General features: G+C 52.8%; 49 protein-coding genes and 1 other RNA gene (1 of these 50 running past the window's edge). 23 read left to right on the top strand and 27 right to left on the bottom strand.

Annotation, left to right across the window (positions count from 1 at the left end):
* Positions 1-625: the 5' portion of an AraC family transcriptional regulator gene (locus Q3A88_RS12115; protein ID WP_110162813.1), read on the bottom strand. It extends 386 nt beyond the left edge of the window; only the first 625 of its 1,011 coding nucleotides appear in the window; the start codon lies at positions 623-625; the stop codon falls past the left edge of the window.
* A gap of 232 nt (positions 626-857) precedes the next feature.
* On the opposite strand from Q3A88_RS12115, the gene Q3A88_RS12110 reads away from it, so the two are divergent.
* The 3 genes from Q3A88_RS12110 to dkgA all read left to right on the top strand — a co-directional run bounded on the left by Q3A88_RS12110 (position 858) and on the right by dkgA (position 3,875).
* Positions 858-1,598 carry an NADPH-dependent oxidoreductase gene (locus tag Q3A88_RS12110; RefSeq protein WP_014913907.1) on the top strand — a complete coding sequence of 247 codons (741 nt, stop codon included), beginning with the start codon at positions 858-860 and terminating at the stop codon, positions 1,596-1,598.
* Positions 1,599-1,601: 3 nt separating this feature from the next.
* The gene (gene yqhD / locus Q3A88_RS12105) at positions 1,602-2,765 is read left to right on the top strand and encodes an alcohol dehydrogenase (RefSeq protein ID WP_317177985.1); all 1,164 of its coding nucleotides are present in this window, start codon (positions 1,602-1,604) and stop codon (positions 2,763-2,765) included.
* Between the two features lie 282 nt (positions 2,766-3,047).
* The gene (gene dkgA, locus Q3A88_RS12100; RefSeq protein WP_110162815.1) at positions 3,048-3,875 is read left to right on the top strand and encodes a 2,5-didehydrogluconate reductase DkgA; all 828 of its coding nucleotides are present in this window, start codon (positions 3,048-3,050) and stop codon (positions 3,873-3,875) included.
* A 47-nt stretch (positions 3,876-3,922) separates the two neighbouring features.
* Here the strand turns inward: dkgA and Q3A88_RS12095 are convergent, their stop codons facing one another.
* The 5 genes from Q3A88_RS12095 to Q3A88_RS12075 form a co-directional block, all read right to left on the bottom strand.
* Positions 3,923-4,660 (bottom strand): GntR family transcriptional regulator, encoded by a 738-nt coding sequence (locus Q3A88_RS12095; protein ID WP_317177984.1) that lies wholly within the window; start codon positions 4,658-4,660, stop codon positions 3,923-3,925.
* Positions 4,661-5,046: 386 nt separating this feature from the next.
* Entirely contained in the window at positions 5,047-6,462 is a 1,416-nt protein-coding gene (ftsP, locus tag Q3A88_RS12090; RefSeq protein WP_317177983.1) for a cell division protein FtsP, read from the bottom strand.
* A gap of 102 nt (positions 6,463-6,564) precedes the next feature.
* Complete coding sequence (locus Q3A88_RS12085; protein ID WP_317177982.1) at positions 6,565-7,302, bottom strand: 1-acylglycerol-3-phosphate O-acyltransferase; 738 nt, start codon at positions 7,300-7,302, stop codon at positions 6,565-6,567.
* Positions 7,303-7,452: 150 nt separating this feature from the next.
* Entirely contained in the window at positions 7,453-9,723 is a 2,271-nt protein-coding gene (parC, locus tag Q3A88_RS12080; RefSeq protein WP_014913901.1) for a DNA topoisomerase IV subunit A, read from the bottom strand.
* 227 nt (positions 9,724-9,950) lie between these two features.
* On the bottom strand, positions 9,951-10,454 hold the full coding sequence (locus Q3A88_RS12075; RefSeq protein WP_110162818.1) for an SUKH-3 domain-containing protein: 504 nt from the start codon (positions 10,452-10,454) through the stop codon (positions 9,951-9,953).
* A gap of 274 nt (positions 10,455-10,728) precedes the next feature.
* Between Q3A88_RS12075 and Q3A88_RS12070 the strand changes: the two genes are divergently transcribed.
* From Q3A88_RS12070 to Q3A88_RS12035, 8 genes are all read left to right on the top strand, one after another.
* Positions 10,729-13,131, top strand: a complete 2,403-nt coding sequence (locus Q3A88_RS12070; protein ID WP_317177981.1) for a TonB-dependent receptor domain-containing protein — start codon at positions 10,729-10,731, stop codon at positions 13,129-13,131.
* Positions 13,132-13,563: 432 nt separating this feature from the next.
* A complete protein-coding gene (locus Q3A88_RS12065; protein WP_317177980.1) occupies positions 13,564-15,114 on the top strand; it encodes a transcription antiterminator in 1,551 nt (516 codons plus the stop codon).
* 47 nt (positions 15,115-15,161) lie between these two features.
* A complete protein-coding gene (locus Q3A88_RS12060) occupies positions 15,162-15,641 on the top strand; it encodes a PTS sugar transporter subunit IIA (protein WP_039282757.1) in 480 nt (159 codons plus the stop codon).
* A 13-nt stretch (positions 15,642-15,654) separates the two neighbouring features.
* Complete coding sequence (locus Q3A88_RS12055) at positions 15,655-15,969, top strand: PTS fructose transporter subunit IIB (protein ID WP_110162821.1); 315 nt, start codon at positions 15,655-15,657, stop codon at positions 15,967-15,969.
* A gap of 25 nt (positions 15,970-15,994) precedes the next feature.
* Positions 15,995-17,086, top strand: a complete 1,092-nt coding sequence (locus tag Q3A88_RS12050; RefSeq protein ID WP_010280227.1) for a PTS fructose transporter subunit IIC — start codon at positions 15,995-15,997, stop codon at positions 17,084-17,086.
* An 11-nt stretch (positions 17,087-17,097) separates the two neighbouring features.
* Positions 17,098-17,949, top strand: a complete 852-nt coding sequence (locus Q3A88_RS12045; RefSeq protein WP_317177979.1) for a class II fructose-bisphosphate aldolase — start codon at positions 17,098-17,100, stop codon at positions 17,947-17,949.
* A gap of 89 nt (positions 17,950-18,038) precedes the next feature.
* The gene (locus Q3A88_RS12040) at positions 18,039-18,902 is read left to right on the top strand and encodes a ketose-bisphosphate aldolase (protein WP_039279187.1); all 864 of its coding nucleotides are present in this window, start codon (positions 18,039-18,041) and stop codon (positions 18,900-18,902) included.
* 204 nt (positions 18,903-19,106) lie between these two features.
* Positions 19,107-19,688 carry an NAD(P)H-dependent oxidoreductase gene (locus Q3A88_RS12035; RefSeq protein ID WP_039279185.1) on the top strand — a complete coding sequence of 194 codons (582 nt, stop codon included), beginning with the start codon at positions 19,107-19,109 and terminating at the stop codon, positions 19,686-19,688.
* 40 nt (positions 19,689-19,728) lie between these two features.
* Here Q3A88_RS12035 and Q3A88_RS12030 read toward each other — a convergent pair whose 3' ends face one another.
* The 7 genes from Q3A88_RS12030 to nudF all read right to left on the bottom strand — a co-directional run bounded on the left by Q3A88_RS12030 (position 19,729) and on the right by nudF (position 26,571).
* The gene (locus Q3A88_RS12030; protein ID WP_317177978.1) at positions 19,729-20,625 is read right to left on the bottom strand and encodes a LysR family transcriptional regulator; all 897 of its coding nucleotides are present in this window, start codon (positions 20,623-20,625) and stop codon (positions 19,729-19,731) included.
* Between the two features lie 175 nt (positions 20,626-20,800).
* The gene (locus Q3A88_RS12025; RefSeq protein WP_317177977.1) at positions 20,801-21,814 is read right to left on the bottom strand and encodes an aldo/keto reductase; all 1,014 of its coding nucleotides are present in this window, start codon (positions 21,812-21,814) and stop codon (positions 20,801-20,803) included.
* 192 nt (positions 21,815-22,006) lie between these two features.
* A complete protein-coding gene (parE, locus tag Q3A88_RS12020; RefSeq protein ID WP_039282769.1) occupies positions 22,007-23,902 on the bottom strand; it encodes a DNA topoisomerase IV subunit B in 1,896 nt (631 codons plus the stop codon).
* 84 nt (positions 23,903-23,986) lie between these two features.
* Positions 23,987-24,568, bottom strand: a complete 582-nt coding sequence (yqiA, locus tag Q3A88_RS12015) for an esterase YqiA (RefSeq protein WP_010280221.1) — start codon at positions 24,566-24,568, stop codon at positions 23,987-23,989.
* The gene (gene cpdA, locus Q3A88_RS12010; protein ID WP_010297432.1) at positions 24,568-25,395 is read right to left on the bottom strand and encodes a 3',5'-cyclic-AMP phosphodiesterase; all 828 of its coding nucleotides are present in this window, start codon (positions 25,393-25,395) and stop codon (positions 24,568-24,570) included. The genes yqiA and cpdA overlap by 1 nt, the downstream gene beginning before the upstream one ends.
* A 107-nt stretch (positions 25,396-25,502) precedes the next feature.
* Complete coding sequence (locus Q3A88_RS12005; protein ID WP_010280219.1) at positions 25,503-25,934, bottom strand: DUF1249 family protein; 432 nt, start codon at positions 25,932-25,934, stop codon at positions 25,503-25,505.
* Between the two features lie 4 nt (positions 25,935-25,938).
* On the bottom strand, positions 25,939-26,571 hold the full coding sequence (gene nudF, locus Q3A88_RS12000; protein WP_110162827.1) for an ADP-ribose diphosphatase: 633 nt from the start codon (positions 26,569-26,571) through the stop codon (positions 25,939-25,941).
* Between the two features lie 336 nt (positions 26,572-26,907).
* Here nudF and tolC point away from each other — a divergent pair, with 336 nt between their 5' ends.
* The 3 genes from tolC to Q3A88_RS11985 all read left to right on the top strand — a co-directional run bounded on the left by tolC (position 26,908) and on the right by Q3A88_RS11985 (position 30,419).
* Positions 26,908-28,302 (top strand): outer membrane channel protein TolC, encoded by a 1,395-nt coding sequence (gene tolC / locus Q3A88_RS11995; protein ID WP_317177976.1) that lies wholly within the window; start codon positions 26,908-26,910, stop codon positions 28,300-28,302.
* Between the two features lie 270 nt (positions 28,303-28,572).
* Entirely contained in the window at positions 28,573-29,247 is a 675-nt protein-coding gene (locus Q3A88_RS11990; RefSeq protein ID WP_010280216.1) for a DUF1190 family protein, read from the top strand.
* A gap of 11 nt (positions 29,248-29,258) precedes the next feature.
* Positions 29,259-30,419 carry a glutathionylspermidine synthase family protein gene (locus Q3A88_RS11985; RefSeq protein WP_010297418.1) on the top strand — a complete coding sequence of 387 codons (1,161 nt, stop codon included), beginning with the start codon at positions 29,259-29,261 and terminating at the stop codon, positions 30,417-30,419.
* A gap of 69 nt (positions 30,420-30,488) precedes the next feature.
* Here the strand turns inward: Q3A88_RS11985 and ygiD are convergent, their stop codons facing one another.
* The 5 genes from ygiD to rsmI all read right to left on the bottom strand — a co-directional run bounded on the left by ygiD (position 30,489) and on the right by rsmI (position 33,694).
* Positions 30,489-31,274: a 4,5-DOPA dioxygenase extradiol gene (gene ygiD / locus Q3A88_RS11980; RefSeq protein ID WP_317177975.1), complete on the bottom strand. Its 786-nt coding sequence runs from the start codon at positions 31,272-31,274 to the stop codon at positions 30,489-30,491.
* A gap of 178 nt (positions 31,275-31,452) precedes the next feature.
* Positions 31,453-31,740 (bottom strand): type II toxin-antitoxin system RelE family toxin, encoded by a 288-nt coding sequence (locus tag Q3A88_RS11975; protein ID WP_039282785.1) that lies wholly within the window; start codon positions 31,738-31,740, stop codon positions 31,453-31,455.
* Positions 31,730-31,984 (bottom strand): type II toxin-antitoxin system Phd/YefM family antitoxin, encoded by a 255-nt coding sequence (locus Q3A88_RS11970; RefSeq protein WP_039282788.1) that lies wholly within the window; start codon positions 31,982-31,984, stop codon positions 31,730-31,732. The genes Q3A88_RS11975 and Q3A88_RS11970 overlap by 11 nt, the downstream gene beginning before the upstream one ends.
* A 418-nt stretch (positions 31,985-32,402) precedes the next feature.
* Positions 32,403-32,781, bottom strand: an RNA gene (rnpB, locus tag Q3A88_RS11965) — RNase P RNA component class A.
* 25 nt (positions 32,782-32,806) lie between these two features.
* Positions 32,807-33,694, bottom strand: coding sequence for a 16S rRNA (cytidine(1402)-2'-O)-methyltransferase (gene rsmI / locus Q3A88_RS11960; protein ID WP_110162829.1), 888 nt, complete (start codon positions 33,692-33,694; stop codon positions 32,807-32,809).
* Positions 33,695-33,755: 61 nt separating this feature from the next.
* Here rsmI and Q3A88_RS11955 point away from each other — a divergent pair, with 61 nt between their 5' ends.
* The 4 genes from Q3A88_RS11955 (at position 33,756) to dolP (ending at position 37,365) form a co-directional block, all read left to right on the top strand.
* Positions 33,756-35,774: a penicillin-binding protein activator gene (locus Q3A88_RS11955; RefSeq protein ID WP_317177974.1), complete on the top strand. Its 2,019-nt coding sequence runs from the start codon at positions 33,756-33,758 to the stop codon at positions 35,772-35,774.
* Complete coding sequence (locus tag Q3A88_RS11950; protein ID WP_410522760.1) at positions 35,771-36,127, top strand: YraN family protein; 357 nt, start codon at positions 35,771-35,773, stop codon at positions 36,125-36,127. Before Q3A88_RS11955 ends, Q3A88_RS11950 begins: the two co-directional genes overlap by 4 nt.
* Before the next feature lie 63 nt (positions 36,128-36,190).
* Complete coding sequence (diaA, locus tag Q3A88_RS11945) at positions 36,191-36,781, top strand: DnaA initiator-associating protein DiaA (protein WP_005975525.1); 591 nt, start codon at positions 36,191-36,193, stop codon at positions 36,779-36,781.
* 11 nt (positions 36,782-36,792) lie between these two features.
* Positions 36,793-37,365: a division/outer membrane stress-associated lipid-binding lipoprotein gene (gene dolP, locus Q3A88_RS11940; protein ID WP_110162831.1), complete on the top strand. Its 573-nt coding sequence runs from the start codon at positions 36,793-36,795 to the stop codon at positions 37,363-37,365.
* 126 nt (positions 37,366-37,491) lie between these two features.
* Here dolP and Q3A88_RS11935 read toward each other — a convergent pair whose 3' ends face one another.
* From Q3A88_RS11935 to Q3A88_RS11915, 5 genes are all read right to left on the bottom strand, one after another.
* Positions 37,492-38,787, bottom strand: a complete 1,296-nt coding sequence (locus Q3A88_RS11935) for an alginate lyase family protein (protein WP_317177973.1) — start codon at positions 38,785-38,787, stop codon at positions 37,492-37,494.
* Positions 38,788-38,876: 89 nt separating this feature from the next.
* Entirely contained in the window at positions 38,877-39,611 is a 735-nt protein-coding gene (mtgA, locus tag Q3A88_RS11930; protein WP_039510030.1) for a monofunctional biosynthetic peptidoglycan transglycosylase, read from the bottom strand.
* Positions 39,608-40,261 (bottom strand): isoprenoid biosynthesis glyoxalase ElbB, encoded by a 654-nt coding sequence (gene elbB / locus Q3A88_RS11925; protein WP_014913876.1) that lies wholly within the window; start codon positions 40,259-40,261, stop codon positions 39,608-39,610. Before elbB ends, mtgA begins: the two co-directional genes overlap by 4 nt.
* 455 nt (positions 40,262-40,716) lie before the next feature.
* Positions 40,717-43,083: an aerobic respiration two-component sensor histidine kinase ArcB gene (arcB, locus tag Q3A88_RS11920; RefSeq protein WP_110162835.1), complete on the bottom strand. Its 2,367-nt coding sequence runs from the start codon at positions 43,081-43,083 to the stop codon at positions 40,717-40,719.
* Positions 43,084-43,194: 111 nt separating this feature from the next.
* Complete coding sequence (locus Q3A88_RS11915; RefSeq protein WP_317177972.1) at positions 43,195-44,124, bottom strand: TIGR01212 family radical SAM protein; 930 nt, start codon at positions 44,122-44,124, stop codon at positions 43,195-43,197.
* Between the two features lie 651 nt (positions 44,125-44,775).
* Here Q3A88_RS11915 and gltB point away from each other — a divergent pair.
* The 3 genes from gltB (at position 44,776) to Q3A88_RS11900 (ending at position 51,707) form a co-directional block, all read left to right on the top strand.
* A complete protein-coding gene (gene gltB, locus Q3A88_RS11910) occupies positions 44,776-49,236 on the top strand; it encodes a glutamate synthase large subunit (protein WP_317177971.1) in 4,461 nt (1,486 codons plus the stop codon).
* A gap of 9 nt (positions 49,237-49,245) precedes the next feature.
* Positions 49,246-50,664, top strand: a complete 1,419-nt coding sequence (locus tag Q3A88_RS11905) for a glutamate synthase small subunit (RefSeq protein ID WP_039279119.1) — start codon at positions 49,246-49,248, stop codon at positions 50,662-50,664.
* Between the two features lie 269 nt (positions 50,665-50,933).
* The gene (locus Q3A88_RS11900) at positions 50,934-51,707 is read left to right on the top strand and encodes a (S)-acetoin forming diacetyl reductase (RefSeq protein WP_039547845.1); all 774 of its coding nucleotides are present in this window, start codon (positions 50,934-50,936) and stop codon (positions 51,705-51,707) included.
* A 58-nt stretch (positions 51,708-51,765) separates the two neighbouring features.
* On the opposite strand, the gene sspB is transcribed toward Q3A88_RS11900, so the two are convergent.
* From sspB to Q3A88_RS11880, 4 genes are all read right to left on the bottom strand, one after another.
* Positions 51,766-52,269, bottom strand: coding sequence for a ClpXP protease specificity-enhancing factor (gene sspB / locus Q3A88_RS11895; protein WP_317177970.1), 504 nt, complete (start codon positions 52,267-52,269; stop codon positions 51,766-51,768).
* Positions 52,270-52,274: 5 nt separating this feature from the next.
* Positions 52,275-52,916 carry a stringent starvation protein SspA gene (gene sspA, locus Q3A88_RS11890; protein WP_005975503.1) on the bottom strand — a complete coding sequence of 214 codons (642 nt, stop codon included), beginning with the start codon at positions 52,914-52,916 and terminating at the stop codon, positions 52,275-52,277.
* Positions 52,917-53,335: 419 nt separating this feature from the next.
* A complete protein-coding gene (locus tag Q3A88_RS11885; RefSeq protein ID WP_010280188.1) occupies positions 53,336-54,580 on the bottom strand; it encodes an enolase C-terminal domain-like protein in 1,245 nt (414 codons plus the stop codon).
* A 337-nt stretch (positions 54,581-54,917) separates the two neighbouring features.
* Positions 54,918-55,622: a FadR/GntR family transcriptional regulator gene (locus Q3A88_RS11880; RefSeq protein WP_010280187.1), complete on the bottom strand. Its 705-nt coding sequence runs from the start codon at positions 55,620-55,622 to the stop codon at positions 54,918-54,920.
* Positions 55,623-55,802: 180 nt separating this feature from the next.
* Here Q3A88_RS11880 and Q3A88_RS11875 point away from each other — a divergent pair, with 180 nt between their 5' ends.
* Both Q3A88_RS11875 and Q3A88_RS11870 read left to right on the top strand, forming a co-directional pair.
* Entirely contained in the window at positions 55,803-56,576 is a 774-nt protein-coding gene (locus Q3A88_RS11875; protein ID WP_010296684.1) for an SDR family oxidoreductase, read from the top strand.
* A gap of 110 nt (positions 56,577-56,686) precedes the next feature.
* On the top strand, positions 56,687-57,610 hold the full coding sequence (locus tag Q3A88_RS11870; RefSeq protein ID WP_317177969.1) for an alcohol dehydrogenase catalytic domain-containing protein: 924 nt from the start codon (positions 56,687-56,689) through the stop codon (positions 57,608-57,610).
* The last annotated feature ends 61 nt before the right edge of the window (positions 57,611-57,671 follow it).

Below are 57,671 nucleotides of genomic sequence, written 5' to 3'. Positions count from 1 at the left end.
GTTCGCCACAGAGCATATGATAGATAATCTCGCGCACAATCGTCGGACCCAGCACGCGGGCATCACGCGGGTTATTCATCGCATCCAGCAACCGTTCAACGGCACATAAAATTTCATCGGTCAGCGGGGCACTGTTCACGCCGCACGTACAGGAGCAAGGGCGGATCGCGCTGTCATCGTCACCGATGTCGATCAGCAAATCCTGAAGCATCTGGATATCGATACGGATCGCCATCCCCACCAGCGGGTGTTCAACGCTGGCTATCGTTTCACATTCGAACGGCAGCGGTACCGTCATCAACAGGTAGTTTTCCGGGTCATACTGGAACGTTTTTCCGCCCAGATAACCAATCTTTTGGCCCTGAAAAATGATGACGATCGTCGGTTCATACATCACCGGCACACGCGGATGATGCTGTTCCGTATACAGAATTTTGACCTGCGAGACGAGTGAAGGCGTGGTCCAGCTTTTAGCTGAACAGCGTATTGCCTGCTGCACGATGCGCTGCCGCACGGTCTGCTGCTGTTCTACTGGATTCTGAACGTCTTGCTTCTGAACATCTTGTTTCTGAACAAGCTGCCCACATGGGTTTTCCGTCGACATGCTTTGGCTGTCCGTCAACATGTATTGGGTTTGCGTCAAAATGGTGTTCTCTCGCTACGGGTTTGCTTTTCCTGTCCGAAGCCTCTCTCCTGACAGAAGAAACAAAATGACATACCTGCGAATTATTATCACCCTTTTCTCCTGTATTTTGGAGAAATAGGCAATAAGCAAACAGAAATGTGCATTGAACGTCTTACGTGGGTTGATGACAATACTGAGCATACCGTTACCCTTTCATCCCACGGGAAAAGACATGAATAAAACGATTGAACTGTTCACTTCACACCGCAGTGAACGTAGCTATCTTGATAAAGCGATTCCCGATGACGTGCTGGATGCCATTATTCAGTCTGCACATCTGGCACCGACGTCCGTGAACTCTCAGCAGGTCTCGCTCATCGTCACCCGCGACCCGGAACGCAAAGCACGCATTGCCGAATTGGCTGGCGGCCAGCCGTGGATTGCCCAGGCACCGGTCTTCATCACCGTAGTGCTGGATATGCATAAAACGCAGGTTGGGATTGCCATGAGCGACAAGCAGCAGCACGCGCATGAAAGCCTTGAAAGCCTGATTTCCGGCACAACGGATGTCGGCATCGCGCTCGGCACGCTGATGGCCGCCGCACGCTCGTTTGGGCTAGGCATCGTCCCGATTGGCGGTATTCGTCGCGACCCACAGGCGATGATCGACTTTCTGGAACTGCCTGAACTGACGTTCCCCGTTGCAGGCGTTGCGATTGGCTATGTGGATACCCCTGCGCATCAGAAACCGCGCCTGCCGCTGAATTCCTTCCGCCATGATGAAACCTATCATCAGGACGTTCTGCCTGCGGCGATTGAGCAATATAACCAAACGCTGGTGGCACACTGGCAGCAAACCGGCCGCGCAGACGGCGACAACTGGGGTGATAACACCGCCAGCTACTATCAGCACATTTATTTCCCGAAAGTCTTACCCGCGATCCTCCAACAGGGCTTTAAACTGGACAAATAACCTATGCTAAATTTCACACTTCATACCCCTACCAAAATTTTGTTTGGCGAAGGCCAGATTGCTGAATTAGGCAAAGAAATTCCTGCCGATGCCCGTATCCTCATCACCTACGGAGGCGGCAGCGTGAAGCACAATGGCGTGCTGGATCAGGTCTATCGTGCCTTAGAAGGCCGCAATGTCCGTGAGTTTTCCGGCATTGAGCCGAATCCGACTTACGAAACGCTGATGAAGGCCGTCGAGGTTGTCCGGGCAGAGAAGATTGACTTCCTGCTGGCGGTTGGCGGTGGATCTGTCGTCGACGGCACGAAATTTATCGCTGCCGCCGCAGATTATCAGGCCGCGCAAGACCCGTGGCATATTCTGCAAACCGGCGGCGCGGAAATCGATCGCGGCGTCGCGATGGCGGCGGTGCTCACCCTGCCAGCGACCGGTTCGGAATCCAACAACGGCGCGGTCATCACGCGTAAATCGACCAACGATAAGCTCGCTTTCCGCTCACGCTTCACTCAGCCGCTTTTCGCCGTACTCGATCCAGTCGTGACGTACACCCTGCCCGCTCGCCAGATCGCGAACGGCGTGGTCGATGCCTTCGTTCACACGGTTGAGCAGTACCTGACGTATTCCGTCGATGCCAAAGTACAGGATCGTTTTGCAGAAGGCTTGCTGCTGACGCTGGTTGAAGAAGGCCCGCGCGCGCTGGCTGAACCGGAGAACTACAAGGTCAGAGCCAATGTGATGTGGAGCGCGACCATGGCGTTGAACGGTCTGATTGGCGCAGGCGTGCCGCAGGACTGGTCAACCCACATGCTGGGCCACGAATTAACGGCGCTGCACGGTCTTGACCATGCCCAAACGCTGGCTATCGTTCTGCCTGCCATGCTGACGGCAAGAAAAGCCCAGAAACGCGACAAGCTGCTGCAATACGCCGAGCGCGTCTGGAACCTGCGTGACGGTAGCGAAGATCAGCGTATCGACGGTGCGATTGCCGCTACGCGTGACTTCTTCGAGACAATGGGCGTACCGACCCGTATGTCTGACTATCAGTTGGATGGCAGCGCCATTCCGACGCTGGTCGCCAAACTCAGCGAGCACGGCCTGACTGCGCTAGGCGAACATCGCGACATCACGCTGGAAGAAAGCCAGAAGATTTACGAAGCGGCGCGCTAAGCGCCTCTCCCCCAAATCATTCAAGTTAGAGGAGAAAACACTATCGTTTAAACCACGCCTATATCAGATGATATACCCTCAATGCTGTGTCTGTTAAAGGGAGCCAATCGGCTCCCTTTATCATCAGGCATTGTATAGCCGACGAATTTTTCTACTAGAATGAAAGCATATGCCTGTTCCTGCGAGGGATCACGTGGCTCTATGTCCGTGATACGAACAGGTCGCCCATCCAGTTAACCCTATGATACTTTTATGGATTAACGGATATAAAAGGAGAATGAGATGACGCAACCGAAAGTTAAGCTGGCGGACGGCAATATCATGCCCCAGTTGGGCCTTGGTGTCTGGCGAGCAAGCAATGAGGACACGGTGATCGCCGTGACTGAAGCATTGTCCATCGGTTATCGGGCGATCGATACCGCCGCGATTTATAAGAACGAGGAGGCCGTTGGTCAGGCACTGAGTTCCGCGAACCTGCCGCGTGAAGAGGTGTTCATCACCACCAAGCTCTGGAATGGCGATCACACCGATCCCCAAAAAGCGCTGGAAGAGAGCCTGAGAAAACTTCGGTTAGATTATATCGATCTCTACCTGATCCACTGGCCGCTCCCGCAACAGAACACCTTCGTGGATGCCTGGCGCGGACTCATCAAACTCCAGGAACAGGGTCTGGCGAAAAGTATCGGCGTCAGTAATTTCCATATTCACCACTTACAGCGGCTAAAAGAAGAAACGGGCGTATTGCCGGTCATCGATCAGGTCGAGCTACATCCTCTTCTCCAGCAAAGACAGCTCCATGCCTGGAATGCTATCCACCATATCCAGACGGAATCCTGGAGCCCGCTAGCGCAGGGCGGCGAAGGCGTTTTCGACCATCCCATTATCCGTAAACTGGCGACAAAATACGGCAAAACGCCGGCACAGATCGTGATTCGCTGGCATCTGGACTGCGGGTTGGTGGTGATTCCTAAATCAGTCACGCCGTCGCGTATCAAGGAAAACTTCGAGGTGTTTGATTTCCGTCTGGATAAAGACGAGCTCAGTGAAATTGCCAAGCTGGACTGCGGGAAACGTCTGGGATCAGACCCTGACGAACCGAGAAACGACTAATCTACCTTCGATGCCAGCCTTCACTGAGCTGGCATTTTTCTTCTCATCTAATCAGCAAACTGGATCTCATACACATCGCTACGGCAATGTGCTTCGCTGTATTCCAGCAGTTCACCCCGTTCGTTATAAACATGCAGTTGGCAATACAGCGCTGGAGCCCCCGCCGCAATACCAAGAAGCGCAGCGATTTCTGCCGTACAGGCAATCGCTTTGAAACGATAGCGTTTTTTGTCCGGTGTGATACCACGCGTAATCCAATACTGATAAAGAGACTGCTCAAGCGCTTCGGGGTCGGGTAGAAATTCTTGCGGTATCCAGGTCGTTTCCAGCGAAACGGGCTCACCATTGCTGAGCCGGACGCGTCGCAGATAGGTGACGGCCTCACCTTCGGGCAGAGACATTTTCGCGGTGATGGCTGCAGGGGGAACCTGTATTGCCTTTTCTAACCAGAGGCTGCCGGCGACGCCGCCTTGTTTCAATATCAGCGCGGTGAACCCTTCATCCTCGGCGCTCAACGCGTAGTTAAGCCGCTGAGCCACGCGGGTTCCCACGCCTTGCTGGCGCACAATCAGCCCTTTTTCTTCCAAAAGTGACAGAGAACGGGAAACCGTTACGCGTGATAATCCCAACTGCTGCGCAATCAGTCTTTCGGCGGGTAAGAACTGGCCGGATAACGTCTTACGGCGGCCGATTTCTGATTCAAGCAACGACGCGAGCTGCATGTACCGAGGCGCCGACGGCGCTCCAGCCAGTTGATCCCTGACCCAAAGCAGTAATTCCCGCATAGTGCAGCCTTTTTAGTGACGCAGCGTTCTGGCTGCGTACAGGTTAAAACAGAAAGTGAAGCTGATTTCATAGCGAAACGAAACGCTCGGACGCTTACATTGTTGTAATAAAAAATGTTCTGTTAGTAATAATCAGGTCCGGAACAGTACGCGACGCAAAACGCAATTCACCCTTAATTAATAGCAACATCAATATATAAGGTATCGTCCGCGCGGCTCTGCATCTTTAATTTTGGTTTGTCTGAATAGAGGTGGATCACATTAAGAAACAGATGGGGATCGGGAACATTGCCGTCTGACGAGTAAGCAGCGCATCAGACGGGCGGTCGTTATCTTTGTCACGGCAAAAGGGGGGGCGCGGAGAAGCTGGCAGGCTAGCGGTTGGTTTACATCACAGGCTGTACGATGAGCTGTCCCGTCGAGCCGCGATCGGCCAGCTCCAGCGTTTGGCTGTAATACAGGAAGGGGAACGCCATTGAGGAAGGCTGCGTGAAATAAACCAGCAGCTCGACATCGTTATCCACCCACACCGTATCTTTCCAGCCGCTGTCTTCCACCGCCGGTGGCCGACCATTCGCGCTGCGCACCAGAAACTTGACGCCCTGAATATGGAAAGCCTGCGGCGTATCGGCATGGATAATCCAGCGCTCACAGCGGCCAAGCTGGGTTTGTACATCGGCACGCGTCATGTCCCACATCGCGCCGTTGATGCCGGGCAGACTGTCACCCAGACGGAATTCGCGCGTGCGGCTGATGCTACCTTCAATGATGTTGTCGGCCAGTAAACGCATCGGCAGGTTATCCGTGACTAATGGCAACAGCCCCGTCGGCTTCAGCGTAAGTATTTGCGTCGAAATCAGGATGCTGGAAGGCTCAAACAGCCCGCGCAGACGATCCATAATCCCAGCCGACTCACCTGCCGTTAGCGTCACTTCTTCGCCTTGCGACATGTCGACCAGAATTTCGCGCCGTTCGCCGGGCGCGAGAGAAAGCTGGTTTACCGCCATCGGTGCCGGCAACAGCCCCTGATCGCTGGCGATCACATGCATCGCTCGCCCATCGCTCAACCGCATCACGTAACGCCGGGAATTCGAGGCGTTCAGCAATCTCAGGCGAACCCAGCCACGGGACACTTCAACAAAGGGATTTTGCACGCCGTTGACGAGCAGCGAGTCGCCCACGAACCCACCGTTAGAAGGTGGGTTATAGAGAGGGACACCAAAGTTATCCAGTCGTTTATCCTGAATAATCAATGGGAAATCATCAACACCGTAGTGATTGGGCAGCGGCAGGGCCTTACTGGCTCGGTCTTCCACCAGCCATAGCCCAGCCAGCCCGTTATAGATATGCGGAGCCATGCGGTTCGGCGTATTCGCATGATACCAGCAGGTCGCCGCTGGTTGACGAACGGGCAACACCGGTGACCAGTCGGTTCCTGGAGAGATGATGCGAGCCGCGCCGCCCATCAGCGGTCCCGGCACCTGTAAGCCGCCGATCGTCATCGCGACAGGCTCATTCAGGCGGTTACTGTAAATCAGCTTAACGTCATCGCCATCATAAACGCGCACCGTCGGCCCTAAATAGCGGCCATTGATTCCCCAAATGGAGGTTTTACGGTCACCGGAGAATGCCCAATGGGCACGCTGCATGGTCAGAAAAAGCGGCTGGCCTCGGCGCGACTCCAGTAATGGCGGTATCGGCAATGCGGCGGGATTCCCACTGGCTTTGGCTGCCAGTGGCGTCATACCCGCACATAACGCAAGGCCCGATGCCTGAATAAACTGACGTCGGCTGAGTGACATAATGACTCCGTAAATCCAATAAACCGTAAGCAAAGTTTATCTTCCGATTCGCTCTTGAATAGACAATCGGAAGAAATAATCGCGTAACTCGATGGGGTAAGTTTATTTTTTGTCTGCGGCTTCGCGCGCCGCGACTTCCGCATCCAGCTCCGCAATCTTGGCCGCCATCACATCATGACAGCGTGCAGCTAGCTCGCGAACCTGATCTTTGGTATATGCGCGGGTATCAATCGGCGGCAACATTTCTACAATAACGAGTCCGTTATTCCAGCGGTTCAACTTCACCTTGTTGCTGGTCGTAGAAACGCAAATCGGCACAATCGGCACCTCTGCGCTAATCGCAGCATGAAAGGCACCGGTTTTGAATGGCAGCAGGCCGCGTCCACGGCTGCGCGTACCTTCGGGGAACATCCAGATAGACGTGTTGCGCTCTTTAATATGCTTCACGACCTGGGCAATGGTGCCATGCGCTTTAGCACGGTTTTCACGGTCAATCAGCAAGTTACCTGTCAGCCAATACAGTGGCCCGAAGAACGGGATCCACAGCAGGCTTTTCTTGCCCACGGTAACGGTACGCGGCTGAACCGCGCTGGATACCGTGACCATATCGTAGTTGTTCTGATGATTCGCGATATAGATGCAGTTGCCGTAATGCGCAGCTTCTTCCGGTATCCGCATTTCTACTTTCAGACCAAACACCATGGACAAGCGACCAAAAAGATGGCCGAAGGTCGCGACATGGCGGGGATTTCGAGGGCTGAACAGGCAGTAAAACAAGCCAAAAATACAGATCAAAATCGAAAAGATAACGACAATAAAAAAACGCAAAATGGATAACATAGCAACCTCATTAGCCGACAGCCGCCGCTAGTATAGCGATTTCGCGCTAAAACACACGGTGATTCAATTTGCTGCAAGATGGCAACCGGAAACTAAAGAAAGGCGGTATGACACCGCCTTTCTCAACATGCACATGACAATATGGAGGAATTATTCTTCGCTGCTGCCGGTGCTAATCTGCTGTGGTGCATCCACCTCAATTCGGTCAATGCGCTGTAGCCCACGCAGCAATGTGCCTTTCCGCCCACGCTCCCCTTGATACTTCTGAAGCTCGTTCGGACGCAGCACCAGCTTACGCTTACCGAAGTACAGCGTGACGGAAGCCTGTGGTGGCAGCAGATACAGCCAGGTCAGACGGTCTTTTCCTTCCGCAAAATCAGCCGAGGAGATGGACACAATCTTGTTGCCCTTGCCTTTCGACAGCTGTGGCAGATCGGAGACTGGGAACAGCAGCATTCTGCCTGCGGCGGTGATCGCCATCAGCAGGTTATCGTCGCCTTTGATCTCGATCGGTGCCAGCGCTTTCGCGTTATCCGGCAACGTAATAATCGCTTTACCCGCGCGGTTACGCGCCACCAGATCGTTGAAGGTACAGACGAAGCCATAACCCGCATCCGATGCCATCAGCAGCGGCTGATCGTCTGCGGCCATCAGCACCTGTTCAATCGTCGCGCCCGGCGGCGGCGTGAGTTTGCCCGTCAGCGGCTCACCCTGACCGCGCGCAGAAGGCAGCGTGATCGGATCCAGCGCATAGCTGCGGCCGGTGGAGTCAATGAACACCACAGGCTGATTGCTCTTACCTTTCGCAGCGGCGCGGAAGCTATCGCCCGCTTTGTAACTCAATCCGGCCGGATCGATGTCATGCCCTTTCGCGCTGCGTACCCAGCCCATTTCCGACAGCACAATGGTAACCGGTTCGGACGGCACAAAGTCGTGCTCGCTCATCGCTTTCGCTTCGCCACGCTCACGCAGCGGTGAACGACGTTCGTCACCATAGGCTTGCGCATCCGCCTGAATTTCTTTCTTAATCAGGTTGCTGAGCTTACGGTCTGACGCCAGCAGCGCTTGAAGCTGATCGCGCTCTTTTGCCAGATCGTCCTGCTCACCGCGGATCTTCATCTCTTCCAGCTTGGCCAAATGACGTAATTTCAGCTCAAGGATCGCTTCAGCCTGTGTTTCACTCAGGCTGAACTGGCGCATCAGAACAGGCTTCGGCTCATCTTCCGTGCGGATGATATGAATGACTTCATCGATATTCAGGAACGCGATCAGCAAACCTTCAAGGATATGCAGGCGCTTGAGCACTTTTTCCAGACGGTAGTTCAGACGGCGGCACACGGTGTCGCGACGGAAGACCAGCCACTCGCTCAGGATCTCGACTAGCCCTTTCACGCTTGGGCGACCATCCAGACCGATCATGTTCATGTTAACGCGATAGCTTTTTTCCAGATCGGTCGTGGCGAACAGGTGGTTCATCACCTGATCCATATCGATCCGGTTTGAGCGTGGCACCAGTACCAGACGGGTTGGATTCTCGTGATCGGATTCATCACGCAGGTCTTCGACCATCGGCAGCTTCTTCGCACGCATCTGGCTGGCAATCTGCTCCAGCACTTTGGCACCAGAAACCTGATGTGGCAGCGCGGTAATCACGACATCACCGTCTTCTTTCTTCCACACCGCACGCATACGCACGGAACCACGGCCATTCTGGTAGAGTTTGCGCACTTCATCGCGCGGCGTAATGATTTCAGCTTCCGTCGGGAAATCCGGCCCTTGAACATGCTGCAATAACTCGTCCAGCGAGGCCTTCGGGTTTTCCAGCAGCATGACCGCGGCGGCGGCGACTTCACGCACGTTGTGCGGCGGTATGTCCGTGGCCATCCCGACGGCGATCCCAGTAGTGCCGTTCAGCAGAATATTAGGCAGACGCGCAGGCAGCATCTTCGGCTCTTGCATCGTGCCATCAAAGTTCGGGGTGTAATCGACCGTGCCCTGCCCGAGTTCAGACAGCAGCACTTCCGCATATTTGGAGAGCCGCGATTCGGTATAACGCATGGCGGCGAAGGATTTCGGATCGTCCGGCGCACCCCAGTTCCCCTGACCATCCACCAGCGGATAGCGATAAGAGAACGGCTGCGCCATTAGCACCATCGCTTCATAGCAGGCGCTGTCGCCGTGCGGGTGGTATTTACCCAGCACGTCACCCACGGTACGGGCGGATTTTTTAAACTTGGCGCTGGCATTCAGTCCCAGCTCGGACATCGCATACACGATGCGACGCTGCACAGGCTTCAGGCCATCGCCAATGAACGGCAATGCCCTGTCCATGATGACGTACATGGAATAATTTAGGTATGCATTTTCGGTAAACGTGCGCAGCGCAAGGCTTTCTGCGCCGTCATGAGTCATCTCACTCATTTATCTCACTTCCCTCACATCGCGGCGCGATGGTTACGCTTTCCGGCACGCCATAGCGGCGGTATGTTTGGCGGGAATAGTACCTTATCTGATGAGGTGATGTCACAGGGAACCATTCGCAGAAAACTACGCTGCAGGGAACCGCGCCACGGGGAACGATGCCGCCTCAGAGAATCATCGCATCAGGCGATGACCGATGTGAATCCGACGGCTGCCGGAGAAGGTGGCTAGCGGTAGCGATGAACGCTCGGATGATCTGCGGTAATCGTTTCGCCGTACACGGAAATTGACGGCTGGCCGGGTCGCAGCATCGGTTTCCCCTTACGGCCAAGCAGAATACGTTCAACCGCAGCACCGAAAGACGCGCCTTCAAACCAGAATGCCTCATGTATAAAGCTCATCCCGTAGCAGGCACCCGCGCTATCCATCAGCAGAGCACCGTGCGAATGATGGGTTTCGCCGATCAGAATCAGCGTTGTATTCAGAATGCCTTGCCACTCAATCAGCGTTTCATCCTGCTGCAAATCCTCGCTGCCGCCAAAAGCGATGTCGCCGCTGGCACACGCTTCTCCTGCACCGCACTGCCCCACCGTCAACCCGCCGAACGCGTGAAGGATGTCAGCGGCCGGATGGTTCTCTGGCACAAACGGCGGGACTGATTGTGGTTCGACATGCGGCCAGCCTGCCGCGTGAAACAGTGAAAAAACGGATTTGGGTATTTCAATCGACATCGTGAATGAACTCGCGGTTGCGGCTCAGGGAAAGTCAGCGTTGATTCATCGCCCATCGCTTCCGTTTTGATAGCGAACATACCGTTTCATTAAGAATTATTCATCATCGTTGCAACATCAGATGATAATGCCTAGCATATTGATAATAATTATCATTACCACATGGTAGTTAATGTTATTCGCCGTTTTGCATTTCCCTTGCAGACGTTAGCGACCAGCACGCCATGTTTCCCCAACGCCGCTGGCCAGAACAACCTTATAGCAGAGTATCATTATGTTAATTAACAAGAATTTAAATAAAATTCTTCTCACCGGCATCTTGACTGGCGTCGCGCTGAACAGCATGGCAGCGGATAGCACCACAGGCAACAACGCACTCAACGTGAAGAACCAAGACGATTCGGCGGCGAAAGCGGGACAGACTGACGATGTGATGACGGTTCACTCGCCAAAAGTCGAGAAAAAGACCGGTTCAAGCACGACGCTGACTGCTGCAGACATGCAAAGAGAAGGCGGCAACAATTTCGGCACAATCATGCGCTATCAACCTTTGGTGAGCGCAACCGGGTCCAGCGGCGGCAGTAATACCGGGAAAAGCGGCTTCGACCGCGGCGGTTACACGGGCTACAACATTCGCGGCATTGAAAGCAACCGTGTTGCGATCGATACCGATGGCATCGCCCTGCCCAATGCCACGGGCCGCAGCTACGCCAGCCGTGCCGGATTCAATACCTTCGGCATGGGGCGCGACTATATCGACCCTTACGTGTACAGCAGCGTCGATATTGAGTCAGGCGTCACCTCCGCAGAAAATACGGTCAACGCACTCGGGGGCAGCGTCTCCTTCCGGCCAAAATCTGCCGATGACTATCTGAAAGCAGGCAAGCAGGACTACTTCGGTTTTCAGAGCGACTACGACTCCGCCAACCATGGTTGGCATAATGGCATCACCGCAGCAGGCGGTGATGACGAATTGCGCGGTGTGGTCGTATTTAGCCGCCGTGACGGCCAGCAAACGCGTAATAACAGCGACGAGATCGCCGCTTACCCTGCCAACTGGCACTCTAACGCCATTTTGGCGTCCGGCATTTGGCAGGCCAACGACGAACATCAGCTCACCGGTACGCTGGATTATTACCATAAAACCAACCACACCCATTATGACTACTGGGGTAGTTTGCCAAGCGGCAACAACACCATTTACGGCACGGCGCAACAGAGCAGCGAGACACGCCGTTGGACCGCCAGCCTGAAAGATCGCTGGACGCCCGTTAACAACACGCTGGTCGATTTGGTTGATAGCCGCATTTACTTCCAAAACAGCGAATCACACGACAATACCTGGCTGCCCGCAACCACAGGGATGGCCGCAGCAGATAGCCACCGCGTCTATTCTGACTACAATGTCACCACCTATGGGTTCGATACCCATATGGTGAAAAGCTGGGATCGCCACGAGTTCAGTTGGGGCCTTAACGCCAGCCAAAGCAAAACAGAGCGTCCGTTCAGGCAGTCGCCTAACCAAACGGGTGCCAATAACATCATGCAGCCGGAAGCCGATAGCAATAGCTACACCGTCGGCGGCTTTGTGCAGGATACCGCTACGTGGGATCTGGCGGGGCACGCCTTTTCGGTTGTCCCTGCCGTGCGCGCTATCCATCAGCGTACCAAACCGACCAACACGGTTCGCCTGAGCGGTGACGGCAGTGTCATCAGTGAATCCGATGTCAACAGACTGTACGGCAAAGCCAACAGCGATACGCAAGTCCTGCCGTCTCTGAGCTTCCTCTACGACATCACGCCGACGTTGACGACCTATGTGCAGTACCGTCGTGGCGCACAGTTCCCGGATGCCAGCCAGCTTTATGGCAGCACCAACCTCGATGCCAACTTTGCCGGGCCGGCCCAGTATGCCTTTATCGGCAATAGCGACCTCAAAACGGAAACCAGCAACAACGTAGAGTGGGGATTAAAAGGGGAAGCGACGGAGGGGGTCACCTTCCGTACCGCGCTGTTCTACAACACGTATAAGAACTTTATCGCCAATACCCGCTACCGTCGTAGCGCTAACCCCGATAAATTCGTCAATGTGCCAAGCAATATCAGTACGATATATCAGGCGGAAAACCGCGATAAAGCCTACATCTACGGTGGTGAGGTCAGCAGCAAAATACAGCTAGGCACCTGGTTCCCAGCGGTTGATGGGCTCAGCACCACGCTGGCGTTTGGCTATACCAAAGGCCAATCGCAATCGCGCTACCTCGGCGACCGCTATGTCGATCTCGACAGCGTTGCGCCAATGAAAGCCGTGATAGGTATCGCCTACGACGATCCTTCCCAGCGCTACGGTGCCGCCCTGACGTCGACCTTCCAGAAAGGGAAGCAGGCGAAGGATACCAGCCGTGAAAGCTATACCAATGCTGGCAACGCGATCGCCACCTCAAGTACCGAATATATGCGGATTCCTGGCTATGGCATGGTTGACCTGACCGCCTACTATCGCATTAGCAAGAACGTGAAAGTCAACGGCGGCGTGTATAACCTGACTGACCGTAAATATTGGGATTATCTCAGCAGCCGTCAGATTGAAACCAACGATCGGCAGGGACAGTATGACCGCGCCCTCTCCGTGCAACCTGGTCGTTCCTTCCAGTTGGGTGTGAACGTGGACTTCTAATCCGCGTCGCTCACGATTCAATAAAAAAGGCGGTGCCTCATTCGGGCATCGCCACCACTCGGCAAGAATGCGTACCACGGCTTTCTTGCCTTTTTATTTTCCTCTGCATGCTCTTCCCGCCACATCCCGTTTAATGACGCCAATATCGTTATTTTCTCAGGATAAAAGAATAAATATATCGATAAGAACGTCTGACTTAACTCACGCTATAACGTGATCGCGATCTCAATTAATATTTCGTTAGCGTCATGTTTTAATTTTGTCCTATTCAGCGGACAGCATTTAGTATTGTCCCTATCGACTATCACGACTAGATTAATCACTACAGCATTCTATTTAAATAAACATACAGAGAAAATAAAACAGGAAATTATTTAGAAAAAGTTATCAATTCGATAAGCATCAGAAAATCTAAAAATTCATGAGGGTAATATGATGCAGCCACTCACCTCCCGCCAGAACCGTTTATTGAAATATCTGTTACAACACCAGGGATATGTAACGGTTAAAGATATTGCACATTACCTGGATGTGTCGGAAAAAACTGTCTATCGCGATATGCAATTTGTTGAAGCCTTCCTTTCTGTCTGGAATATTTATCCAGACAAAAAGGTCGGTGCGGGAATCATGTTAACTACGGATGACGACCGACACCTCGCGTTGCTGGAACAGCAAATTGTCGTGGACGACGGGGACACCGATGCCCTCATCAACAATGCTCGCCGCGTCAAAATTGCCTCACAGCTGTTAAGCGATACACCTCATGAAACGTCCATCAGCAAGCTGTCAGAACGCTATTTTATCAGCAGCGCCTCTATCGTTAACGATCTGAAAATCATCGAAAGCTGGCTACATCCGCTGGGGCTGGCGCTGGTACGCAGTCAGAGCGGCACACACATTGAAGGCAGTGAGAATCAGGTGCGTCAGGCGATGGCCTCGCTCATTAATGACGTCATGCACCATAAAGAACCCGGCCCGCTTAGCCATTCCCGTCTCGACCCCGGCAGCTATAAGGCGCTGATTAATTATTTCGGTGAAGAAAATGTGTCCTTCGTCGAATCGCTGTTACAGAGCATGGAGCGTCAACTTTCTTATCCGCTCGGTGAGCCTTATTACATTAATATTTTCACGCATACCTTAATTATGATGCATCGCATTGCGCAGGGAAAAGCGTTAATAATGGCGGAAGAATCCGTTCATCATCAGGTTGATAATCGCATCTTCTCCATCGCTCAAAATATGGTGAGCCAAATAGAGCAGCGCGTCGAGAGCACGCTGCCCTCTGATGAAGTCTGGTTCATTTACCAATATATTATTTCTTCCGGCATTGTGATGGAGGAACGGGCGAATAATCAACTGCTCCGCTATCAATTCTCTAATGTTGAATCACGCAGAATCACGCGCGCCTTGACGCAGATATTTTCTGCGTTAATCAATATCGACCTGAGCACGGATAAATTATTGCATGAAGGGTTGCTGATTCATATCAAGCCATTGCTTAACCGCTTAAAATACCAAATACACATTCGCAACCCGTTATTAGACGATATCAAAAGCGAATTTATCGATATTTATGAAATGACTCAGCAGGCAATGAGTGAAGTCTGCCAGCAGTTTCAATTAAAACCGGTCGCTGAGGATGAAGTCGGCTATCTGACCATTCATTTTCAAGCCGCATTGGAACGCCAAATTGCCCATAAACGTATTCTGGTGGTGTGTTCCAGCGGTGTAGGGACGTCACACCTGTTAAAAAACCGTATTCTTCGCGCGTTTCCTGACTGGATTATTGTTGGCGTGATCTCAGCCAGCAATATGCAGATATTTTGTCAGCAGGAAGAGATTGAGCTGATTATTTCCACGATTCATCTGGAAGAACAACACATTCCTGTCGTCTACGTTTCCGCCTTTTTTAATGACGATGACATTAAACGTGTTACCGAAAAAGTTATCGCCAATCAACTGCATCAGGCTGTCCCCCAATGATTATTGGCCGAACGTTACTTTTAACATTTATAGATGAGGTGTGATAAATGGATATCAATAAAATACTGAATGCGAATCGCGTAAAGCTAACTATGTCCGCGACCAATAAAGACGAAGCCATTAATGAATTAACCGACTTGCTGTATGCCGATGGCGCTATTACCAATAAACAGGATTTTATTCATGACGTCTGGCTACGTGAAGCGGAAGGATCGACCGGTTTTGAAAACCATATTGCGATCCCCCACGGAAAATCCTCCGCCGTAAAACAGACCACGCTCGCGATTGGCCGCACCCGTCAGGATATTCCGTGGGAGACGCTGGACGGTAGCCAGGTTCGCTGCATTATTCTTTTTGCCGTGCGTCTGGAAGATCAGAACACGACACATATTCGCCTGCTGTCTCAGGTTGCCAGTGCATTGGCCGACGATGAGGTGATTGCTCAACTGTTGGACGAATCCGATCCCCATAAAATTATTCGGCTGTTTAGTCAGTATGCAGAAACAGCTCCCGTCACACCAACATAAGACGAGGCTCAAAATGAATATTGTTTGTGTTGCCGCCTGCACGGCAGGCATTGCGCATACCTATATCGCACGCGAGAAACTCATTAAGGGTGCTAACGCCTTACATTACGCTATCAAAGTAGAAACTCAGGGCACCATTGGTACGGAGAATGAATTAACGCCTGATGAAATAGCCGCAGCCGATGTCGTTATTCTGGCTATCGATATAAAAATAACAGGCGAAGAGCGATTTAAAGGCAAGCCTATTGTTCGGGTAAAAACGGAGGTTGTTATTAAATCTCCAATTAAATTTCTGGAAAAAGTCGCTAGTTCTTTAGCGGGTGCCTGAATATCTCAATTTCGGGGTAATAATTATGAACACCAGAAAAATCACCGTTGGACAGGAAATAAAACGGCATCTGCTTACCGGCATTTCCTGGATGATCCCGCTCATTGTCGCCGCCGGGATCTGTATTGCCCTCGGTCAGGTGATCGGCGGCCCGGATGTCGGTAAGCAAACCGGCAGTATTGCGTGGATGCTCAACCAGATCGGCGGCTGGGGCATGGGGCTGATTGTTCCGCTGATCAGCGCCGCTATCGCTTACTCCATTGCCGACCGTCCCGGCTTCGCTCCCGGCCTGATCGTCGGATTTATCTGCGGCCAGATTCAAACCGGGTTTATCGGCGGTATTCTCGGCGGCTTCTTAGTCGGCTACACCGTGCTGCTGCTGCGTCGCTACATCAAGCTGCCCACCTCGATGCAGGGGCTAATGCCCGTCATGATCCTGCCGCTGCTCAGCACCATTATCGCCGGGCTGCTGATGATGACGTTTATCGGCCAGCCCATCGTCTGGCTACAAAAAGCGCTGATTCATCTGTTGGAATCCATGCAGGGCGGCTCGAAATTCCTGATGGGGGCGATTTTGGGGGCGATGGCAACCTTCGACTTCGGCGGACCGGTGAACAAAACAATGTCGCTCTTCGCCGATGGCATGCTGGTCGATGGCATCTACGGGCCGGAAGCCGTCAAATTTGTCGGCTCAATGATCCCACCTTTCGGCATCACACTGTCCTTCCTGCTGACCCGCTACAAATACACCCGCGCTGAAAAAGAGGCCCTGAAAGCCGCCTTCCCGATGGGGATCTGCATGATTACCGAAGGGGTGATCCCGATTGCCGCACGCGACTTGTTCAGGGTGGTCGCCAGCTGCGTCGTCGCCTCGGCCATTGCGGGCGGGCTCATCATGGTCTGGGGCGTGGAGGCACCCGTGCCACACGGCGGCATGTTTGTCGTCCCGCTGTTTACCAAGCCGCTGATGTTCTGTCTGGCGCTCGGTATCGGCACGGTCATCTGTGGCGTGATGCTGTCGCTGATTAAGAAACGCGTCACGCAGGCAGATGAAGAGTTCGACGACGTTGACGACAGCAGCGTGCGTGACGAAGACATTAAATTCACTCTCGAATAACAGGAGCCGCCATGTATGCCGCAATGAAAGCCCTCATTGATGACGCGTATCAACAGCAGTATGCCGTGCTCGCCATCAACTGTTTCAATCTGGAGACCGCCCGTGCGGCCATAGCCGCCGCCGAGCAACAGCGTGCGCCGCTGATTCTTAATGTGTATCAGGGTCACAGCACGCACTTTCCGCCGCATCTCGCGGTACCGCTGGTCAATGCGCTGGCCGAGCAGGCCACCGTTCCGGTGGCACTCAGTCTGGATCACGGTACGGCATTCAGCCTGATTGGGCAGGCGTTCCGCGCCGGTTTTACTGGGTTGATGATCGATGCCTCCAGCCATCCACTGGCGGAAAACATCCTGCGCACAAAGCAGGTAGTCACCATCGCGGCGACCGCAGGCGTCTGTGTGGAAGGCGAGCTTGGGCATATCGCCGATGCGCCCATCTACGACCAAGAGGATGCTGCGGTGAAAATGACACAGGTGGAAGACGTCGTTCCCTTTATCCGCCAAACCGGTATCGACCTGCTTGCCGTGTCGGTCGGCACCGCCCACGGCATTTATCCACCGGGGGTGACACCACGGATTGATTTTGAGCGTCTCGAAGCCCTGCACCGAGAATCGACCGTGCCGCTGGCGCTGCACGGCGGTAGCGGCACCAAGGCCAACGATATTCGCCGCGTCAGCCGTCACGGCGTCGCCAAAATCAACGTTGGCGCGGCCGTTTTTGAGGCAGGCAAAACGGCATTGCAGCAGGCGCTGCATCAGCACCCAACGACAGAACTGTCCGACCTGCTGGCGACGATGGAATCCGCCTGCCGCGATGTGGTCGCCGATTATCTCAGTTGGTCCGGTTCCGCCAACCAAGCCTGACCGTTCGCCCTTTACCGACTTTCGCCATCAGTGGTTTTCCACTGGTACAGGAACACTTTGCCCTTTATCCGACACAGGAGAGACATAACATGTTGATTTCAATGACCGATATCCTTAAGCCCACGCGTGAACATCGCTTCGCTATCGGCGCCTTTAACGTGGCCGACAGCTGCTTTATCCGCGCCGTAGTGGAAGAAGCCGAAGCAACGAATACTCCAGCCATTATCTCTATCCACCCGAGCGAGCTGGAATTTGTGACCGATGAATTCTTCGCCTATGTGCGAGAAAGAACGTTGCGCAGCCCAGTGCCGTTTGTCATCCACCTCGATCATGGCGCGTCGATCGCACACGTTCTGCGCGCCATTCAGTGCGGATTTACCTCCGTGATGATCGACGGTTCGCTGCTGCCTTATGAAGAGAACGTGGCGCTTACGACCGAAGTCGTGAAGCTGGCACATGCCGTTGGCGTTTCCGTGGAGGGGGAATTAGGCACGATTGGCGATACTGGCACCACGATAGAAGGCGGCGTCAGCAAAGTGATCTACACCGACCCCGAGCAGGCAGAAGATTTCGTCAACCGGACGGGCGTTGATACGTTAGCCGTCGCTATCGGCACCGCGCACGGCATCTATCCCAAAGACCTGAAGCCAGAGCTGCAAATGCATATCCTGCGGGATATTTCGCAGCGGGTCTCGATTCCGCTCGTCCTGCACGGCGGTTCCGCCAACCCGGACGCCGAAATTGCCGAAGCGGTAACGCTTGGCGTGGGCAAGATCAATATCTCCAGCGACATGAAATTCGCCTATTTCCAGAAAGCGCGGGAAATCCTCAGCCGTGAAACCTGGTGGGACCCGAATGCCATCTATCCGGAACCGATTAAGGCGGCAAAAGAGGTGATTCGCTACAAAATGGCGCTCTTCGGTTCGACAGGTAAAGCCGCTTTATACCGATAGCTACGCCACACGATCTGAACAAGGCAAGGGAAGGATGCTCTTGCCTTTTACCCCACCCACATTATTTCAATATGGCGTCATTTCGCTTCTTGATTATTGATATTCAGTCAACAGTGTTATGCGCTAGCGCACATTTTTCTGCACTACTCTCTGCTCTAGACTACGCCCAACATCTTCGTTGATAACCGATTCGAGAGCAGACCTATGCAAAACATTTTGCTGATTGACGCAGGCAAATCATTCGCTCACTCCAAAGGTGAGTTGAACCATACCCTTACCGATGTCGCCGCCAGTTTCCTACGCGATAAAGGTCACGACGTCCGCGTGACGGTCGTGGACAACGGCTACGATATTGAACAGGAAATTCAAAACTACCTGTGGGCGGACACCATCATTTACCAGATGCCGGGATGGTGGATGGATACGCCGTGGATCCTGAAGAAATATATCGATGAGGTATTTACCGCAGGTCACGGTTCGCTTTATGCCAGCGATGGCCGCAGCCGTTCGGATGCCAGCAAGAAATACGGTTCGGGTGGATTGTTGCAGGGCCGGAAATACATGCTGTCTCTGACGTGGAATGCGCCGCTGGAGGCCTTCAACGATCCCGAACAGTTCTTCCACGGTGTGGGCGTGGACGGCGTATATCTGCCGTTCCATAAAGCGAACCAGTTCATCGGGTTATCCCCACTGCCAACCTTCATCTGCAATGATGTGATGAAAGAACCGGACGTCCCTACTTATCTTGCGAATTACCGCCAGCATCTGGACGAACACGTTGCCTAATCGGTATTAGGCTCGCTTCTCTACCGCTGTGGGCCACGCCTCACAGCGGGTTTTCCGTGAGCTTCTCGCTCATGAAATCCAGAAAACAGGTAATGCGCGCCGCCAATTGGCTATTGCGATAATACACCGCGTAAACCGGCAGGCTGGCGTCCACCGTCTCCTCAGTGAGGATCGGTACCAGCCTCCCCGCCGCCAAATCGTCCCGGATCAGGAAGGTAGACATACGCATAATCCCTTCGCCTTGCAACGCAAGCAGACGCAAGATCTCACCGTTTGAAGCTGATAGTACTGGCTTGATGGTATAGAAGTCCTGAAGCCCATGCCGCAGCGGCCAGTGATTCAGCGACTCCGACTGGGTAAACCCCAGACAAAGATGATCGGCCAATGACTCAACCGTCTTGGGCGTACCATTTTGCTGTAGATATTCAGGACTGGCGACAATACGCAGCTTGCTTGCGCCGAGCAGCCGGGCATGAATGGTGGAATCTTTGAGCTTGCCGATGCGAATGGCGATATCGGTATGCTGCTCAAGCAAATCAATAATGAAATCGTCAGTGTTGAGTTCAAGAACGATCTTGGGATAGCGGCGGCGAAATTCCGGCACCAGAGGCACGATCACATGCTGCATAAATGCCGAACCCGAGTTGATTCGCAGCCGTCCGCTCGGTTGCTCATGGCGCAGCAGTACCTGCTCTTCAGCGTGTTCCACCGCGTGAATCACATCACGGGCGTGTTCAAGAAACATCGTGCCTTCTTCGGAAAGGGAGAGGCGTCGCGTGGTACGGTGCAGCAAGGTCGTCCCCAGCTTGTCCTCCAGACGCCGCAGCGCCCGGCTGATGCCCGACGTGGTTTGCCCCAGCTGTTCCGCTGCCGCCGTGATCGAACCGGTGTCGATCACCACCACAAAAGCCTGAAGTTCCTCAAGCGTGACTTTCATAAGCGCGTACACCTGCCATCGATTCGGTATTCACCAAGCGTTATCGTGTACTCGCATCATACCGCAGTCACCTGTAAATGACTGCCACCGTCCGAACATCATCCTGCCAAAGCGGTTTATCCACTCCGGCAGGATGAAACCGCCGAGAAATGTTTTAGGTAATGACACATCAACGCTACACCTGCTTTTTAGCCTGCGTCTGCGGAGTATTCTGCGCCATGACGCCGACCAGTCTATGTGGCCGATAGCTTTCTTCCAGATAGCGAATTTCATCATCGCTAAGCGTCAAATTCACTGCTTTCACTGCGCCGTCGATATGGTGTTTTTTCGTCGCCCCGACTACGGGGGCGGTAACTTTGGTGAGCAGCCACGCCAGTGAAATTTCGGTCATTGACACGCAGCGTCGGGCGGCAAGCTCAGCCACGCGGTCGATGATGATCCGATCCTGCTCCGCCGTTGTATCGTATTTCCCTTTGGCGTAGGCATCCTCCTTTAAACGCAGGGATTCAACGCCCTCCAGACGCGACAAACGCCCGCTTGCCAACGCGCTGTAAGGCGTCAGTGCAATATTGTCTTCAGCGCATAAACCGAATAGCTCGCGCTCATTTTCGCGCATAATCAGGTTGTAATGGCTTTGCACTGAGACGAATGGCGTCAGATTTTCGTGTTCCGCTATCGCATTGGCTTTCGCCAGTTGCCACGCATGGCAGTTGGAAATGCCAATGGCACGTACCTTGCCCGCTTTCACCGCGCAATGTAGCGCATCGAGCACATCCAGAATCGGCGTGTTGTAATCCCAGATATGACAGATGTAGAGATCGACATAATCCATACCGAGGTTTTGCAAGCTTTGGTCGAGCGACTGCGCGATAGCGTGCTGCCCGCTGAGCCCGTCTGAAATCTGTTGCTGGGTGCGCGGCAGGAACTTAGTGGCGACAACCACATCATCGCGTTTCGCCATATCGCGCAAGGCCTTGCCGACATAGCGCTCGCTGGAACCGCGTTGATAGGCGATGGCAGTGTCATAAAAGTTGATGCCATTTTCCAGGCCATAACGGATGATCTCGCGGCTTTCCGCTTCTCCGAGTGTCCAACTATGTTGCCCTGTGGATGCGTCGCCGAACCCCATACAGCCCATACATATGCGGGAAACGGTGAGGTCGCTGTTGCCAAGTTTGGTGTATTGCATGGTTTCTCCCTGTGCTGAATACGCTTATTGAAGCAGCGCATCTCCGTTGCGGGATTATCAGGTTAGGTTACTGGCGGAATCGGGATAAAACAGAGGAATGTGCCTGTTTCCGCAGTTCGAGTGAACATCTCGAAAACAGGCGCTAATACGGGTTAACGAAGCGCTTCTGAGCGTACAGTGAATTGTGGACGGTTAGACCTCGATCTCCGCCTTGTCGCCCTTCTCTTGCAGCCAGTTGCGGCGATCTTCAGAACGTTTCTTCGCTAACAGCATATCCATCATCGCCATCGTCTGATCGATATCGTCTTCGTTGATGGTCAACTGCACCAGACGGCGAGTGTTGGGATCCAGCGTGGTTTCACGCAGCTGTAGCGGGTTCATTTCGCCCAGACCTTTAAAGCGCTGTACGTTAGGCTTGCCTTTCTTGCGCTTAAGCTGTTCCAGCACGCCCGCTTTTTCCTCTTCGTCCAGCGCGTAGTACACCTCTTTGCCCAGATCGATACGGTACAACGGCGGCATGGCAACATAAACGTGCCCACCCTGAACCAGTGCCCGGAAATGGCGGACAAACAGCGCGCACAGCAGCGTCGCAATGTGCAGACCATCGGAATCCGCATCCGCCAGAATACAGATCTTGCCGTAACGCAGTTGGCTGAGATCGGCGCTGTCAGGATCGATACCGATCGCGACTGAAATATCGTGTACTTCCTGCGACGCCAGAACCTCATCGGAGGACACTTCCCAGGTATTCAGGATCTTACCTTTCAATGGCATGATCGCCTGGAATTCACGCTCGCGCGCCTGCTTCGCCGATCCACCCGCCGAATCCCCTTCCACCAGGAACAGCTCCGTCCGGTTAAGATCCTGCGAGGTACAATCCGCCAGTTTTCCTGGCAACGCAGGTCCACTGGTCAGTTTTTTACGCACCACTTTTTTGGCGGCACGCATACGGCGCTGAGCGCTGGAAATCGCCAGCTCGGCCAGCTGTTCCGCTGCCTGTACATTCTGGTTCAACCACAGGCTGAAAGCGTCTTTCACAACACCGGACACAAACGCGGCGCACTGACGAGAAGAGAGGCGTTCTTTGGTCTGCCCAGCAAACTGCGGTTCCTGCATTTTGACCGACAGCACGTAAGCACAGCGTTCCCAGATGTCATCTGCACTCAGCTTCACGCCGCGCGGCAGAATATTGCGGAATTCGCAGAATTCACGCATCGCATCCAGCAAGCCTTGGCGCAGGCCGTTAACGTGCGTCCCGCCCATTGGCGTCGGGATGAGGTTCACGTAGCTTTCCGTCAGCAGCTCACCGCCTTCCGGCAGCCAGAGCAGCGCCCAGTCTACGGCTTCCGTATCGCCAGTAATCGACCCCAGAAACGGTTTTTCCGGCAGCGTGATCAGGCCATTTACCGCCTCGCACAGGTAGTCATTCAAGCCATCCTGATAGCACCAGCGCTGCTCGGTGTTGTTAACTTTATCTTTGAAGATGATTTCCACACCGGGACATAAGACCGCTTTGGCCTTCAGCAGGTGCGTCAAACGGGAGACGGAAAAACGGGGGCTGTCGAAGAACTTCTCATCCGGCCAAAAATGCACGCGCGTTCCGGTGTTACGACGTCCGCAGGTGCCAGTTACGGTGAGTTCCTGCACTTTATCGCCGTTTTCAAACGCGATGTCGTACACCTGACCATCGCGCTTAACGGTAACTTCAACGCGGGTAGACAGGGCGTTCACCACGGAAATCCCTACGCCGTGCAAGCCGCCCGAAAACTGGTAGTTTTTACCGGAAAATTTGCCGCCTGCGTGCAGACGACACAGGATCAGTTCAACGGCAGGTACGCCTTCTTCCGGGTGGATATCCACCGGCATCCCACGACCGTCATCAATGACTTCCAGCGACTGATCGGCGTGCAAAATCACATCAATTCGGCGTGCATGACCCGCCAGCGCTTCATCAACGCTGTTATCTATGACCTCTTGTCCCAGATGGTTAGGACGCGTGGTATCGGTGTACATTCCCGGACGACGGCGCACCGGTTCCAGTCCGCTGAGTACTTCAATCGCATCAGCGTTATAACTTGATTGAGCCATAGTTTGCGTTAATTCTTTGAGTTCAGTGAATGGTGTTTAACGAACCGCTTTCGGCGGATCGTTTTTCAATGCATAGGTGGCGATTCAGTCTGTCGTGAGCCCTAAAAAATTCACAATCGGTGCGAAAAAGTGCTCAAATCCGACAAAGGCATGATTGCCCCCTGACTCCACAGTTTGACGGCAGGCCGTGTAATACGCGACTGCCTGACGATAGTCCAGAACCTCATCCCCTGTCTGCAACAGTAGCCAGAGCAAATCCGGCGATTCCAGTCGGTCAACCTGCATGACCTTCAGATCGTAAACGTGCCGAGACTCTAGCACATATTTTTCACCGGTGTAGGGGTTCTGATATTCGCCCAGATGGTCCAGCAACAGTTCAAACGGCTTCACCGCAGGGTTCACCACCACGGCAGGCAGCATAAAACACTGGGACAGCCAGGTGGCATAATAACCACCGAGGGAAGAGCCAACAATGCCCACCGGACGACCGGCCCGCTCCATAATCAGCGACTCCATCATCTCAGCCGCCTCCGACGGATACGGTGGAAGCTGTGGAATCACCATATCGATTTCAGGATGCTGCTCTGCCAGCCACGTTTGCAGAGCCGTCGCTTTTGCCGACTGTGGCGTACTGTTGAAGCCGTGCAGATAAAGAAGCGTTGGCATTAGTAACCGTCCGAATCCATGTCAGGCAGGAATTCGCTGCCTGAGAGACGATAGACCTCGGTTTCCAGACGGCCATCCGGCAGCAGGTCCAGATAGCGCCAGCCCGGCGCCACGTCATCAATAGTGAAGTTAGTGCAGTGCGGTTTGAACTGTACGCAGGTCGACGGCGTGGCCAGCAAGCGGCGGCCATGCCAGTCAAAATCCATCTCCTGATGAATATGGCCACACAGCACGGTGTTCACCTGTGGATAGCGATCCAGCACCGCAGACAGGTTATGCGCGTTACGCAAGCTATGCTGATCGAGCCAGGTACAGCCAGAAGGATGCGGATGATGGTGCAGCAGTAGCAGCGTAAAGCGGTCGGGCTGACTTTTCAGACTGCGCTCCAGCCATTCAAGCTGGTATTCGCTCAGCTCGCCGTGTGGGACGCCAAATACCTGACTGTCCAACAGGATGATTTGCCACTTGTCGCCCAGCAGCACATGCTTGGACGGCGCAATACCGGCGTCAGCCAGCGCATCGACCATCGCCGGTTGGAAATCGTGGTTACCCGGAAGCCATACGCAAGGTGCGGGGATCTGCGCAATCCCGCGTGAGAAATGGTGGTAGGCTTGCAGCGTGTGATCCTGCGCCAAATCGCCCGTCGCGACGATCAAATCAAACGCATCCTGCCGAGCCTTGATGGCATTCAGCACAGCGTGATAGCTACGATAGGTGTTGATACCCAGCAAGGTTTCATGCTCGCCCGCAAAAAGATGGGTATCTGTTATTTGTAAAATCCTGACTCTGGCGCCACTCGCCACAGGCAGTGTCAACAGGCTTTCCAAATGGTGTCCTTGGTTACGTAAATCTGTCTCTACCCGTCATCTTTCAAATTGCAGAATACGCTGCCTTCCCTTGTTGGCTCGACTGTCGCCGTCCTGCGTCTTGAAATCTATTGGGTATCAAAAACCGGTATCGACATCGAACCATACGCCAAACAATACTTTAGCCAATCAGCAAGAAACTGATTAATTTGATGCTTTTCGTCACGTTGATGTAACTTCTTATTAGGATAATCATAACGTGCTTTGAAGCGAAAGATCTGCTGGCTGGCACACACTTCCGCAACCAACGCATCATGATACAACCTAACGCTCATCATTGGCAGGCTCCAGTAGCTGACAGTGGGCGCTGTCTGCTTGATTTCCACCAATGAGGTATAGCGAGTAGACTCAAGAATTGTCAGTTGATAGACCGCATTATTGACGTGATAAACCGCGATTTCACCGACTTCATCAATTTTTGGCAGCAAACGCCGCAATTGCATGAAGTTGGTTTCACATAGCCTCATCATGGCCGGGAAATCCGGAGTATAACGTTTCATAAATTCAATCCACCCACTCACGTTTCAGTTCTTCATGGTGCAACGCCAACCATTGCAAGGCAATGACAGACGCGGCGTTATCAACGATGCCTTCTTCAACCCATTGATAACTTTGTTTACGGCTCACCACATGTACGCGGATATCTTCATTCTCTTCCGCCAGACCGTGAATACCTTTCGCCGTACGCGTATCCACCTCACCCACTATCACCGCCAGACGCTCGCTGGTGCCACCGGGACTCGCAAGATAGTTGATTATCGGTCGGCAACGGCCAACCCTTAATCCGGCTTCTTCCTCTGCTTCGCGCCGCGCCACTTCTTCGTGGCTTTCTCCTGGCTCAATCATGCCAGCCACCAGCTCAAACAGCCAGGGAGAAGCGCTGGTGTCATAGGCCGCAATGCGAATCTGTTCGATTAATACCACTTCATCACGCACCGGATCGTAAGGCAGTAACACCACGGCATGGCCGCGCTCGAAGATCTCACGGCTGACCTCATCGCTCATACCGCCATTAAACAGGCGATGACGGAAACGGTAACGCTCCAGCGAAAAAAAACCGTCGTACAGCGTTTCGCGTGCAATAATTTCTACATCATCTTTGGTGAAAGTAACCGGACCGGATACGGAAGACGCCATAGCTGTACTCCTGTAACAAGTATTAATGGAATCCGGTATTGTATGGCGGAATCCGCTGTCATTATACTCATCATTGTTTTTGAACGTTTATTAGGCGTGACGTCGGCCAAGTGAGGGGGTTCTCACCCATTGCATCACTTTTCGGTGCCTTACTGAACAGAAAAACGCCGCACTGAATCACCCAACAGGTCAATTTACCTGACCTTGTGGGCATATTCCGCTGAAAGATGGCACGTTCAGCTACCTTATCCTATTGGCAGATTCTGATAGAATCGACAATTATTCGTCTACAGACAGCGCTACCATAGCGAGATTGCTGCACAACAAGGAATGCAAATGAAGAAATTGCTCCCTCTTCTGATTGGTCTGAGCCTGGGCGGTTTTAGCGCCATGAGTCAGGCGGAAAACCTGTTACAAGTCTACCAGCAGGCAAAAAGCACCAACCCTGATTTACGCAGCTCTGCGGCAACCCGCGACGCCGCGTTTGAAAAAATTAACGAATCACGTAGTCCGTTACTGCCGCAGTTGGGAATCAACGCCGGTTATACCTATAACAAAGGTTACCGTGACAGCAATGGCGTCAACAACAACGAGAAAAGCGCGACATTGCAGTTAACCCAGACGCTGTTCGACATGTCCAAATGGCGTGCGCTGACGTTGCAGGAAAAACAAGCGGGTATTGAAGACGTCACTTATCAGACCGCTCAGCAAAACCTGATGCTGAACACGGCGACCGCCTATTTCAACGTCTTGCGTGCTATTGACTCGCTGTCCTACATCAATGCGCAGAAGCAGGCAATTTATCGCCAGTTGGATCAGACGACACAGCGCTTCAACGTGGGTCTGGTTGCGATTACCGACGTCCAGAACGCCCGTGCACAGTATGACAGCGTGCTGGCAAATGAAGTGCTGACCCGCAATACGCTGGATAACGCGTTGGAATCACTGCGTCAGATCACCGGCAATTTCTACCCACAGCTGGCCGGTCTGAACATTGAGCGTTTCTCTACCCAGAAACCGGAAGCGGTTAATAACCTGCTGAAAGAAGCGGAAAATCGCAACCTGAACCTGTTGTCCGCACGTTTGAGCCAGGATTTGGCGCGTGAGCAGATTCGCTCAGCCGAAACGGGCTATATGCCGACGTTGGATCTCACCGCATCAACGGGCGTGAGTGATACTCGTTACTCCGGTTCACGGACGAATAACAGCAACTCGTTTAACGACTCAGACGCCGGGCAGCACAAAGTCGGCATCAACTTCACCCTACCACTCTATAGCGGTGGCGCGACTAACTCTCAGGTGAAACAGGCACAGCACAGCTACGTCAGCGCCAGCGAACTGCTGGAAAGTGCACACCGTTCTGTTATCCAAACGGTACGTTCATCGTTTAACAATATTTCCGCGTCTATCAGCAGCATCAACGCTTACAAACAGGCTGAAGTGTCTGCACAAAGCTCTCTGGATGCAATGGAAGCAGGCTATCAGGTCGGTACGCGTACCATCGTTGACGTCCTGGATGCCACCACTACGCTGTATAACGCCAAACAGCAGCTCTCCAGCGCACGTTATGATTACCTGATCAATCAGTTAAACATCAAATCCGCGCAGGGTACGCTCAATGAAGCCGATCTGCAGGCACTGAATGCGTCACTGGGCCAGCCGGTTTCAACGACGCCGACCGTAACCGACAACACCGCTCCGCTGGCAACAACTGCCTCGGCGCAGCGTTAATCGGTAGCCGCGCTTACACGCATCAAATACAGGGGAACCACGGTTCCCCTTTTTCATACCTGTCTCTTTTCCACAAAATAACGCAACTGTACCAGAACGCTGGAACCGTCTTCTTTCTTCATAAGGAGAAACGTTGCACAACAGAATGTATAGCAACGTAAAGACACCTTCAGTTACACCTATTGCCGCTTTAAATTCAAGCAGCGTTCCCCTATTCTTAGGCACACTTATTTGTTATTAGCCGTGATGCTTTGCTCTGGGATAAACACGATGAAACGTACAAAAAATATTAATCAGGAAACGTTCCGCAAGGAATGGCGGACGCACCGTCTGGCACCTGTTGCTTTGGCCGTCAGCGCCGTATTTTTCCTCGCGGGCTGCGAGCAAACTGATGAAACCGTCTCCCTCTACCAGAATGCGGATGACTGTTCTTCCGCTAACCCGTCAATGGCTGCCCAGTGCACCACTGCATACAATAATGCGTTAAAAGAAGCAGAAAAAACGGCACCGAAATACGCAACGAAAGAAGACTGCGTAGCAGAATTCGGCGAAGCGCAGTGTACTCAAACGCCTGCACCGGCACAGGCCGGTATGGCAGCAGAATCTCAACAGGGCGGCGGTATGTCCTGGATGCCGTTGATGGCCGGTTACATGATGGGCCGAATGATGGGTGGCGGTGCCGGCTTCGCACAGCAGCCGCTGTTCAGTCCAAAAACGCCAGCCAGCCCGGCCAATGGCCAGTTCGTTGATGCCGCTGGTAAAAACTACGGCAACGCGACAACAGGCCGCACGATGACCGTGCCGAAAACCGCACTGGCACCGAAGCCTGCAACGACCTCAACCATCACGCGTGGTGGCTTTGGTGAAACCGTCGCGAAGCAAAACAGCATGCAGCGCAGCAGCGCCAGTTCAAGTTCCAGCTCTTCCCGTAGCATGGGCGGCTGAGGACGTATTGAATGAAGCGGATAGATATTACAGCGCGTCCTGACTGGCAGGAAAAAGCCACCGAATTTGGTTTTCGTTTCCACACCATGTATGGCGAGCCCTACTGGAGCGAAGAGGCTTACTACCAGTTCACGCTTGCTCAGATCGAAGAGCTGGAAGAAGCCACCGCCGAGCTGCACCAGATGTGTCTGCAGGTGGTGGAAAAAGTCGTCAACAGCGACGCGCTGCTCGCCAAATTCCGTATTCCCAAACACACCTGGGAATTCGTCAGACATTCATGGCGCACCAATCAGCCTTCGCTGTATTCACGCCTCGATCTGGCGTATGACGGTAAATCTCCAGCCAAGCTGCTGGAGAACAATGCGGATACGCCGACGTCGCTGTACGAAGCGGCCTTTTTCCAGTGGCTCTGGCTGGAAGATCAAATCAACGCCGGAAACCTGCCGCAGAATTCAGACCAGTACAACAGCATTCAGGAAAAGCTGATCGAGCGCTTTGAAGAGCTAAAGCTCAATCACGGCTTCGGCCTGCTGCACTTCGCCTGCTGTCAGGATACGGAAGAAGATCGCGGCACGGTGCAATACCTTCAAGATTGCGCGCTGGAAGCCGGTCTGCCGAGCGAGTTTCTGTACATTGAGGAAATTGGCCTCGGTGAGAAAGGCCAGTTTACCGACCCTGAAAATCAGGTAATTGGTAATCTGTTCAAGCTGTATCCGTGGGAGTTCATGCTGCGCGAGATGTTTTCCACCAAGCTGGAAGATGCCGGCGTGCGCTGGCTGGAACCGGCATGGAAAAGCATTATTTCCAATAAAGCGTTACTGCCAATGCTGTGGGAAATGTTCCCAAACCACCCCAACCTGCTTCCTGCCTATTTCGCGGAAGATGAACACCCTGAACTAGACAGCTACGTCATTAAGCCGCTGTTTTCACGTGAAGGGGCGAACATCCAGATCGTCGAAAATGGCAAAGAGATTGCGTCAGCCGATGGCCCTTACGGCGAAGAAGGGATGATCGTCCAGCAGTACCATCAACTGCCAAAATTCGGCGACAGCTACACGCTGATTGGTAGCTGGCTGGTAAACGATCAACCTTGTGGTATCGGCGTACGTGAAGATCGCGCACTGATCACTCAGGATCTCTCGCGCTTCTATCCGCATACCATTCTGGATTAAGCCGCAAAATTGAAACTAATAAGGCACGGTTTTCACCGTGCCTTATTCATTACTGACGCCAAAAGCGGATTACCCCACCTGCACCGACAGCATACTCAGCGAACCCATTTCAAGCCCATCGACCGGAATGCCGATCGCCTCTTTACCGTCCCAGCTTCCCAGCACATAGAGCAGCGGGAAATAGTGATCGGGTGTTGGGTTGGATAATGCGGCACCATCATGCTGCATAAAATTAACCAGCGGATGGTCGTCGCCCTGATAAGTCAGGTTATCACGCACAAATTGATTGAACGAAATGGCCCACGGATACGGCTCAGCGTCGCCGTCCCATTTCACCATCCGCAGGTTATGCACGACGTTGCCACTCGCCACAATCATGAAGCCTTCATCACGCAGGGCTGCCAGCTTGCGCCCTAATTCGTAGTGATACGCGGCAGTCTGCGTACCGTCCACGCTCAGTTGCACAACGGGAATATCCGCATCGGGATACATCTTGATCAGCACGCCCCAAGAGCCGTGATCCAAACCCCATTGGCTTTGATCGGCGGTAACGGGATACGGTGCCAACACCTGTTGGATCCTCGCCGCCAATTCAGGCGAACCGGGTGCCGGATACTGGGTATCAAACAGCGCCTGCGGGAAGCCGCCAAAATCATGGATGGTGCGCGGGTTTTCCATCGCCGTCACAGCCGTACCACGGGTATACCAGTGGGCAGAAACCGCGATAATCGCCTTCGGACGCGGCAGCGTCTCACCCAGCGTTTGCCATGCCTGCGTATACACATTGTTTTCCAACACGTTCATCGGGCTACCGTGGCCGAGGAACAGTGCAGGCATCCGGGAAGTGTTGTTCATAGTCATATCCTCTGAAAGATGTCAGCGAGCGTGCAGCCGCACGCGATGGCCTTACTTTACGCGCTTTATGACACAGAAAAAGTCAGAGTTATGTGATGGAGAACATCAATTAATTTGAAAGGTATGACACGCGGCAAGAAAAACTACCGACAAGGGATGGAACTCGCAAAAGACCAGATTAAGCAGAGCGACCTTTCGTATCAGAATAAATCTGGCTACCTTCGCGCTTTCCAACTCCCATAACCATCACAGTAATGGTCTCATCCTGAACCAAATACACCAGCCTGTAGCCAGCGGACTTCAGTTTAATTTTATACTGGTCTTTACGGCCATGAAGCTGGGCTGAAGGAACACGAGGATTTTCCAAACGCTCAACCAGCTTTTTCTTGAACTGTTCCCGGACAGGATGCCCTAGCTTTTTCCATTCCTTCATTGCAGAAGGCACAAATTTTAACTTATAGGTCATCGAGCGAAATCTCTTCCGCGTCAGCTAGCTCTGACATCCGATCATCAACGGTACGCCCCAGTTCTGCATCTTCAGCCAGTTCCATTAAATAGGCGAATACGGCAGGAGGCACACAGTAGAACGCCGGCTCATTCCGGTTCAGTATAGCGATAGTTTCACCTTCAGCAGCCCGAACCGTCCCCATCGGGTCACGTTTCAGCTCAGTAATACTGGCGGCTGTGTTAGTTAGGATGTTGAAAGCCATAATTTCATTCACTCAATTCGGTTAGTCAAAAGCGACTTAAACACACTAATAATAGCACTTTTAAAAGCACTCAATATAGTATTTCCTAAGCATCGCTTCACACTGACCGTTAAGCCGCGTTCTTTCATAAAAAGCGTCGTGGGCAGTCATTCATCTTGCCTGCCCCATAAAGCAAAACCCCGCCGAAGCGAGGTTTCATGATGAAGGGCATTGACCGTTAAGCCGCGTTCTTTCATAAAAAGCGTCGTGGACAGTCATTCATTTTGCCTGCCCTATAAAGCACAACCCCGCCGAAGCGAGGTTTCATAATGAAGGGCATTGACCGTTAAGCCGCTTTCTTTCATAAAAAGCGTCGTGGACAGTCATTCATCTTGCCTGCCCCATAAAGCAAAACCCCGCCGAAGCGGGGTTTTATGATGAAGGGAGTTGACCGTTAAGCCGGGTTCTGTCGTGGACAGTCATTCATCTAGGCCAGCAATCACTCACTGGCTCAAGCAGCCTACCCGGGTTCAGTACGGGCCGTACCATGTGAACCCCTATTTGGCCTTGCTCCGGGTGGAGTTTACCGTGCCACGAACTGTTGCCAGTCGCGCGGTGCGCTCTTACCGCACCCTTTCACCCTTACCTGATCCCACTTGCGTGGGCCATCGGCGGTTTGCTCTCTGTTGCACTAGTCGTAGGCTTGCGCCTCCCAGGCGTTACCTGGCACCCTGCCCTATGGAGCCCGGACTTTCCTCCCCTCCACCTGTCTCCCCCGAAAGGGACGGCAGTGAAGCGGCGACTGTCTGGTCAACTCCGGCGCGGATGATAGGGCAAATCGCCCTACTTGTCATCCTCCGATTCACCGCTATCGCCTTCTTGCTCCAGCCCATAGCGGTAAAGCGCGTTTTTCTTCACGCCGTGAATCTCTGCAGCCAGCGCCGCCGCTTTCTTCAACGGTAGCTCGGCACGCAATAGCGTCAGCGTGCGCAGCGCTTCCGCCGACAGCGCGCTGTCGTCAACCTGATGCCCTTCCACAATCAGCACCATTTCCCCTTTGCGCCGGTTTTCATCTTCTTTCACCCAGGCCAGTAGTTCGCCCACCGGCGCACCGTGAATCGACTCCCAGGTTTTGGTGATTTCACGTGCCAGCACCACGTAGCGCTCAGCTCCCAGCACCTCGCTGATATCCTGCAGGCTGTCCAAGAGACGATGTGTGGATTCGTAGAAAATCAGCGTGCGGGTCTCTTCCCCTAGCTCACGCAGCTTATCCTTGCGACCTTTGGTTTTGGCGGGCAGAAAACCTTCATAGCAAAAACGGTCAGACGCCAGACCGGACGCGGAGAGCGCCGTTATCGCCGCACAAGCGCCCGGCAGCGGCACCACGCGAACGCCTGCTTCACGGCAGCGTCGAACCAAATGGTAACCGGGATCGTTAATCAGCGGCGTGCCCGCATCTGAAACCAGTGCAATGCTTTGTCCTGACTGCAATTTAGCCAGCAACACATCCGCTTTTTGTTGTTCGTTGTGATCGTGTAATGCGAACAGTCGCGCATTAATCGCAAAATGTTGTAACAGCAGACCGGTATGGCGGGTATCCTCTGCGGCGATCAGATCAACGCTCGCCAATACCGCTAGCGCACGCTGCGTGATGTCGCCCAGATTGCCGATTGGCGTGGGGACAATGTAGAGGGTAGATGCAGAAATGTCTGCTTGTTGGTCTTGATTCATTGTTTCATCCGGGTTGCCGATTTAATATTGAGCATCTTTAAAAAAAATCACTGGATACAGTATGCTTCCCTTTCATTTCGTCCGTACCCAGGCAGGGCGTGTTATCCCTGTTTTGTTAGCGGCACTGTTTCTCGCAGGCTGTCCAAGTCATGCACCGCAGAGCCCACAACCCGAGGTTCAGGGCAAAGCCGACGCATCATCCGATTATTATCTGCAACAGATGCAGCAAAGTAGCGATAATAACAAGGCTGACTGGCAATTACTTGCTATTCGTTCCCTGTTACAGGAAGGGAAAGCCCCTCAGGCAAACCAGCAGTTCAATGCACTGCCAGAAAAATTGAGCGCAGCGCAAAAGCAAGAACAGCAGTTACTCAGTGCGGAACTGTCCGTTGCCCAAAACAATATGGATGCGGCTAAAGCAGCGCTGAGCCAGCTTGATGTGGGCGCGCTTTCCGATGAGCAGAAGCAGCGTTACTACCAGACGCAAATCAAAACAGCACAAGGTCGTCCGTCCATTGAGCTGCTGCGAGCCTATATCGCTCAAGAGCCGCTGCTGAAAGGCGACGAGCATCAGATGAACCTCGATCAGACCTGGCTGGCGTTGACGCAAATGTCACCGCAGGAGTCCAGCTCGCTGCTGATTAATGCGAATGAAAATGTGCTGCAAGGCTGGGTCGATCTGCTTAATAACTATCAGGATAACCGGACTTCTCCCGATCAGTTAAAGAGTGCGATTCAGGATTGGCAAACCCGCTATCCGCACCATCCTGCTGCAAAAACGCTGCCTACGCAGTTGAATCAGGTCATTAACTACCAGCAGTCATCGGTGAACAGCATCGCATTGCTGTTGCCACTCAATGGTCAGGCGCAGGTTTTCGCCAATGCCATCCAGCAAGGTTTTAACGCGGCCAAGAACGGTCAGATAGCCACCGCGCCCGTATCTGCGCCTGCTGCACCTTCAGCGGACGCTGCGCAGGACGGGCAGGTAGTCCCATCATCCGACGGTCAGAATGCCCAATCTCCCGCACCGTACAGCGATCAGGCGGTAGCCTCACCGGCGCCTACACCGGAAGCACAGGCGACAAACGCGGGGCTGTCCAGCTCACTCCCGGTCAAAGTGTATGATACGTCTTCACAACCGCTGGCGAATATTCTCACACAGGCACAGCAAGATGGGGCTTCGCTGGTCATTGGTCCGTTGCTGAAAAATGAAGTGGATCAGTTGGCGAACAGCCAGTCACCGCTGAATATTTTGGCGTTGAACCAGCCGGAACACGTCGAAAATAGCGCTAATATCTGCTACTTCGCCCTCTCTCCAGAAGATGAAGCCCGAGACGCGGCAAAATTTATCCATCAGCAGGGTAAACAGCAGCCGCTGGTTCTAGCCCCCCGCGGCGCACTGGGCGACCGTATCATTAACGCATTCGCTCAGGCCTGGAACCAGCAAAGCGGCACCAGCGCTCTACAACAGCGCTTTGGCAACACGGCAGAGTTAAAACAGGCGATTAATAGCGGCGCGGGCTTAAGCCTGAGCGGTCAGCCTGTTAGCGTGTCGCAGCAGCAGGCACAGCCAGGCACCACCATCGGCGGCCTGACCATCCCGTCACAGGTTCAACCGACGACCAGTTCGTCCGTGAGTGGCAATATTGATGCGGTCTATATCATCGCAACGCCAGACGAGCTGGCGCTGATTAAGCCGATGATCGACATGCGCACCACCTCACGCGCACGTCCGGCGCTCTACGCCAGCTCACGTAGCTTCCAGGCCGGATTGGGTCCTGACTTCCGCCTCGAAATGGAAGGGTTGCAGTTCAGCGATATCCCGCTGTTAGCGGGCGCTAACCCAGCGCTGATGCAGCAGGTCAGCAGCCAGTTTAAAAACGATTACTCGTTAGTCCGCCTGTATGCGATGGGGATGGACGCCTGGACGCTCGCCAGCCACTTCGGCGAAATGCGCCAGATTCCAGGCCACCAGATCCCTGGGGCAACAGGAATGCTGAGTTCAGGGCCGGATTGCACCATCAATCGGCAGCTCACCTGGCAGCAATATCGTCAGGGCCAACTGGTACCCGTTCTCTGAATCAGCGAGCGGCTGGCGCAGTTTACGAACAACAGGCCCGGCGTTATCTTGAACGCGCAGGCCTGACCTTCACCGCGGCGAATGTTACGCTACGCGGCGGGGAACTGGATTTGATCATGCGCGATCGCCATATTTGGGTGTTTGTCGAAGTGCGCTATCGGCGCAACGCCCATTTTGGTGATGCCGCAGCCAGCGTCACCCGACGCAAACAGCAGCGGTTGTTGCATGCCGCCGCCGTGTGGTTGGCACAGCGAGGTGCCAGCTTTGACACAGTGGATTGCCGTTTTGACGTGCTGGCAATTACAGGTAAACAGTTCGACTGGCTCCCTAACGCCTTTGCCGCACAGGGATAACATATTTACCACTCAGGGAGATCTCATCCTTGATGGCCTTCAATTTACGTAGGTTAATTCAACGTGCTGGATAGAATAAAAGTTTGTTTTACCGAGAGTATTCAAACGCAGATTGCAGCGGCAGAAGCCTTGCCAGATGCCATTTCCCGTGGCGCGATTGCGATGGTGCAGTCTCTGCTAAACGGCAACAAAATTCTGTGCTGCGGTAACGGAACATCAGCAGCCAATTCGCAGCATTTTGCCGCCAGCATGATTAACCGCTTTGAAGCAGAGCGACCCAGCTTACCGGCTATCGCACTTAATGCGGATAATGTGGTCTTAACTGCGATAGCGAATGACCGCTTGCATGAAGAGGTCTATGCCAAACAAGTCAGAGCGTTAGGTCAGGCTGGCGACGTACTACTGGCCATTTCAACCCGTGGCAACAGCCGCGATATTGTTAAAGCCGTAGAGTCTGCCGTTACCCGCGACATGACGATTGTCGCGCTGACTGGCTACGATGGCGGAGAACTGGCCGGGCTGCTCGGACCTCAGGATGTGGAAATTCGCATCCCGTCACACCGCAGCGCCCGTATTCAGGAAATGCACATGCTGACAGTAAATTGCCTGTGCGATTTAATTGATAACACACTTTTTCCACACCAGAACGATTGAAGGAGCACTACATGAGGATAAGTTCTGCATTTGCCGTGCTGTCTATCGCCCTGCTGCTACAAGGCTGTGTCGGGGTTGTTGCTGTTGGCAGTGCCGTGGCGACCAAAACGGCCACGGACCCGCGTACCGTAGGCACGCAGGTTGACGATGGCACACTGGAAGTCCGCGTGACGAATGCAATCAGCAAAGACGAGCAGTTGAAAAAAGAGGCTCGTATCGTTGCAACGGCTTATCAGGGGAAAGTATTGTTAACAGGGCAAGCACCGAGCACAGAAATGGCAAGCCGGGCTAAACAAATCGCCCTCGGCGTGGACGGGGCAACCGAAGTCTACAACGAGATACGCCAAGGCACGCCGGTTTCAATGGGAACCGCCTCCATGGATACCTGGATCACCACCAAAGTGCGCTCACAGATTCTGGCAAGCGACACGGTTAAATCCTCTAACGTCAAAGTCACAACGGAAAACGGCGAAGTCTTCCTGTTAGGCCTGGTGACACAGCGTGAAGGCACCTCTGCCGCAGAGATCGCCAGTAAAGTTGGCGGCGTGAAGCACGTCACGACGGCCTTCACCTACCTGCAATAACGCGCTTTTATCTTTTAAAAAACAAAAAACCGCTGATTACGACATCAGCGGTTTTTTTATCTCTGCACTTTTTATTCCGATTCAGGGACGCGTATCTTTGCCTGATGAGGCCGCGGCTCAAGAAAATTATGGCGTAACCGGATTAAGCAGCCAGAGCGCACGGCGGGTTTCAACGCTGATGTGACTCTGTTCTTTATCGCGCGCACCAGCTTCACCGGTGAGCAATTCCGCAAAGCCCGCCTGCCTGATTTGCGCCTGGTAACGCGGCGCTTTCAAACCACGATCCGCCTGCAATAGCAGCGGAATCAAGCGGCTGCTTTGCCTGTCCATTGTTTTACGCGGCCACGCCTTGTTTTCATCCAGATACGGTGCCATAAAATCCAGCGCCTTTATCACACTGCTTCCCTTCGGCGTGTGGTACTGCCAGATATTCTCGCCGACGCGGGAAGCCAGCATCGCCATATCCGTTATCGCCTGAAGGTTGAAGTAGCTGTAATGGAAAGAACGGGTACGCGCCAGTTCTTCCGGCTGAGCCCCGTCCGGTTGCAGTTGGTGATCCAATTTTTCCCGCTGTAACTGCGCCATGGATTTCACCACGTCGATTTTCCCCAGATACCAGGCGATCCCCGCAATCTGTACCGTATACCAGCTACCGTGGTTGTTCTGGGCTGTTGACTCTTTTTTCCCCAGCTTGCTGGTTTGTAGCCAGTGCAGATAATCACTCATCCATGTCTGCATCTGCTGTTCATCCTGCGCCGTCCAGCCCGGAGCGTGACGCAGCATAATCAGCGAATCGACGATGCGGGTGGAAAAATAGCGCCCGTCCAGCACGCCCGAGCCCCTGCCCGGCGCGATGCCCGGCACACCCTGTGCGAAGTCGAGATTAGGGTTCATGCGCGTAGCGGGGTCGATAAACCAGGTACGGAGCATCGACATGGCCTTGTCGGCATAAGCCTGTTTGCCAGAGAAATACCACGCCAGCGTCAACCCCTGCGTTTGGGCCGTGAATTTTGCCAGTCTTACCCCATCGGTCTCCTCATCCTTGCTGGCAGGGTTTACCTGCCCATCACGGCGAATCCAAGGCAAACCATCAGCTTTGTCGGGATCGGGCCACCAGTAGGCGCTGAGGCTCAAATAATCATGCTTTGAACCACTGGGTGGCGTAGATTTCTTTTCCGTCACGCTGGGGTTATTTATTTTCAGCGCGCGGTCGGCTTCCGAAAGAAGCTGCTCATACGCCATTCGCGTCTGCGGCTTTTCCGTTTTCTGCTGTAGCCGCTGTTTTACTGCGGATAGCTGAGACTGCTGCAAGAAGGCGTAGGGATTATCGGGGGATGACGCTTTAGGCTCCGCGTCCGCACGGGCAACGGAAGCCACACAACATAATGCAACCAGTAAACCTGACCAATAACGTAACCGCATACTTTCTCCTGATGTCGAAAACACGAGCGTTAACGCGAAAATTTCTCGGTATAGTAAACGAACAAAGCGACTTAATTCAGATTGTTACCTCACAACAGATCGTTATCTCGCAAAAATGCGTCGCCGCCCATTTGCCTCATCTGGCGTAAAATCCACTGCTGGCGTTGAATAACATAGCCGGAGGGCGCATTCGCTCGGAAGCGAATGGGGTTTGGTAGCACCGCCGCGAGCAAAGCGGATTCACTTGCCGTCAGCCTGCTGGCAGGCTTGTTGAAATAACGTCTGGCGGCCGCTTCCACGCCAAAGATACCGGGGCCAAATTCGGCGATATTCAGATACACGGTCAGAATTCGCCGTTTCGTCCAGACCAGTTCAACCCCGGTGGTAATACCCGCTTCAAGCCCTTTGCGCACCCAGCTACGTCCATCCCACAGAAACAGGTTCTTCACCATCTGCTGCGAGAGCGTAGAGGCTCCGCGAATCCGCTGCGTGTTGCGCTCGTTGTGCTTCAGTGCCTGACCAATCGCATCCAGATCGAAGCCCCAATGCTGAGGGAATTTTTGGTCTTCCGCCGCTATTACCGCCAGCGCCATTTCCGGGGCGATCTCCTCCATCGAAACCCAGTCAGAATGAGCAACGTAGGAAAATTCGCCTTTCAGCCATGCGCTGATCTGCCTATCGACCATCACCGCAGAGAACGGAACGGGCAGGAAAGAAAACAGTAGGATGCCAGCCAGCCACGCACCAATGACAACCAACAGACTCCGAACAATCAGGCGCTTCAGCCACGTGAATAAGCCTCCACGCCCTCGGTTCCACCTCATTCGGTGAGATCCAATACGCGAGCAACGAGCTTATCAATGCCTTGTGCCGCTTCGCTGATGGAGTTAGCCAGCATATAGGCCGGTGTGGTCACGATTTTATGTTCCGCATCGACCACGATATCATCGACCGGACAAACAACATGGATACCGCCCATCTCGTCGACGGCTTCAGCGGTGTCAATATCGTTACCAATGGTTACGCGAACAGGTACACCCAAAATCGTCGGTAGCAGTGCGGGTGAGATGCAAATAAAACCAATTGGTTTATTTTGCTTATAAATTTCCTGTGTGAGCAATTGCAGCGTTTCATCAATCTGACACGCCGTTCCCTGCGTCGCGAAGTCGCTTAAATTTTTCGCCGCGCCAAAACCACCCGGCACAATCAGCGCATCTAAATCTTGTGCATGTGCTGCAGAAAGCGGCTGGATTTTTCCTCTGGCGATCCGTGCTGATTCTGCTAAAACGTTGCGATTCTCACCAGTTACGTCACCTGTCAGGTGATTAACCACCTGTAATTGTGGCTTATCTGGCGCAAAGCAAACCGCTTGCGCGCCTGCGCGATCCAGCGCAAGTAACGTCAACACGGCTTCATGAATCTCGGAACCGTCATAAACACCACAGCCACTAAGGACAATGCCGACTCGTTTCATCATCTTTTCCTTCATTTCATTACATCAACTAATTGATTTTTTAATTGACAAACACTAATCTACATCACACATTTTAATGATTCTTGTAACAAAGATTTCTACATTTGCTATTTTGTTGCTTGATGAAGATGTAAAGTAGTTAGGTAGTAACTTAAGACACGAATATCCGCACTTGCGAGTTTACAAAACCTGAAATCTAAATGCAGGTGCATGTTTTCCCTGGTGTTGGCGCATAATTCGCGCACCCCGGCTTCGGTCGGGGTCATTTTTTTCTACCGTATGAAAACGTGCAAAGCCCTCGCATCCCCATCCCCCTAGAATCGTAAACACCACTCAATCTGCCGCCGTTGGCTCTTTTTGCATGATATCGCGTGAGACGAAAAAAAAATTGTCTACCCGTTTTGCTCGCCACGTCCCTGTGGCCACAATAGACGGTATCAACACAATAGACCGTATCAGGATTCTTTTTCGGCTTTTGCCACCCAATCACGCAGTACCTGAACGTCATGACGCCAGTCGTGCTTAAGCTCATCAACCCATTCCTGCACGTTATCCCACCATGCCGGTAACGATGACGTCTGAATCTGCTGGGCAACTTGCTGCAGATGCCGTAATCCAACGGAACCCGCCGCCCCTTTGATTTTGTGCCCTTCTTCCGTAATACCTTTCTGGTCACGCGCTGTCATGTTGGAATCCAGAATTGCCAGGTAGCCCGGCATCATCTGTTCAAACATCTCCAGACTTTGGTGGATCAATTTCGGCCCCACCAAATCCAGATACTGTTCCAGCATCGGGATATCCAGCAGCTCTTCTTCTGCGTTTGCCATGTCATCCTCCTCCTCAATCACCGGTTCTTCCGTCCACACCGTATGCGTATCCCAGAACTGTTTGATGACAGCGGTCAGCGCAGGCACCGACAGCGGCTTACTGAGCACGTCGTCCATACCCGCATCCAGATATTCACGTTTATCTTTCAGTACGTTCGCCGTCAGCGCCACCAGCGGCGGCATGCTACGTTTGCCATAGCGTGAACGCAGCTGACGCGCCACGTCCAGACCGGTCATATCCGGCAGTTGGATATCGAGCAGCACCAGATCGAACTCATCGGGATCGAACATATCTAACGCTTCCTGCCCGGTCATGGCGACATCCACGCTATTACCCAGTTTCTCCAGTACCGAACGCGCGACGACGACGTTGAGCTCAATATCCTCCACCAGCAAAACGTGCAGCGCCGGTAGCGGCAAATCATCGTCGTCCAGACCGCTTCCCGCTTCATCGACGCTCGGTGCCGTCACGGTCAGAGTGAAACAGGATCCCTTGCCTTGCGTGCTGGAAACCTGGATATCGCCCCCCATGTTCTGTGCCAGACGCTTCGACACCGCCAGACCGATTCCCGTGCCCGTTGCAGGCTTCCCACCATGCTGATCTTTGACCTGATAATACATGGCGAAGATTTTTTCCAGCTCATCCGCCGGAATGCCCATCCCAGAATCTTCCACCTCAAAGCGCAGGCGATCGCCTTTTTCATGCCAGACGCGCACCACGATTTCGCCTTTTTTACCGTTCTCACCCTTCGGCGTGAATTTCACCGCGTTACTAAGCAGGTTCCACAGAATCTGCCGCAGGCGCGTTCCGTCGGTAATGACTTTCTGCGGCAGAGGCTGATGCTGGTCCATAATCAGTTTCAGGCCTTTCGGTTCCGCCAGCAGGCCGCCGAGGTTTTCCAGATCCACCAGAAAACCAGTGAAATCAATCGGCTGGTTATCCAATTGCACCTTGCGGCGCTCCTGTTTGTCCATCTCGATCACGTCGTTAAAGATATTGCCCAGCGTGATCGCGCTGACGTGGATGGTTTTCAGGTATTTTTGCTGTTCAGGGTCAAGCTGCGTATCCAGCAGGATGCGACTTAACCCGACAATGCCATTAAGCGGCGTACGAAGCTCGTGGCTGATTGTTGAGATAAAAGTGGTCTTCTCCCTACTGGCGTTCTCTAACGCGTCCTGGTAACGCTTACGCTCCGTTATATCGCGTCCAAATCCCATCAGCCCGTGACGCTTGCCCATCCGGTCATAAAACGGCACCTTGCGCAGCTCAAAACAGGCTTTACGGCCATCGGGATACACCAGCCATTGTTCGTAGGTCAGAGAAACGTTGTGGCGGAACACTTTTTCGTCCGTCTCCATCACTTTCTCGGCAATATCGGGGGAGTACACATCCTGCGGCGTCAGACCAATGAGCTGCTTCTGGCTTTTGCCTACCAGCAGTTCCATCGCACGGTTGCAGCCTGAGAATTCTTTATCTTCGTTACGGTAGTAAACCAAATCTGGCGAGGCATCGAGGAATGAACGCAGCAGCGCAGATTGCTGCTCCAGCTCAATCTGCGCCTGTTCACGGCGGGACATCTCTTCTTTGAGTCGGCTCATCACCAGCGCGCGCGCGTCTTCCGCTTTGATACGGTCGGCGATTTCCTGATTGAGTTGCGCGATATTCTCCTGAAGCTGTGCATTCAGCTCCAGATCTCGATGGCGCATTTCTTCCAGTTTTGCCACCAGCTTCGCCAGCCGCTGGCGCGACTCTTCGAGCTGTTCCACCACCACGGAGAGAAAATAAACGGCCCAGGGCGTAATCAATAGCCCGAAGAAAATGGAGCGGACCACGTCGATATTTTCGACTTCCCCGCTGAGCAACAGGGTGACGGCCATTTGCACCACCATCGCCAGCAGCACCAATACCGAGGCCAGCAGCAGTGAAAAACGAACAAGCCCCAGTTTTACCATCAAATCAACATAGTACTGCGCCAACAGACGAATTTGCTTCATAGCGATTTCCCTTAGTCACCCACCCGCGCATCATAACGTAAAACGACGGCTTATACGGTGCTGCCGCACAGATTCACAGCACAGCATCAGCCGCCAATGCCCTGCGGCACATTACCTATCAACATAGCGGTAAGGCGTTCCCAAGGCAGAGCCCTGTACGCCATGCGTTTGCAGATAACGATCCAGCTCCACCATGCCCGTCCAGCGGTTTTCACACCAGAGCGGTGCCAGAAGCGTCGGCCGGCGGGCGCTGGCGGAAATGCGGTGATAAATCACCTCCGGCGGCGTATGGCGGATCATCTCTCCTGCTATCTCCACGTAGCGGTCCAGTGCCAGCTCTGGCAGCCTTCCCGCTCGCCAGGCCTTCGCCATCGTGCTGCCTTCCACGATATGGAGAGGATGAAGCTTAATGCCCTCCACACCGGTTTCAACCACCTGCTCCAGCGTCGATAAGCAGTGCTGTGTGTCTTCTCCTGGCAAACCCACGATCAGATGACTACACACTTTCAGACCGCGCTCACGCGCACGGCGGGTGGTTTCCTGATAGCAGGCGAAGTCATGGCCGCGATTAATCCGGTGCAGCGTTTTGTCACACGCGCTTTGCAGACCTAGTTCCAGCCAAACCTCGTAACCCTGTTCATGGTAGCGGGACAGCAAATCCAGCACCGCATCGGGCACGCAGTCGGGGCGGGTGCCCACACAAATCCCTACCATTTCGGCCTGCTTCAACGCTTCCTGATACATATTTTCCAGCACCTGAACCTCGGCATAGGTGCTGGTATATGCCTGAAAATACGCCAGATAGCGTTTGGCTCGGTTCACCTTTCCCGCCTGCGCTTCCAACTGCTGCGCGATGCTGTTTTGCTGCATCTGCTCATCGGCAAACGAGGCCACATTACAGAACGTGCAACCGCCGCGCCCCAGCGTGCCATCACGGTTTGGGCAGTTAAACCCACCGTGCAGCGTCAGCTTGTGGATCTTCTCGCCATAACGACGTTGAAGATTTCCGCCAAACATATTGATTAATTTTTGCAATTGCATATTCTAACCTGCTCCCTTGAGGAACAGCAGACTACCTTTCTCTCGCTCCCTTCGCGATGACCGCGATCAATCACACACATCCCAATGAAATGCATTTTTATTCGCTTTTAGTGAAAATAAACTCACGTCAGTGCTAATTAATTTTTCTTATCCTGCATGCTCGCTTAATGAAAAGATGAAGCAATACTTAAAAATAGTTTCATGAAATCTAAAAGTAGTCATATACAGCATAATATGCTACGACGCAGAAAGAACGCAGCATGGATAAGGGTTCCCGCGCTTTTGTATAGTGATACAGCTCACACTTCAATTAAACCCCATATTCATTTATCGAGATAGATTTTCTAAAAAAATCATTATCTTTCATAGGTATAATTAAAAATTATCGCTTATCAGCACATTTTACACAGGTATTTGACCTGAACAGGCTTTCTCGCTAATTTGGGGATCCGCTGGAAGCTTTCCTGACGGGTTCACGACTCGTCATATTTATGCAGTAAATGAAGACTCCCTCTAAAAACAAGTCATTTACCACTTGTGAGACCGTCACGAGAGGCCGAAGAAGAGAGCGTAATACTAGCCGCTCAACGCCACGGTGCTTTCTCGCAGTAGGTTGTGAGAGTCACACAGAGCCTGGGGAGGTTCACTAACATGTTGTACGATGCATCCCAAGAGAGAGATAACTGTGGTTTCGGATTAATCGCCCATATAGAAGGTGAGCCAAGCCATAAAGTAGTGCGTACTGCCATTCACGCACTCGCACGCATGCAGCACCGTGGCGCAATCCTTGCTGACGGCAAGACTGGCGACGGCTGCGGTTTATTACTTCAGAAGCCCGATCGTTTCTTTCGTCTGGTGGCGGAAGAGCACGGCTGGCGTTTAGCCAAAAACTACGCCGTTGGCATGATGTTTCTCAATCAGGACGAAGAACTGGCTCGCGCCACACGTCGGATTGTAGAAGAAGAGTTGCAGAACGAAACGCTGTCCGTACTCGGCTGGCGTGAAGTTCCGACCAACCCGGATGTACTGGGGGAGATTGCCCTGTCATCCATGCCGCGTATTGAGCAAATTTTCGTTAACGCCCCGGCTGGCTGGCGTCAGCGTGATATGGAACGTCGCCTGTTCATGGCGCGTCGCCGTATCGAAAAGCGCATTGAAGATAAAGAGTTCTACGTTTGTAGCTTCTCCAATCTGGTCACGATCTATAAAGGTCTGTGCATGCCGGCGGATCTGCCGCGCTTCTACCTCGATCTGGCCGATCTGCGTCTGGAATCGGCAATTTGCCTGTTCCACCAACGTTTCTCAACCAACACCGTTCCACGCTGGCCGCTGGCGCAGCCGTTCCGCTATCTGGCGCACAACGGCGAGATCAACACCATCGCCGGTAACCGTCAGTGGGCACGCGCGCGTGCTTACAAGTTCAAAACGCCACTGATCCCGGATTTGCAGGATGCCGCGCCGTTCGTCAACGAAACCGGTTCTGACTCCAGCTCACTGGATAACATGCTGGAACTGTTCCTGAGCGGCGGGATGGATATCATCCGTGCCATGCGCCTGCTGGTTCCGCCAGCCTGGCAGAACAACCCGGATATGGATCCTGAACTGCGCGCCTTCTTCGACTTTAACTCCATGCACATGGAGCCGTGGGATGGCCCGGCCGGTATCGTGATGTCCGACGGGCGCTATGCTGCCTGTAACCTGGATCGTAACGGCCTGCGCCCTGCGCGCTACGTCATCACCAAAGACAAGCTGATCACCTGTGCGTCTGAAGTCGGTATCTGGGATTATCAGCCGGACGAAGTCGTTGAAAAAGGCCGCGTCGGTCCGGGCGAACTGATGGTGATCGACACCCGCAGCGGCCGTATCCTGCACTCCGCCGAGACCGATGACGATCTGAAAAGCCGCCACCCTTACAAAGAGTGGATGGAGAAAAACGTTAAGCGTCTGGTACCGTTTGAAGAGTTGCCAGACGATCAGGTCGGCAGCCGTGAATTCGACGATGAGCTGCTGGAGACCTTCCAGAAACAGTACGGTTACAGCAGCGAAGAGCTGGATCAGGTCATCCGCGTACTGGGCGAGAACGGTCAGGAAGCTACGGGTTCGATGGGCGATGACACGCCGTTCGCCGTGCTGTCCAGCCGTCCACGCATCATTTATGACTACTTCCGTCAGCAGTTCGCACAGGTAACCAACCCGCCGATCGATCCGCTGCGTGAAGCGCATGTAATGTCGCTGGCGACCAGTATTGGTCGCGAGATGAACGTATTCTGTGAAGCGGAAGGTCAGGCTCACCGCCTGAGCTTTAAATCGCCGATCCTGCTTTACTCCGACTTCACACAGTTGACGTCGCAGGATGAACTGCACTATCGCGCCGACACGTTGGATCTGACGTTTGATCCGTCGCAGCAAACGCTGCAACAGACAATCGAGAAGCTGTGTGACGAAGCAGAAAGCAAAGTCAGAGACGGAGCCGTGCTGCTGGTGCTTTCCGACCGTGGCATTAGCGAATCACGCCTGCCTGTCCCTGCGCCGATGGCCGTCGGTGCCGTTCAGCGCCGTCTGGTCGAAAAGAGCCTGCGCTGTGATGCCAACATCATTGTCGAAACCGCCAGCGCGCGCGATCCGCACCACTTTGCCGTGCTGTTAGGCTTTGGTGCGACGGCTATCTATCCTTACCTCGCCTACGAAACGCTGGCGCGGATGGTGGATAACCACACGATCGACAAACCTTATCGTGCCGTGATGCTGAACTACCGTAACGGCATCAATAAAGGCCTGTACAAGATTATGTCCAAAATGGGCATCTCGACGATTGCGTCTTATCGCTGTTCCAAGCTGTTTGAAGCGGTGGGCCTGCATAAAGATGTGTCGACGCAATGCTTCCTGGGCGTCGTCAGCCGCATCGGCGGTGCAAACTACAGCGACTTCGAACAGGATCTGTTGAACCTGTCTAAGCGTGCCTGGCTGAAACGTAAAACGCTGGAACAGGGCGGCCTGCTGAAATTTGTTCACGGCGGCGAATACCATGCCTACAACCCGGATGTCGTCACCACGCTGCAAACTGCGGTGAAAACCGGGGAGTACAGCGATTACGAGCAATACGCCAAACTGGTTAACGAGCGTCCAGCAGCGACCTTACGCGACCTGCTGGCACTGAAACCGCAAGAAGGCGCGGCCATCGCGATCGACAGCGTTGAACCCGCTTCTGAAATGTTCAAACGCTTCGATACCGCGGCCATGTCCATCGGTGCACTCAGCCCCGAAGCCCACGAATCGCTGGCAGAGGCGATGAACGGACTGGGCGGCTTCTCCAACTCCGGTGAAGGCGGCGAAGATCCGGCGCGTTACGGCACCAATAAAGTGTCCCGTATCAAGCAGGTTGCTTCTGGCCGCTTTGGTGTGACGCCAGCCTATCTGGTTAACGCCGATGTGATTCAGATTAAAGTGGCGCAGGGCGCGAAGCCGGGCGAAGGCGGTCAGTTACCGGGTGATAAAGTCACGCCGTACATTGCTCGTCTGCGCTATTCCGTGCCGGGCGTGACGCTAATTTCACCACCGCCGCACCACGATATTTACTCTATCGAAGATCTGGCACAGCTGATTTTCGATCTGAAGCAGGTCAACCCGAAAGCGATGATTTCGGTAAAACTGGTGTCCGAACCGGGCGTCGGAACTATCGCGACGGGCGTTGCCAAAGCGTACGCCGATTTGATCACCATCGCCGGTTACGACGGCGGCACGGGTGCCAGCCCGCTGTCCTCCGTGAAATACGCGGGATGCCCGTGGGAGCTGGGGCTGGTTGAAACGCAACAGGCTTTGGTCTCCAACGGCCTGCGTCACAAAATCCGCCTTCAGGTGGACGGTGGCTTGAAAACCGGTCTGGATATCGTCAAAGCCGCAATTCTGGGTGCAGAAAGCTTCGGCTTCGGCACCGGACCAATGGTTGTGCTGGGCTGTAAATACCTGCGAATCTGTCACCTGAATAACTGTGCGACAGGTGTTGCAACGCAGGATGAGAAACTACGCCGCGATCACTACCACGGTCTGCCTGAGCGTGTAACCAACTACTTCCACTTCATCGCGCATGAAACTCGCGTGCTGATGGCTGAACTGGGCGTGAGCCGTCTGGTGGATCTGATTGGTCGTACCGATTTGCTGGTTGAGCTGGACGGTTTCAGTGCGAAACAGAACAAGCTGGATCTGTCGCCGCTGCTGCACGCAGCACAGCCTCAGCCAGGCAAAGCGCTGTACTGCACGGAAAGCAATCTGTCGTTCGATAAAGGCTTGCTGAACAAAGAGCTGCTGGCGCAGGCACAGTCGCACATCGATGCGAAACAGGGTAAAGCGCTCTACTTCGATATCCGTAACACCGATCGCTCCGTCGGCGCGACGCTGTCCGGCGCGATTGCCGAGAAACATGGCGATCAAGGGCTGGCGGGCGATCCAATTAAAGCACACTTCTCCGGTACCGCAGGACAGAGCTTTGGCGTCTGGAACGCCGGCGGCGTAGAGCTGAAATTAACCGGTGATGCCAACGACTACGTGGGCAAAGGCATGGCGGGCGGCAGCATCTCCGTGCGTCCTCCAGTCGGTTCTGCCTTCCGCAGCCACGAAGCCAGCATCATCGGTAACACCTGCCTCTACGGCGCTACTGGCGGCAAACTGTTTGCCGCGGGCCGTGCAGGTGAGCGTTTCGCCGTACGTAACTCCGGCTGTATCACCGTGGTAGAAGGCATCGGCGATAACGGCTGTGAATACATGACAGGCGGTATCGTCTGCGTACTGGGTCGTACCGGCGTGAACTTTGGCGCAGGTATGACCGGTGGATTCGCCTACGTGCTGGATGAAGACGGTGAATTCCGCAAACGCGTTAACCCGGAACTGGTGGAAGTGCTGGATGTCGAAGAACTGGCTATTCATGAAGAACACCTTCGTGGCCTGATCACCGAGCATGTGCAGAATACCGGTTCACACCGCGGAGAAGAGATCCTCGCTAACTGGCCGACCTGGGCACCGAAATTTGCTCTGGTGAAACCGAAGTCAAGTGATGTGAAGGCATTGTTGGGTCACCGTAGTCGTTCCGCAGCCGAGCTGCGGGTTCAGGCGCAGTAAGAGGTCATCATGAGTCAGAATGTTTACCAGTTTATCGACTTACAGCGCGTTGATCCGCCCAAGAAGCCGCTGAAGATTCGTAAAATTGAATTTGTTGAGATCTACGAGCCGTTCTCAGAAAGCCAGTCCAAAGCCCAGGCAGACCGCTGCCTGGCGTGCGGTAACCCTTACTGTGAGTGGAAGTGTCCGGTACATAACTACATCCCGAACTGGCTGAAGCTGGCGAACGAAGGCCGCATTATCGAAGCGGCTGAGTTATCGCACCAGACCAACAGCCTGCCGGAAGTCTGCGGTCGCGTATGCCCGCAGGACCGTCTGTGTGAAGGGTCTTGTACGCTGAATGATGAATTCGGCGCGGTCACCATCGGCAACATCGAACGCTACATCAATGATAAAGCGATAGAGATGGGCTGGAAGCCAAGCGTTGCCAACGTCAAACCAACCGGCAAACGCGTCGCCATCATTGGCGCAGGCCCTGCTGGGCTGGCGTGTGCCGATGTGCTGGCACGCAGCGGTGTACAGGCTGTCGTGTTCGATCGTCATCCTGAGATCGGTGGTCTGCTGACCTTCGGTATCCCTTCTTTCAAGCTGGAAAAAGAAGTGATGGTGAAACGTCGTGAGATCTTCACCGAGATGGGCATCGAATTCCGTCTGAATACCGAAGTTGGTAAAGACGTGCAGATGAAAGCGCTGCTGGACGAGTACGATGCAGTCTTCCTCGGCGTCGGCACCTATCAGTCTATGCGTGGCGGATTGGACAATGAAGACGCTCAGGGTGTCTACGATGCGCTGCCGTTCCTGATCGCTAACACCAAGCAACTGATGGGCTTTGAAGCCGCAGTAGACGAGCCTTACATCAGCATGCAAGGTAAACGCGTTGTGGTGCTGGGCGGTGGTGATACCGCGATGGACTGCGTGCGTACCTCGATTCGTCAGGGCGCAACGCACGTTACCTGTGCCTATCGTCGTGATGAAGAGAACATGCCGGGCTCCAAGCGCGAAGTGAAAAACGCGCGTGAAGAAGGCGTCGAGTTCAAATTCAACCTGCAACCGTTAAGCGTCGAGATCAATGGCGCAGGCAAAGTGTGCGGCGTGAAAATGGCACGTACTGCGCTGGGCGCACCAGATGCCAACGGCCGTCGTCGTCCTGAAATCGTAGAGGGCTCCGAGCACGTACTGGAAGCCGATGCAGTCATCATGGCGTTTGGCTTCCGTCCGCACAAAATGGCGTGGCTGGCAGAACATGACGTCAAGCTGGACGACCAAGGTCGCATTGTCGCACCAGAAAGCTGCGATAACGCCTTCCAGACCAGCAACCCGAAAATCTTTGCGGGTGGCGATGCAGTACGCGGTTCCGATCTGGTGGTTACCGCCATCGCAGAAGGCCGTAAAGCCGCTGACGGTATCATGAACTATCTGGAAGTGTAAGAACGACCCACTTCTCTTAAGGGCAGCGTAGGCTGCCCTTTTCTTTTTTAGTCTTTACCGGAAATTTCGGTTAGCGGCCGATGGCAATTATCTCAATTTTCCTCCTACGGAATATCACACCAAACAGGCTAATAAAACCTTCGTCTTTCCACTGGGTTCTAAAGAACCTTTCGTAATAAATCCTGCAATATCACGTTAACGACCTACACTTACCTCCGGCATTAACTTGTCTTTATTGAGATTGGATTTCATTAAGTGAGGAAGGAACTATGACAGTCGAAGTGGCTCTTGTAACAGGAGCCGGTCAAGGTATTGGCCGCGCTATTGCTCTCAGACTGGCGGCAGACGGTTTTGCCGTCGCCATCGTGGACTATAACCAAGAAACCGCACACCGCGTGGCGCAGGAAATCGAAAAATCCGGCGGGCAGGCCATCGCACTACAGGCGGACGTCGCGGATCGTGAAGCGGTTTTCGCCGCTGTCGCAGAAACCAAAAAGCGCTTTGGTGACTTTAACGTCATCGTCAATAACGCTGGTGTTGCCCCTTCAACCCTGATTGAAGACATCACGCCAGACGTTGTCGATCGCGTTTATAACATCAACGTCAAAGGCGTTATCTGGGGCATTCAGGCTGCGCTCGATGCCTTCAAATCTCTGGGACACGGCGGAAAAATCATCAATGCCTGTTCGCAGGCGGGGCATGTGGGCAACCCCGAACTTGCCGTCTACAGCTCAAGTAAATTCGCAGTTCGTGGCTTAACACAAACGGCCGCACGCGATTTAGCGCCGCTGGGTATCACGGTCAATGGTTACTGTCCGGGTATCGTAAAAACGCCAATGTGGGATGAAATTGATCGGAAGATCTCCGAATCCGCAGGGAAGCCGCGTGGCTATGCGACGGAAGAGTTCGCCAAACGCATCACGCTGGGCCGCCTTTCCGAACCGGAAGATGTCGCTGCCTGCGTGTCCTACCTGGCCAGCCACGATTCCGACTATATGACGGGGCAGTCGCTGTTGATTGATGGCGGAATGGTGTTCAGTTAACCGCATAGTCCGCGAACAACGGGAATAAGAAAGGGCACCACAAGGGTGCCCTTAAACATTACTTCACAACCCGTAGCGACGGGCGGCCACCTTTAGGCGGCTGTGGTGGTTCATCATCAGAACCCGAGCCATCGTCAGGCGCTTCAGAATCAGGTGAGCTATCGACAATCGACATGACCGTCCCTGAAGCGGGTCCGCCTTCCTGAAAGTCTTCATACTCACCTGCAGATTCGTAAGCAGGTTCGGACTCAAACATCGTTCCAGCCCCGTTCTCACGTGCATAAATCGCCATGACGGCCGCCATCGGCACATAAACCTGACGCGGTACGCCGCCAAAACGGGCATTGAAACGAACGCTGTCATCAGCTAACTCAAGGCCGCCAACAGCGCGCGGTGCGATATTCAGCACGATCTGGCCGTCACGGGCGAACTCCATCGGCACCATAACATCCGGCAGAGTGACATCTACCACCAGATGAGGCGTTAATTGGTTATCCAGTAACCAATCATAAAAAGCCCGTAATAAATACGGACGACGCGGAGACAGTTGAGACAACGCCATACGGTTTAACCTCGGGTTTGCAAACGCATTTCACGTTCCACTTCCGTCAGGGAAGCCAGGAACGCATCACGCTCAAAGACGCGAGTCATGTAGCCTTTCAGCTCTTTCGCGCCCGAACCACTCAGTTCAATGCCTAACTGCGGCAAACGCCACAGCAGCGGAGCCAGATAGCAATCCACCAGGCTGAACTCTTCGCTCATGAAATAAGGTGCTTCATTGAAGACGGGGGCAATGGCCAGCAGTTCTTCACGCAATTGCTTACGCGCGGCGTCCGCTTCCTGAGCGCTGCCGTGCGTAATTTTCTTCAGCAAAGAATACCAGTCGCTCTCAATGCGGTGCATCATCAGGCGGCTGTTACCGCGCGCAACCGGATAGACAGGCATTAACGGCGGATGAGGAAAACGTTCATCCAGATACTCCATGATAATACGTGATTCATAGAGCGTCAGTTCACGATCGACCAGCGTTGGCACGGAACCGTAAGGATTGAGGTCAATAAGATCCTGAGGCAGATTATCCATGTCTACCTGCTCAATCTCGACACTCACACCCTTTTCCGCCAATACGATGCGGACCTGATGGCTAAAAATGTCGGATGGACCAGAAAACAGCGTCATTACCGAACGTTTGTTGGCAGCGACAGCCATGAAAACCTCCAAGTTTATCGAGAAAATATGGCGAATAACCGCGCAGTCAGTAACCTGCAAACCGCTATTCGAAATGCTGCTCGCCAATGTGTGTAAACGTCACCGGATAAAAATCCAGCTGTTTTAAACAGCTACACGATAGCCTACACACAGGCATAAAATCGGCGGACAGTTTATCAGATTTTGTTCGTTTTGTGGGGATATAAGCGGATAATCTTATTTAACAAAATGATAAATAAGTGTTTTTTTATGAAATACAAATTTTTCATTTGCAATCGTGAAGTCTAAACAACGCTGTCAGAGAATAATCTATCCCCTGCATTAGCCTGCGCTGAACCGTCAAGTCCCTGGAAGCCGACGAGGGCCGTCGGCTTCTAAGTAAGCGAAATTAAAGCACATTGACGCCGTTAAGCTGGCGGTTAAGGTCGTGCCGCCGTGCCATCCGGCAAGCGTGCATTCGTCCATGACGGCAATCCACCTTCAACAGGGAATTGCTTCGCTTTTTGCTCATCGATATCAATCCCTAATCCTGGCTTATCGTTCAGGTATGCGTATCCGCCTTCAATATCTGGGCAGCCGGGGAAAACGTCCCGTAGCGCTTCATTCATCGGCGTATATTCTTGAATACCCAGATTAGTGATGCTCATATCAATGTGCATATTCGCAACTACGCCAACAGGTGAAATATCCCCCGGCCCATGCCAGGCGGTTCTCACACCATGAAATTCGGCGAGTGTCGCCAGTTTTTTGGCTGGCGTAATCCCACCGATCATACTGATATGGCAGCGAATAAAATCAATCAGATGATTGGTTATCAGGTGCTTGTATTCGGCAACATGGACAAACAGTTCTCCCATCGCGATTGGGGTGGATGTTTGTTGGCGCATCACGCTAAGGAAATCAACATTCTCTGGAGCAACGGGGTCTTCAAGATAAAAGAGCTTGTAATCTTCCAGGGACTTCGCCATTTGCAACGCGGTAACCGGCGATACCCGCTCATGAACATCATGAATAAATTCAACATCAAACCCAATCTTATTGCGCAGATGATCGAAAAAGGCCGGAATACTTCTGGCATAAGCATCAGGATCGAAATAAATACCGGGCGTCTTCGTTCTTGGTGAGCGCTTCGGCGTGATATTGGCTTTATCCAACTGAGTGGCAATCAGTTTGAGGTCTTCCGTCCCGGCTCCACCGTACATGCCCATCTGACAACGAACATACTGATACCCCTCTTCCATTGCCGCACGGATGTTATCTTCCGCCGCGACCGCATCCGCACCATCGCAATGACGATAAAGCGGAATACCGTCACGGCATTTGCCGCCCAGCAATTCATAGACCGGCAGGTTAGCGACTTTACCCTTGATATCCCACAGCGCCATATCGATAGCCGAGATCGCATTGTTCATCACCGGCCCATTGCGCCAATAGCCGCTCACGACAGCGGACTGCCAGATATCTTCAATACGAGAAGGATCTTTCCCGATCAGGAAAGGCTTCATGTACTCATTAATGGCCGCTTCAACCGCGAAAATACGTTGGGTAAAGGTTGCACATCCCAAACCGTATAAACCGTCCTGATTGGTTTCGACCTTGACGACAACCAGATCAATGCCACCCGGTGCCGTTAGAATCGTCTTTACGTTTGTTACCTTTATCATGCAAAAACTCCTGTGATAGCCACAATCAGATTATGTAGAATCTCATTTGTTGTATGACATCATATCTCTTGAGGTATTACTATCAAAAGAAAAAAATAAAAGCAACTTATATCGAGGAGAAAACAGGGAAGTACAGCAGGTTGAAGGGGGTGTCACGAAAGGTAATCATTTTAATAAATTAGATAAATAGTGGATCGCTACGGGTACATTTCAGATACAAAAAATATCGCGAAGTCACATCAATTGCCGATGCTACAAAGCAAGCATCAGCAGGCCGTTACTGACATAGGAATAAAGGAGAGGTAAGCGACCTGAGAAATAGGGTGATATTTACACGTTAGTTATTATCGAGGTTGTTAATCATAACAATGTTACATTCCATCGCCTGATCCAGGCATAGCTTAGCGGTTTCAACATCACGATTTTTTATTGCCATAAAAATTTTGATATGCGCATCAATACTATCCAACGTTATGCCTAGCACGCGGTTTAACTCTTCCAGATAGAAATAGTACATATTTTTCACATACTTAATTGCATGTGAAAACACTTTATTGTGCGCCGCATTGATAATCGCCATGTGGAAATCCAGGTCGGCCTGAGAGTATTTTTTATAGTCGTTTTTGTTGACCAGCATTCGGTTAAGTGCATCTTCTATAAGAGCAATATCCTCATCCGTTGCATTTTTTGCCGCCAGCTCGATGCACTTAAATTCCACCGTTTGCCGAAACACCATCATGTCCATGAATTCACCTTTCGTCAGGTGAAGAATCGGCTTGTCATTCGCCTGCATACGGAAGCTTTCAATTTCATTTGAAACAAAAGAACCTCGACCATGTTTGGTATAGATGATTCCCAGGTTTCTCAATTTTTGCACCGCACTGCGAATACTCGTTCTACTTACTTCAAAAGCTTCACTTAATTCAAACTCAGACGGTAATTTCTCACCCTGTTTCCACTCACCGCTGAGTATTTTTTTCTGCATCTTCTGATAAACGGCTTCAGCAATATTATTTCTTGGTATTGATTCTATATTGTCCATAACGCCTCAAATCAATTATTGGAATCATGATCACAAAAAAACGCTTTGACTGTTGATTGAAGTATAACAAAGCGACACCATCACTTCCACTCGTTAGTTGTATGACAACATGATGTATGACAATACTACCTCTTAAAAAATAACCTATTCACTACTCAATAATCAGTTAAGGAGTTGATAATGGATGCCGCAAAACTATTTGATCTATCAGGGAAAACTGCACTCATTACCGGTTCTGCAAGAGGCCTCGGTTTTTCCTATGCAGAAGGATTAGCATCGGCTGGTGCCGCCATTGTACTTAGTGACATCAGAGAAGAAACGCTGAACGAGGCGGTACAAAAGCTAACGGCAAAGGGCTATAACGCTAAAGGTTACGTGATTGATGTCTCAAAAGAAGACCAGATCGTCAATGCATTCAACCTGATGGATGCCGCTGGTATAGAAATCGACATTGTGATTAATAACGCAGGGATCCAACATCGTCAACCGTTAGTCGACCTCGCGCTACAGGACTGGCAGCGCGTCATGGATATTCACCTGACAGGAACATTCCTCGTGTCGCGCGAGGCTGCAATCCGTATGATAAAACGCGGGCGCGGCGGCAAATTTATCAATATCTGTTCACTGACCAGTGAACAAGCACGTCCTACCGTCGCCCCTTATACCGCCGCTAAAGGCGGAATCAAAATGTTGACGCGCTCCATGTCGGCAGAATGGGCAGAATATAACATTCAAGCGAACGCAATCGGCCCCGGCTACATACTGACTGACATGAATGAAGCCTTAATTAAAGATGTTGAGTTCGATAAGTGGGTCAAAAGTAGCAACCCAACTAAACGCTGGGGAAAAACCGAAGAACTTATCGGTACGGCTATTTTCCTGTCTGCTGATGCATCGAATTATATCAATGGTCAGGTCATCTATGTCGATGGCGGATGGTTAGCGGTACTCTGATTCTCAGGAAACTAATATTTGTCAGAGATGATTGATAAGTCAACGTGTGGTTTTAATGCTATCCACCGCGACAAAGGAAAACCACACTATATTATTTTAGAGGTATCAAGATGAAACAAGATACGCTTACCTTTGATGCATGTATTGTTCATGGGAAAAAAGACGTAAAAGTAGAAAGTCGTGAACTGACTTATACCGAAAACGATATTGTCGTTAACGTTGAATGCGGCGGTATTTGTGGCTCAGATATTCATTATTATCATGAAGGCCATGCCGGTTTGTCTGTAATAAAACATCCCATGGTCATTGGTCACGAATTCGTTGGCAGAATTCATCAGGCCCCTGCCAATAGTCAATTAAAAGTCGGCCAAAAAGTTGCGATCAACCCTTCCCAGCCTTGCAACAAATGCGACTATTGTCTGGAAGGCAAGCAGAACGAATGCGCTAGTATGCGATTCATGGGAAGCGCCCAATTTAATCCGCACGTACACGGCGGGTTTGCTCAATATGTCACGGTTTCCGAGCAGCAGTGCTATCCCTATGACGAAAATGTCCCTTCACAAATTATGGCACTGGCGGAACCAACGGCGGTTGTTATTCATGCCATCAACGTCGCAGGCAGCCTGGTCGGTAAAAAAGTCCTGGTCATCGGTGCGGGCCCTATTGGTGCCTTGACGATTGCCGCAGCGAAAGCCTCAGGCGCCGTAGAGATTGTCGCATCCGACATCAGTGAAAGGTGCAGAAACATCGCGCTGGAAATGGGCGCCGATGCCTCCGTCAATCCGCTTGATGAAAGTGCAATGGAAATCTATAACCAAAATAAAGGCTACTTTGATGTGACATTCGAGGCCAGCGGTGCGCCTGCGGCAATCGCCTCATCAGTCTTTGCGACACGCCCTAATGGTTTGATTGTACAAATTGGTATGGGACCAAGCCCTGTTCAATATCCCGTTGCACAAATGCTAGTAAAAGGGTCACGTATTCAACTCGGTGATCGTCAGGTAGAATGTTCATCTGTTTTCCTAAATATTTAGAAGAAGAGCCTGATGGCAACGGTTGAGGTAAAATGCCCGTTTTGTGAGCAAACAGACCCGG

Source organism: Pectobacterium sp. HCp5_1, assembly GCF_032905925.1.
GTDB lineage: Bacteria > Pseudomonadota > Gammaproteobacteria > Enterobacterales > Enterobacteriaceae > Pectobacterium > Pectobacterium brasiliense_A.
Note: the sequence above shows the minus strand (reverse complement) of the source record. Positions and strands in the feature narration are given on the sequence as shown.

What these genes read in the sequence shown, in the direction of transcription:
- Q3A88_RS12110 (WP_014913907.1), top strand. Translation starts at nt 858, where the DNA reads ATGAATAAAACGATTGAACTGTTCACTTCACACCGCAGTGAACGTAGC.
- yqhD (WP_317177985.1), top strand. Translation starts at nt 1,602, where the DNA reads ATGCTAAATTTCACACTTCATACCCCTACCAAAATTTTGTTTGGCGAA.
- dkgA (WP_110162815.1), top strand. Translation starts at nt 3,048, where the DNA reads ATGACGCAACCGAAAGTTAAGCTGGCGGACGGCAATATCATGCCCCAG.
- Q3A88_RS12095 (WP_317177984.1), bottom strand. Translation starts at nt 4,660, where the DNA reads ATGCGGGAATTACTGCTTTGGGTCAGGGATCAACTGGCTGGAGCGCCG.
- ftsP (WP_317177983.1), bottom strand. Translation starts at nt 6,462, where the DNA reads ATGTCACTCAGCCGACGTCAGTTTATTCAGGCATCGGGCCTTGCGTTA.
- Q3A88_RS12085 (WP_317177982.1), bottom strand. Translation starts at nt 7,302, where the DNA reads ATGTTATCCATTTTGCGTTTTTTTATTGTCGTTATCTTTTCGATTTTG.
- parC (WP_014913901.1), bottom strand. Translation starts at nt 9,723, where the DNA reads ATGAGTGAGATGACTCATGACGGCGCAGAAAGCCTTGCGCTGCGCACG.
- Q3A88_RS12075 (WP_110162818.1), bottom strand. Translation starts at nt 10,454, where the DNA reads ATGTCGATTGAAATACCCAAATCCGTTTTTTCACTGTTTCACGCGGCA.
- Q3A88_RS12070 (WP_317177981.1), top strand. Translation starts at nt 10,729, where the DNA reads ATGTTAATTAACAAGAATTTAAATAAAATTCTTCTCACCGGCATCTTG.
- Q3A88_RS12065 (WP_317177980.1), top strand. Translation starts at nt 13,564, where the DNA reads ATGATGCAGCCACTCACCTCCCGCCAGAACCGTTTATTGAAATATCTG.
- Q3A88_RS12060 (WP_039282757.1), top strand. Translation starts at nt 15,162, where the DNA reads ATGGATATCAATAAAATACTGAATGCGAATCGCGTAAAGCTAACTATG.
- Q3A88_RS12055 (WP_110162821.1), top strand. Translation starts at nt 15,655, where the DNA reads ATGAATATTGTTTGTGTTGCCGCCTGCACGGCAGGCATTGCGCATACC.
- Q3A88_RS12050 (WP_010280227.1), top strand. Translation starts at nt 15,995, where the DNA reads ATGAACACCAGAAAAATCACCGTTGGACAGGAAATAAAACGGCATCTG.
- Q3A88_RS12045 (WP_317177979.1), top strand. Translation starts at nt 17,098, where the DNA reads ATGTATGCCGCAATGAAAGCCCTCATTGATGACGCGTATCAACAGCAG.
- Q3A88_RS12040 (WP_039279187.1), top strand. Translation starts at nt 18,039, where the DNA reads ATGTTGATTTCAATGACCGATATCCTTAAGCCCACGCGTGAACATCGC.
- Q3A88_RS12035 (WP_039279185.1), top strand. Translation starts at nt 19,107, where the DNA reads ATGCAAAACATTTTGCTGATTGACGCAGGCAAATCATTCGCTCACTCC.
- Q3A88_RS12030 (WP_317177978.1), bottom strand. Translation starts at nt 20,625, where the DNA reads ATGAAAGTCACGCTTGAGGAACTTCAGGCTTTTGTGGTGGTGATCGAC.
- Q3A88_RS12025 (WP_317177977.1), bottom strand. Translation starts at nt 21,814, where the DNA reads ATGCAATACACCAAACTTGGCAACAGCGACCTCACCGTTTCCCGCATA.
- parE (WP_039282769.1), bottom strand. Translation starts at nt 23,902, where the DNA reads ATGGCTCAATCAAGTTATAACGCTGATGCGATTGAAGTACTCAGCGGA.
- yqiA (WP_010280221.1), bottom strand. Translation starts at nt 24,568, where the DNA reads ATGCCAACGCTTCTTTATCTGCACGGCTTCAACAGTACGCCACAGTCG.
- Q3A88_RS12005 (WP_010280219.1), bottom strand. Translation starts at nt 25,934, where the DNA reads ATGAAACGTTATACTCCGGATTTCCCGGCCATGATGAGGCTATGTGAA.
- nudF (WP_110162827.1), bottom strand. Translation starts at nt 26,571, where the DNA reads ATGGCGTCTTCCGTATCCGGTCCGGTTACTTTCACCAAAGATGATGTA.
- tolC (WP_317177976.1), top strand. Translation starts at nt 26,908, where the DNA reads ATGAAGAAATTGCTCCCTCTTCTGATTGGTCTGAGCCTGGGCGGTTTT.
- Q3A88_RS11990 (WP_010280216.1), top strand. Translation starts at nt 28,573, where the DNA reads ATGAAACGTACAAAAAATATTAATCAGGAAACGTTCCGCAAGGAATGG.
- Q3A88_RS11985 (WP_010297418.1), top strand. Translation starts at nt 29,259, where the DNA reads ATGAAGCGGATAGATATTACAGCGCGTCCTGACTGGCAGGAAAAAGCC.
- ygiD (WP_317177975.1), bottom strand. Translation starts at nt 31,274, where the DNA reads ATGAACAACACTTCCCGGATGCCTGCACTGTTCCTCGGCCACGGTAGC.
- Q3A88_RS11975 (WP_039282785.1), bottom strand. Translation starts at nt 31,740, where the DNA reads ATGACCTATAAGTTAAAATTTGTGCCTTCTGCAATGAAGGAATGGAAA.
- Q3A88_RS11970 (WP_039282788.1), bottom strand. Translation starts at nt 31,984, where the DNA reads ATGGCTTTCAACATCCTAACTAACACAGCCGCCAGTATTACTGAGCTG.
- rsmI (WP_110162829.1), bottom strand. Translation starts at nt 33,694, where the DNA reads ATGAATCAAGACCAACAAGCAGACATTTCTGCATCTACCCTCTACATT.
- Q3A88_RS11955 (WP_317177974.1), top strand. Translation starts at nt 33,756, where the DNA reads ATGCTTCCCTTTCATTTCGTCCGTACCCAGGCAGGGCGTGTTATCCCT.
- dolP (WP_110162831.1), top strand. Translation starts at nt 36,793, where the DNA reads ATGAGGATAAGTTCTGCATTTGCCGTGCTGTCTATCGCCCTGCTGCTA.
- Q3A88_RS11935 (WP_317177973.1), bottom strand. Translation starts at nt 38,787, where the DNA reads ATGCGGTTACGTTATTGGTCAGGTTTACTGGTTGCATTATGTTGTGTG.
- mtgA (WP_039510030.1), bottom strand. Translation starts at nt 39,611, where the DNA reads ATGAGGTGGAACCGAGGGCGTGGAGGCTTATTCACGTGGCTGAAGCGC.
- elbB (WP_014913876.1), bottom strand. Translation starts at nt 40,261, where the DNA reads ATGAAACGAGTCGGCATTGTCCTTAGTGGCTGTGGTGTTTATGACGGT.
- arcB (WP_110162835.1), bottom strand. Translation starts at nt 43,083, where the DNA reads ATGAAGCAAATTCGTCTGTTGGCGCAGTACTATGTTGATTTGATGGTA.
- Q3A88_RS11915 (WP_317177972.1), bottom strand. Translation starts at nt 44,124, where the DNA reads ATGCAATTGCAAAAATTAATCAATATGTTTGGCGGAAATCTTCAACGT.
- gltB (WP_317177971.1), top strand. Translation starts at nt 44,776, where the DNA reads ATGTTGTACGATGCATCCCAAGAGAGAGATAACTGTGGTTTCGGATTA.
- Q3A88_RS11905 (WP_039279119.1), top strand. Translation starts at nt 49,246, where the DNA reads ATGAGTCAGAATGTTTACCAGTTTATCGACTTACAGCGCGTTGATCCG.
- Q3A88_RS11900 (WP_039547845.1), top strand. Translation starts at nt 50,934, where the DNA reads ATGACAGTCGAAGTGGCTCTTGTAACAGGAGCCGGTCAAGGTATTGGC.
- sspB (WP_317177970.1), bottom strand. Translation starts at nt 52,269, where the DNA reads ATGGCGTTGTCTCAACTGTCTCCGCGTCGTCCGTATTTATTACGGGCT.
- sspA (WP_005975503.1), bottom strand. Translation starts at nt 52,916, where the DNA reads ATGGCTGTCGCTGCCAACAAACGTTCGGTAATGACGCTGTTTTCTGGT.
- Q3A88_RS11885 (WP_010280188.1), bottom strand. Translation starts at nt 54,580, where the DNA reads ATGATAAAGGTAACAAACGTAAAGACGATTCTAACGGCACCGGGTGGC.
- Q3A88_RS11880 (WP_010280187.1), bottom strand. Translation starts at nt 55,622, where the DNA reads ATGGACAATATAGAATCAATACCAAGAAATAATATTGCTGAAGCCGTT.
- Q3A88_RS11875 (WP_010296684.1), top strand. Translation starts at nt 55,803, where the DNA reads ATGGATGCCGCAAAACTATTTGATCTATCAGGGAAAACTGCACTCATT.
- Q3A88_RS11870 (WP_317177969.1), top strand. Translation starts at nt 56,687, where the DNA reads ATGAAACAAGATACGCTTACCTTTGATGCATGTATTGTTCATGGGAAA.